General features: G+C 42.5%; 44 protein-coding genes and 3 pseudogenes (1 of these 47 running past the window's edge). 20 read left to right on the top strand and 27 right to left on the bottom strand.

What is annotated here, in order from left to right; genetic code table 11:
• From ppsA to ACVBIO_RS11855, 5 genes are all read left to right on the top strand, one after another.
• Positions 1–2051, top strand: partial view of a phosphoenolpyruvate synthase gene (gene ppsA, locus ACVBIO_RS11875; RefSeq protein WP_447164213.1) — the 3' portion only. 319 nt of this gene lie to the left of the window's left edge; the window shows 2051 of its 2370 coding nt (coding positions 320–2370); its start codon lies beyond the left edge, outside the window; it ends in the stop codon at positions 2049–2051.
• Between the two features lie 151 nt (positions 2052–2202).
• Positions 2203–5253 carry a D-2-hydroxyglutarate dehydrogenase YdiJ gene (ydiJ, locus tag ACVBIO_RS11870; protein ID WP_447172698.1) on the top strand — a complete coding sequence of 1017 codons (3051 nt, stop codon included), beginning with the start codon at positions 2203–2205 and terminating at the stop codon, positions 5251–5253.
• Between the two features lie 130 nt (positions 5254–5383).
• On the top strand, positions 5384–5824 hold the full coding sequence (locus tag ACVBIO_RS11865) for a DUF1285 domain-containing protein (RefSeq protein WP_447160000.1): 441 nt from the start codon (positions 5384–5386) through the stop codon (positions 5822–5824).
• Positions 5825–5979: 155 nt separating this feature from the next.
• Positions 5980–6393: a MarR family winged helix-turn-helix transcriptional regulator gene (locus ACVBIO_RS11860; RefSeq protein WP_447159999.1), complete on the top strand. Its 414-nt coding sequence runs from the start codon at positions 5980–5982 to the stop codon at positions 6391–6393.
• 240 nt (positions 6394–6633) lie between these two features.
• A complete protein-coding gene (locus ACVBIO_RS11855) occupies positions 6634–7050 on the top strand; it encodes a PliI family lysozyme inhibitor of I-type lysozyme (RefSeq protein WP_447159998.1) in 417 nt (138 codons plus the stop codon).
• A 174-nt stretch (positions 7051–7224) separates the two neighbouring features.
• Here ACVBIO_RS11855 and ACVBIO_RS11850 read toward each other — a convergent pair whose 3' ends face one another.
• The gene (locus ACVBIO_RS11850; protein WP_447159997.1) at positions 7225–7569 is read right to left on the bottom strand and encodes a hypothetical protein; all 345 of its coding nucleotides are present in this window, start codon (positions 7567–7569) and stop codon (positions 7225–7227) included.
• A gap of 227 nt (positions 7570–7796) precedes the next feature.
• Positions 7797–8828, bottom strand: coding sequence for a Glu/Leu/Phe/Val dehydrogenase dimerization domain-containing protein (locus ACVBIO_RS11845; protein ID WP_447159996.1), 1032 nt, complete (start codon positions 8826–8828; stop codon positions 7797–7799).
• A 265-nt stretch (positions 8829–9093) separates the two neighbouring features.
• Here ACVBIO_RS11845 and ACVBIO_RS11840 point away from each other — a divergent pair, with 265 nt between their 5' ends.
• Complete coding sequence (locus ACVBIO_RS11840; protein WP_447172691.1) at positions 9094–9519, top strand: DUF4826 family protein; 426 nt, start codon at positions 9094–9096, stop codon at positions 9517–9519.
• An 86-nt stretch (positions 9520–9605) separates the two neighbouring features.
• Here ACVBIO_RS11840 and ACVBIO_RS11835 read toward each other — a convergent pair whose 3' ends face one another.
• From ACVBIO_RS11835 to ACVBIO_RS11810, 6 genes are all read right to left on the bottom strand, one after another.
• Positions 9606–10736, bottom strand: a complete 1131-nt coding sequence (locus ACVBIO_RS11835) for a ribosomal protein uL16 3-hydroxylase (RefSeq protein ID WP_447172690.1) — start codon at positions 10734–10736, stop codon at positions 9606–9608.
• Between the two features lie 118 nt (positions 10737–10854).
• Entirely contained in the window at positions 10855–12225 is a 1371-nt protein-coding gene (purB, locus tag ACVBIO_RS11830; RefSeq protein WP_447159993.1) for an adenylosuccinate lyase, read from the bottom strand.
• Between the two features lie 31 nt (positions 12226–12256).
• The gene (hflD, locus tag ACVBIO_RS11825) at positions 12257–12874 is read right to left on the bottom strand and encodes a high frequency lysogenization protein HflD (protein ID WP_447159992.1); all 618 of its coding nucleotides are present in this window, start codon (positions 12872–12874) and stop codon (positions 12257–12259) included.
• A gap of 3 nt (positions 12875–12877) precedes the next feature.
• Positions 12878–13993, bottom strand: coding sequence for a tRNA 2-thiouridine(34) synthase MnmA (gene mnmA / locus ACVBIO_RS11820; RefSeq protein ID WP_447172689.1), 1116 nt, complete (start codon positions 13991–13993; stop codon positions 12878–12880).
• A gap of 278 nt (positions 13994–14271) precedes the next feature.
• Positions 14272–14724 carry an NUDIX hydrolase gene (locus ACVBIO_RS11815; protein WP_447159990.1) on the bottom strand — a complete coding sequence of 151 codons (453 nt, stop codon included), beginning with the start codon at positions 14722–14724 and terminating at the stop codon, positions 14272–14274.
• 38 nt (positions 14725–14762) lie between these two features.
• Entirely contained in the window at positions 14763–15530 is a 768-nt protein-coding gene (locus ACVBIO_RS11810; RefSeq protein WP_447164219.1) for an rRNA large subunit pseudouridine synthase E, read from the bottom strand.
• 288 nt (positions 15531–15818) lie between these two features.
• Here ACVBIO_RS11810 and ACVBIO_RS11805 point away from each other — a divergent pair, with 288 nt between their 5' ends.
• Entirely contained in the window at positions 15819–18041 is a 2223-nt protein-coding gene (locus ACVBIO_RS11805) for an NADP-dependent isocitrate dehydrogenase (RefSeq protein WP_447172688.1), read from the top strand.
• Between the two features lie 224 nt (positions 18042–18265).
• Here the strand turns inward: ACVBIO_RS11805 and cspD are convergent, their stop codons facing one another.
• On the bottom strand, positions 18266–18472 hold the full coding sequence (gene cspD / locus ACVBIO_RS11800; protein WP_012155761.1) for a cold shock domain-containing protein CspD: 207 nt from the start codon (positions 18470–18472) through the stop codon (positions 18266–18268).
• 239 nt (positions 18473–18711) lie between these two features.
• On the opposite strand from cspD, the gene clpS reads away from it, so the two are divergent.
• On the top strand, positions 18712–19020 hold the full coding sequence (gene clpS, locus ACVBIO_RS11795) for an ATP-dependent Clp protease adapter ClpS (RefSeq protein WP_447159987.1): 309 nt from the start codon (positions 18712–18714) through the stop codon (positions 19018–19020).
• A 39-nt stretch (positions 19021–19059) separates the two neighbouring features.
• A complete protein-coding gene (clpA, locus tag ACVBIO_RS11790; RefSeq protein WP_447164221.1) occupies positions 19060–21318 on the top strand; it encodes an ATP-dependent Clp protease ATP-binding subunit ClpA in 2259 nt (752 codons plus the stop codon).
• A 285-nt stretch (positions 21319–21603) separates the two neighbouring features.
• On the opposite strand, the gene infA is transcribed toward clpA, so the two are convergent.
• The 3 genes from infA to aat all read right to left on the bottom strand — a co-directional run bounded on the left by infA (position 21604) and on the right by aat (position 23360).
• Positions 21604–21822 carry a translation initiation factor IF-1 gene (gene infA / locus ACVBIO_RS11785; protein WP_026959988.1) on the bottom strand — a complete coding sequence of 73 codons (219 nt, stop codon included), beginning with the start codon at positions 21820–21822 and terminating at the stop codon, positions 21604–21606.
• Between the two features lie 118 nt (positions 21823–21940).
• Positions 21941–22660: an arginyltransferase gene (locus tag ACVBIO_RS11780; protein WP_447159985.1), complete on the bottom strand. Its 720-nt coding sequence runs from the start codon at positions 22658–22660 to the stop codon at positions 21941–21943.
• Complete coding sequence (aat, locus tag ACVBIO_RS11775; protein WP_447172687.1) at positions 22650–23360, bottom strand: leucyl/phenylalanyl-tRNA--protein transferase; 711 nt, start codon at positions 23358–23360, stop codon at positions 22650–22652. The genes ACVBIO_RS11780 and aat overlap by 11 nt, the downstream gene beginning before the upstream one ends.
• Positions 23361–23414: 54 nt before the next feature.
• On the opposite strand from aat, the gene ACVBIO_RS11770 reads away from it, so the two are divergent.
• On the top strand, positions 23415–23891 hold the full coding sequence (locus ACVBIO_RS11770) for a glycine zipper 2TM domain-containing protein (RefSeq protein WP_447159983.1): 477 nt from the start codon (positions 23415–23417) through the stop codon (positions 23889–23891).
• 576 nt (positions 23892–24467) lie between these two features.
• Here ACVBIO_RS11770 and ACVBIO_RS11765 read toward each other — a convergent pair.
• Entirely contained in the window at positions 24468–25295 is an 828-nt protein-coding gene (locus ACVBIO_RS11765; protein ID WP_447159982.1) for a LysR family transcriptional regulator, read from the bottom strand.
• Between the two features lie 285 nt (positions 25296–25580).
• On the opposite strand from ACVBIO_RS11765, the pseudogene ACVBIO_RS11760 reads away from it, so the two are divergent.
• Positions 25581–27702: pseudogene (locus ACVBIO_RS11760) on the top strand (alkyl/aryl-sulfatase).
• Positions 27703–28077: 375 nt separating this feature from the next.
• Here the strand turns inward: ACVBIO_RS11760 and ACVBIO_RS11755 are convergent.
• Complete coding sequence (locus ACVBIO_RS11755) at positions 28078–28725, bottom strand: glutathione S-transferase (protein ID WP_447172686.1); 648 nt, start codon at positions 28723–28725, stop codon at positions 28078–28080.
• A 313-nt stretch (positions 28726–29038) separates the two neighbouring features.
• Between ACVBIO_RS11755 and trhO the strand changes: the two genes are divergently transcribed.
• The 3 genes from trhO to ACVBIO_RS11740 all read left to right on the top strand — a co-directional run bounded on the left by trhO (position 29039) and on the right by ACVBIO_RS11740 (position 32176).
• Complete coding sequence (gene trhO / locus ACVBIO_RS11750) at positions 29039–30022, top strand: oxygen-dependent tRNA uridine(34) hydroxylase TrhO (RefSeq protein WP_447172685.1); 984 nt, start codon at positions 29039–29041, stop codon at positions 30020–30022.
• Positions 30023–30179: 157 nt separating this feature from the next.
• Entirely contained in the window at positions 30180–31544 is a 1365-nt protein-coding gene (gene yegD, locus ACVBIO_RS11745) for a molecular chaperone (protein ID WP_447159978.1), read from the top strand.
• Positions 31545–31681: 137 nt separating this feature from the next.
• Positions 31682–32176: a CreA family protein gene (locus ACVBIO_RS11740; protein WP_447172684.1), complete on the top strand. Its 495-nt coding sequence runs from the start codon at positions 31682–31684 to the stop codon at positions 32174–32176.
• Positions 32177–32442: 266 nt separating this feature from the next.
• On the opposite strand, the gene ACVBIO_RS11735 is transcribed toward ACVBIO_RS11740, so the two are convergent.
• From ACVBIO_RS11735 to pdsR, 4 genes are all read right to left on the bottom strand, one after another.
• On the bottom strand, positions 32443–33015 hold the full coding sequence (locus tag ACVBIO_RS11735; RefSeq protein ID WP_447159976.1) for a type IV pilin protein: 573 nt from the start codon (positions 33013–33015) through the stop codon (positions 32443–32445).
• A gap of 148 nt (positions 33016–33163) precedes the next feature.
• Positions 33164–34342 carry a cystathionine beta-lyase gene (locus tag ACVBIO_RS11730; RefSeq protein WP_447172683.1) on the bottom strand — a complete coding sequence of 393 codons (1179 nt, stop codon included), beginning with the start codon at positions 34340–34342 and terminating at the stop codon, positions 33164–33166.
• Positions 34343–34485: 143 nt separating this feature from the next.
• Entirely contained in the window at positions 34486–36669 is a 2184-nt protein-coding gene (gene pdsS / locus ACVBIO_RS11725; RefSeq protein WP_447172697.1) for a proteobacterial dedicated sortase system histidine kinase, read from the bottom strand.
• 206 nt (positions 36670–36875) lie between these two features.
• The gene (gene pdsR / locus ACVBIO_RS11720) at positions 36876–37568 is read right to left on the bottom strand and encodes a proteobacterial dedicated sortase system response regulator (RefSeq protein ID WP_447159974.1); all 693 of its coding nucleotides are present in this window, start codon (positions 37566–37568) and stop codon (positions 36876–36878) included.
• A 256-nt stretch (positions 37569–37824) separates the two neighbouring features.
• Between pdsR and pdsO the strand changes: the two genes are divergently transcribed.
• The 3 genes from pdsO to ACVBIO_RS11705 all read left to right on the top strand — a co-directional run bounded on the left by pdsO (position 37825) and on the right by ACVBIO_RS11705 (position 41852).
• Positions 37825–38562: a sortase-associated OmpA-like protein PdsO gene (gene pdsO / locus ACVBIO_RS11715; RefSeq protein WP_447172682.1), complete on the top strand. Its 738-nt coding sequence runs from the start codon at positions 37825–37827 to the stop codon at positions 38560–38562.
• Between the two features lie 139 nt (positions 38563–38701).
• The gene (locus ACVBIO_RS11710; protein ID WP_447172681.1) at positions 38702–41170 is read left to right on the top strand and encodes a marine proteobacterial sortase target protein; all 2469 of its coding nucleotides are present in this window, start codon (positions 38702–38704) and stop codon (positions 41168–41170) included.
• Positions 41163–41852: a class GN sortase gene (locus ACVBIO_RS11705; RefSeq protein WP_447172680.1), complete on the top strand. Its 690-nt coding sequence runs from the start codon at positions 41163–41165 to the stop codon at positions 41850–41852. The genes ACVBIO_RS11710 and ACVBIO_RS11705 overlap by 8 nt, the downstream gene beginning before the upstream one ends.
• 196 nt (positions 41853–42048) lie before the next feature.
• Here ACVBIO_RS11705 and ACVBIO_RS11700 read toward each other — a convergent pair whose 3' ends face one another.
• The 3 genes from ACVBIO_RS11700 to ACVBIO_RS11690 form a co-directional block, all read right to left on the bottom strand.
• Positions 42049–43074: a GGDEF domain-containing protein gene (locus tag ACVBIO_RS11700; RefSeq protein ID WP_447159970.1), complete on the bottom strand. Its 1026-nt coding sequence runs from the start codon at positions 43072–43074 to the stop codon at positions 42049–42051.
• A gap of 335 nt (positions 43075–43409) precedes the next feature.
• Complete coding sequence (locus ACVBIO_RS11695) at positions 43410–44282, bottom strand: hypothetical protein (RefSeq protein WP_447172679.1); 873 nt, start codon at positions 44280–44282, stop codon at positions 43410–43412.
• Positions 44283–44735: 453 nt separating this feature from the next.
• Positions 44736–45107 carry a diacylglycerol kinase gene (locus tag ACVBIO_RS11690; protein WP_447159968.1) on the bottom strand — a complete coding sequence of 124 codons (372 nt, stop codon included), beginning with the start codon at positions 45105–45107 and terminating at the stop codon, positions 44736–44738.
• 332 nt (positions 45108–45439) lie between these two features.
• Between ACVBIO_RS11690 and ACVBIO_RS11685 the strand changes: the two genes are divergently transcribed.
• The gene (locus ACVBIO_RS11685; protein ID WP_447169532.1) at positions 45440–46321 is read left to right on the top strand and encodes a DNA ligase; all 882 of its coding nucleotides are present in this window, start codon (positions 45440–45442) and stop codon (positions 46319–46321) included.
• Between the two features lie 253 nt (positions 46322–46574).
• Here ACVBIO_RS11685 and ACVBIO_RS11680 read toward each other — a convergent pair whose 3' ends face one another.
• From ACVBIO_RS11680 to ACVBIO_RS11665, 4 genes are all read right to left on the bottom strand, one after another.
• Positions 46575–47231 carry a nitroreductase family protein gene (locus ACVBIO_RS11680; protein WP_447159966.1) on the bottom strand — a complete coding sequence of 219 codons (657 nt, stop codon included), beginning with the start codon at positions 47229–47231 and terminating at the stop codon, positions 46575–46577.
• Positions 47232–48030: 799 nt separating this feature from the next.
• Positions 48031–48258 (bottom strand): excisionase, encoded by a 228-nt coding sequence (locus tag ACVBIO_RS11675; protein WP_447172678.1) that lies wholly within the window; start codon positions 48256–48258, stop codon positions 48031–48033.
• A 233-nt stretch (positions 48259–48491) separates the two neighbouring features.
• Positions 48492–49751, bottom strand: coding sequence for a tyrosine-type recombinase/integrase (locus ACVBIO_RS11670; RefSeq protein WP_447172677.1), 1260 nt, complete (start codon positions 49749–49751; stop codon positions 48492–48494).
• A 148-nt stretch (positions 49752–49899) separates the two neighbouring features.
• Positions 49900–51321 (bottom strand): hypothetical protein, encoded by a 1422-nt coding sequence (locus tag ACVBIO_RS11665; RefSeq protein ID WP_447172676.1) that lies wholly within the window; start codon positions 51319–51321, stop codon positions 49900–49902.
• A 596-nt stretch (positions 51322–51917) separates the two neighbouring features.
• On the opposite strand from ACVBIO_RS11665, the gene tnpB reads away from it, so the two are divergent.
• The gene (gene tnpB, locus ACVBIO_RS11660) at positions 51918–52247 is read left to right on the top strand and encodes an IS66 family insertion sequence element accessory protein TnpB (protein ID WP_447172675.1); all 330 of its coding nucleotides are present in this window, start codon (positions 51918–51920) and stop codon (positions 52245–52247) included.
• An 86-nt stretch (positions 52248–52333) separates the two neighbouring features.
• A pseudogene (gene tnpC / locus ACVBIO_RS11655) lies at positions 52334–53833 on the top strand (IS66 family transposase).
• Positions 53834–53912: 79 nt separating this feature from the next.
• Here the strand turns inward: tnpC and ACVBIO_RS11650 are convergent.
• Both ACVBIO_RS11650 and ACVBIO_RS11645 read right to left on the bottom strand, forming a co-directional pair.
• Positions 53913–54269 (bottom strand): annotated as a pseudogene (locus ACVBIO_RS11650) (IS110 family transposase); the annotation flags it as partial.
• Between the two features lie 144 nt (positions 54270–54413).
• On the bottom strand, positions 54414–57671 hold a 3258-nt coding region (locus ACVBIO_RS11645; protein WP_447172674.1), incomplete at its 5' end, for a PKD domain-containing protein.

Genomic DNA, 57671 nt, shown 5'->3' with positions numbered 1-57671 from the left:
ACGACAAGCTTAGCTCTGAAACAACGGACGCATCATTTGCAGTTCGCTCTTCAGCAACCGCGGAAGATATGCCGGATGCATCATTTGCTGGCCAACAAGAAACTTTCCTTAACGTTAAGGGTTACGCAGCCGTTTTAGAAGCAACTAAGCATGTATTTGCTTCTTTGTTTAATGACCGCGCAATTTCATACCGTGTTCACCAAGGTTATGACCACAAAGGCGTCGCACTGTCAGCTGGTATTCAGCGTATGGTGCGTTCAGACAAAGCGGCTTCAGGTGTTATGTTCACCATGGACACTGAGTCTGGCAACAATGATGTAGTCTTTATTACTTCATCATTTGGTCTAGGTGAAATGGTTGTTCAAGGTGCGGTTAACCCTGACGAATTTTATGTTCATAAGCCAACATTAGTTGCAGGTCATAAAGCGGTAGTACGCCGTAACATCGGTAGTAAGCTAATCCAGATGGTGTATTCAGATGATGAATCCCATGGTAAGCAAGTTAAGATTGAAGATATCGCCGCTGACCAACGCCGTGAATTCTCAATCAACGATGCAGAAGTACAAGAGCTTGCTAAGCAGGCGATGACAATCGAGAAGCATTACGGTCGTCCAATGGACATCGAATGGGCTAAAGATGGTAACGACGGTAAGTTGTATATCGTACAGGCTCGTCCAGAAACTGTTCGTTCTCGTGAAGATGTACAGCTAATTGAACGTTACCACCTTAAGACTCAAGGTGACGTTGTTTGTGAAGGTCGTGCCATTGGCCACAAAATTGGTAAAGGTGTCGCTAAGGTACTTAAGTCAATCGACGACATGGATCAAATTCAGCCTGGTGACGTGCTTGTTACCGACATGACAGATCCTGACTGGGAACCTATCATGAAGCGCGCAAGCGCGATTGTTACTAACCGTGGTGGCCGTACTTGTCACGCTGCGATTATCGCACGTGAGCTTGGCGTTCCTGCTGTTGTTGGTTGTGGTGACGTGACTGAGCGTATCAAAAATGGTCAAGAAATTACCGTTTCGTGTGCTGAAGGTGACACTGGCTTTATCTACAATGGTTTACAAGACTTTGAAGTGATTTCATCACGCGTAGATTCAATGCCTGATCTACCAATGAAAATTATGATGAACGTGGGTAACCCAGACCGAGCATTTGACTTTGCTCGCTTGCCTAACGAAGGTGTTGGTCTTGCGCGTCTTGAGTTCATCATTAACCGCATGATTGGTATTCACCCTAAAGCATTGCTTGAGTTCAACGACCAAACTGCTGAGCTTCAACAAGAGATCCACGAGATGATCGCGGGTTATGAGTCTCCAGTTGAATACTACGTAGCACGATTAGTTGAAGGTATTGCTACGATTGCTTCAGCTTTCCATCCAAAGAAAGTGATTGTTCGTATGTCTGACTTTAAGTCAAACGAATACGCAAACTTGGTTGGTGGTGACCGATACGAGCCAGAAGAAGAGAACCCAATGTTGGGCTTCCGCGGCGCAAGCCGTTATATCTCTGAGTCGTTCCGCGATTGTTTTGCACTAGAGTGTGAAGCCATTAAGCGTGTTCGTAACGAGATGGGCCTTAAAAACGTTGAAATCATGATCCCATTCGTTCGCACAGTGAGCGAAGCTGCACAGGTGATTGAGCTTCTTAAAGAGCAAGGTCTAGAACGTGGTGTTGATGGTTTACGCGTTATCATGATGTGTGAGCTGCCTTCAAACGCACTGCTTGCTGAACAGTTCCTTGAGCACTTCGATGGTTTCTCTATCGGCTCAAACGATTTGACTCAGCTAACCCTTGGTCTTGACCGTGATTCAGGCATCATCAGCCATCTGTTCGATGAGCGTAATGATGCAGTTAAAGCCTTGCTTGCTTTGGCAATTAAAGCGGCTAAAGACAAAGGCGCTTATATTGGCATTTGTGGTCAAGGCCCATCAGATCATGCTGACTTCGCGGCTTGGTTGGTTGAGCAAGGCATCGATACTGTTTCGTTAAACCCTGATACGGTTATCGATACTTGGTTATATCTAGCTGAAGCCCACGGTTAAAATTATCCGTGTAAGTTTATTGCTAAAATGAAGTGTTAAATCTGCGTGATTTAATAATTTGTTAAAAAGATGAAAAAAGCCGCTATTTAGCGGCTTTTTTTTGTTTATAATGAGCCCATAATCTTAAGAATAATAATTGACAGAAGCCGCCATGTTACCCAAGTTATCGCATCAACAAACGCTTGAACCCATTTATCTTTCTTTTTTAACGGTATTAGAAGAGGGGGCTTTTTCAGGCGATATTGATACCCGTTATAGTGCGCGTCTAGCGCAAGCGACCGACAACTCGGTTTACCAATTTCTGCCTCAGGCAGTTATTTACCCTAAGACAGCCCAAGATGTTCAGATAGCACTAAAATTGGCGAACCAAGATGAGTTTGCCAAAGTGGTCTTTAGTGCAAGAGGCGGGGGAACGGGCACTAATGGCCAATCGCTGACTCACGGCATTATCATTGATATGTCGCGTTACATGAACCAAGTGCTCGAGGTTAATGCCGCTGAAGGTTGGGTCAAAGTGCAAGCGGGCGTGGTAAAAGATGCACTTAATGATGCGCTGCGCCCTCATGGGTTTTTCTTTAGCCCGGATTTATCAACATCAAACCGTGCCACTTTAGGTGGGATGATCAATACCGATGCATCGGGTGCTGGCTCGCTGGTTTACGGTAAAACCTCCGATCATGTCCTTGGATTGACCAGTATCTTGTTTGACGGTAGCGAGCTTAATACCCACCCGCTAAGTTCGGCACAATTGGCTGACGTTGGCTCCGTAACTGACAACGTTTTGGGGCAGCAGCTAATCACGACCATTGCCGATATGTGTAAAGGAGAACGTGAGCATATTGAGCAGCGCTTTCCTAAATTAAACCGTTTTTTGACCGGATATGATCTTAAAAATGTGTGGGATGACAAATTAGAGCATTTTGACCTATCCCGCATTTTAACTGGCTCAGAGGGCACCTTAGCGGTTATTACTGAAGCTAAGCTAAATATTACGCCTTTGCCAACATGCCGCATGATGGTCAATATCAAATATGACTCGTTTGAGTCAGCACTGCGTCATGCTCCAGATTTAGTTAAAGCGAATGCCACCGTCGTTGAAACCGTCGATTCAAAAGTGCTCAACCTTGCCAAAGAAGATATTATTTGGCATTCAGTATCGTCACTTATTGAAGATGTACCCGGTAAAGAGATTGATGGCCTGAATATGGTTGAGTTCGCAGGCGAACAAGACGATGTTGAAGCAAGACTGGCCAAGCTAGAAGCCATATTGAACTCACAAATAGAGAATGATGAAGCCGGGCTATTGGGCTATCAAGTCACAAATGATAAAGCCAGTATCAACACTATCTACGCGATGCGTAAAAAAGCAGTGGGACTATTAGGCGCGGCAAAAGGTACGCGTAAACCTATTGCTTTTGCTGAAGACACCGCAGTGCCGCCTGAAAAACTTGCTGATTTTATTCTTGAATTTAGAGCATTGCTCGATAGTCATCAGTTGCAATACGGAATGTTCGGTCATGTGGATGCCGGTGTGTTGCATGTGCGCCCAGCGCTTGATATGTGCGATGTGCAAGATGAGAGGTTGCTTAAAATCATTTCAGATCAAGTTGCAGAGTTAACGCTTAAGTATGGTGGCTTGATGTGGGGGGAGCACGGTAAAGGTGTGCGCGGTGAATATGGCCCCGCGGTATTTGGTGAACACCTCTACGGCTTGTTAGAAGAGGTCAAAGGCTTATTTGACCCTGAAAATAAACTTAATCCGGGTAAGCTGGTGGCGCCTAAAAATGGCGGCCCAATGTTGTATAACGTCGATAGCGTGAAGCGTGGTGCCTTTGATAGACAAATACCGATTAAAACCCGCGAAGCATTTCCGGATGTGATGAACTGTAATGGCAATGGCCTGTGTTTTAATTACAGTGTTTATTCACCTATGTGTCCATCATTTAAGGTCACAGGTGACAGAGTGCAATCGCCAAAAGGCCGCGCAGGTTTAATGCGCGAATGGTTACGCCTATTACAAGCGGAAGGCGTGGATGTTAATGAGCTGGCCCGCGCTAAGCCGTTAGGCTGGTTGCAACGTGCTCAAAATACCTTAAAAATTGATAAAGAATACGACTACTCTCATGAAGTGATGGAGTCACTTAAGGGCTGTCTGGCTTGTAAGGCGTGCTCCAGCCAGTGCCCTGTAAAAGTTGACGTGCCAAAATTTAGAGCACAGTTTTTTGAGATATATTACCAGCGTTATTTGCGACCAGTAAAAGACTACCTTGTGGCAGGGATAGAAGATTCACTGCCTATGATGGCGACAGCCCCCAGATTAGTTAATGCAGTTTCTCAAAATAGCCTAAGTAAATGGGTCATTAAGAAGTCACTTGGTTATGTCGATGCACCAGCATTGTCGGTACCAACGCTAAAGCAGCGCCTAGAAGGGCACGCCTGTCGGGGTTATGACTTAGCAGCGCTACAACAGATCCCTGACAGCGAGCGCAGCCAATATGTGCTGGTGGTACAAGACCCTTTCAATAGTTTTTATGAAGTTGCAACGGTTTACCACTTTATTCAGCTAATTGAAAAGTTAGGTAAGAAGCCCGTTTTATTGCCATTTAAACCTAATGGTAAGCCTATTCACATTAAAGGTTTCTTAGATAAATTTGCTCGTACAGCCAAATCAACAGCTGACTTTTTAAATGAAGTGGCAAAACTGGATATGCCGATGGTAGGCATCGATCCAGCTTTAGTGCTTTGTTATCGCGACGAGTATGCAGAGGTACTTGGTGGCGCTAGAGGTAAGTTCCACGTTAAATTGGCCAATGAATGGTTACTAGAAATACTTGAAGGTCAGCCCACTCGTGAGTGGAGCCAAGATGATATTAGCGAACGCGAGTTTACTTGGTTTAGTCATTGTACTGAATCAACGGCTAAACCGAATACAGCTAACGAATGGCAGGGGATTTTTGAGCACTTTGGCGCAACGCTGAATACGGTTAATCTTGGCTGCTGTGGCATGGCTGGCACCTATGGCCATGAAGCAGAAAACCTAGACCGTTCAAAAGCGCTTTACAGTATGTCGTGGGAACAGGCTTTATCACAGCTGCCACAATCTCAAGTGTTGATCTCTGGCTATTCCTGCCGCAGCCAAGTCAAACGTTTTAGCGGCTTTAGGCCAAAACACCCGCTTGAGGCTTTACTGCATTTGCTTTAATTAGCCCGCAGTAAAAAACTAGCCACTGGCTAGTTTTTTACTTTTAGGGCCTGTTACAGGAAAGTCAAATGTGAACCTGTTTTAGGTTTATAAAGGGTGATGGATACACAGTAAAAAAAAAGAGGTACAGATGACTGCAAAAGATATTCATTCAACAGACACTACAGATGCAATCTCGTCGTTAACGCAAGGGGTATTATGTGCAGAAGAAGCGATATTCGACATCATTGAAAATGGTGAATGGTTTTATCGAGGTGAAATACTACCTGTTAAGTTTTGTAAGCTGTTTGCCACTATTTTAAATCGCATCGATGGTGAGTACTTTCTTATTACGCCTGTTGAAACATTGCGAGTAACCGTTGCTGAACAAGCGTTAATCATTGTTGACTATCAGCCTAAAAGTGAAGCGGGATTCAGGCTTAAAACGAGTATTAATAGCGAACATAATATCGAAAGTTTTGAGCAGTTTGTTGTTGGTGAGGATAGCATTACCTTAACACTTGAACGAGGTATTGAAGCAAGGCTAAATCGAGCTTGTTATTATCGCTTTATCGATGCGTTTATTGCCTAATGACGGTGATATTGACCCCGCTGATTTATCTTCATTCAACATAATGATTTATAAGCTGTTTGAATGAATGTGAGCAATAAGTGCTCATGAAGGCTAGTTTCTTTTAGTGTAAGTGATAAGATTAAATGAAGCCTATAGAGTCGTGGAGGTACTGATTGAATCGATTTGAGAGTCTGGGATATTTGGTGTCTCATTTGAATGTTGAGCTACAAAATTTATTAGATCAACGCCTTAGACGATACCAGTTAGATATTAAACTATGGCCAGTGTTGTTTTCATTATGGCAGGAGGAGGGCGTGACTCAAACCACGCTCTCTAAGCGTTGTGATGTTGCCAATTACACTATGACTCGGCTACTCGATCAATTACAACAGCAAGGTTTAATCACTCGGCATCAAGATGCTGAAAATCGCCGCGCCTTTCAAATATACCTCACCGATAGCGGTAAAGCGCTAGAGCAAGATTTAATCAGAGAAGCTGAAAGAGTCAATGAGGCGTTCTTAGATAACTTAGCGCAAGAAGAGCGACAAACTTTCTTAAAGCTGTTGAATAAAATCAATCGCTACTAGGTTGGTATCGCTGTAGGCTTTAGACAGTAACTCAATTTGGTTAACTTTTATTCTATCTCTGTTTGTTTAGTTGTTGCCTGTTTAGCGGTTGCTTGTTTGGTTCTTGCTGGTTTAGTTCGGTTTATTGAATTTTACCCTCCCGCCTTAAATCATCTTTTTTCATTTAGCTCCTATTGGCTTAAATCGTGTTACTCGCTAATCGCTATGACTATAATGAAGTCAATCGTCTAAGGAGTTTATATGAAATCGCTAATTATCACGCTATGCGCTGCATCATTATTCAGTGGCTGCTCAGCAAACGTCAATAAGCCAACACCTCAATCAAGTACACAGCCTCAAGCATCAACAACCGAATGTGCGGGCACTTTTATTAAAGCAATTAATTTGGCTAGTGGCTCAACGCTTGTTGTAACAGAGGGGCGCTTAGAGCCTCGCTCAATAGGTAGTGCGAGCGTTAAACTCTATCGAGATCTTTACGTGGGTGATTTTGTAGGTGCTGTAAGCTTTGTGCGTGATGGCACCATATTAAAAGCTGTTTTGATTGAAAATGGCACAGATAAACAAAAATTGTCGATAACAACAGTGACAGCAGGAAGTGGTAACTATCAAAACACTCAGTTGGTTTGTATTACAGGTGACAGCATTTCGTTATGCTAAATGTGGTGACATTATAGTTTTTAAGGGGTTAGCTATGTCGCGAGTACTGTTGCGTTAGTACTATTGCATTAGTACTGTAGCGTCAGTATTGCAGAGCTCGTGAGGCAGGATTCGGATGATTAGACTGAGACATTTTAATGAAAGGTTTAGCTAAGAGCCTTTAATTAAGAACGCTTAACTTAAAGTGAGAAGAAATACGATGACCATACCGATAGCTAATATTCCCTGCTGAGTGAGTTGGCGGCTTCGATAGAGCTCTGTTTTCCCTTGTCTTAGGATGGTGACTAAGTGGTTTTGCTTATAAATCTGGCAGACCAGTTGCTCTGTCTTTGGATCAAGAAACAAGTGCAGTTTAGCCGGTTTTCCGTCATTCAGTACTAGGCTATGTTCACTCTGTTGGCCGAAATTGAGTTTACTTGAGACGCGCTTACCATTGATGTACATCTGCTCTAAACCAGACCAGTTACTGGCTTGTAACTCGATATTATCTTGGTTAAGTGCATATTTAAATGTCACCATCGCCTCGAACCTTTGTTATTGCAGGGGTCTTAATTCAAGCAGAGGTTCGCTATCTTTGCCAGTTCGAAATAGGCGTTATCAGTTTACAGTGCGCTATGTATTTGTTGCGACGAGTAATATCAATCACAAAAATATATATGAACGATAGACGAGTAAACGGGAGGCATAAAAATACCCAGCCAATTTGACTGGGTATTATTTTGCTAAGTATGAAACTATTAACAGGCTTACTTGGCAGCGTTAATTATGGCTCTTGCCATTTCGTCTGCTACATCCCCAGTGGTGCGGTTTTGCTCATCAGACTGCGCGAAAATGGTCAGTAAAGTGTTGTAGATCTCTTCTACCTTTGCAGTAGCTGCAGCTGCGTCGTAATCCTTTTCGAAAGAGACATTGATAATGCCACCAGCATTAATTACATAATCTGGTGCGTATAAAATGCCTAAATCTTTCAACATTTCACCGTGGCGAACTTCTGCTAGCTGGTTGTTAGCACAACCAGCAACAATGGTGGCTTTTAGCATAGGGATAGTGATGTCGTTAATCGTGGCACCTAACGCGCAAGGGGCGTAAATATCCACATCTTGATGATAGATATCTTGTGGCGCCACAACCGTTGCACCAAATTCAGTGGCGACTTTGTCTAACGATTCTTTATGAATATCGGTAACAATCAGCTCAGCGCCTTCAGCGTGCAGGTGACGACAAAGGTAATAGCCAACATGTCCAACGCCTTGTACTGAGATCTTTAAGCCTTTTAGGCTGTCTAAGCCACGCTGGTGCTTAACTGCAGCTTTAATACCTAAAAAGGTTCCTAAAGCCGTAAATGGAGATGGATCGCCACTTTTGCCTTCTAGGCCAGCCATATATGGCGTTTCTTGGTGCGCGATCATAATGTCGGCAGTTGATACACCAACATCCTCAGCTGAAAAGTATTTACCACCTAGAGTATGTATACAGCGGCCGAAAGCTCTGAATAGGGCTTCTCTATCCTGTACTTTTGGGTCAGCGATAATGACAGATTTACCTCCACCCATCGCTAAACCTGCCATCGCATTCTTATAGGTCATGCCGCGCGATAAGCGCAGTACGTCAGTGATGGCTTCGTCATCAGACTCATAGTTCCACATTCTGCAGCCACCAACGGCAGGTCCAAGATTCGTATTGTGGATGGCGATAATGGCTTTTAAGCCGCTTTCTTTATCATGACAAAAAACGACCTGTTCATGGTCGTCGAAAGAGATGTGATTAAAAACTGCCACTTGTTGATCTCCGCTGTGAGCATCGAATGACCGCCGCTGTGTGATTACAGGGTAGCCTACTTGTTATATTTATTGCAGAACGATAGCATTTAGGGATACTCTCAACAAAGTAAAGATTAGGATTATTTGTGATCTATCTGGCAATTTTGCTTTCCACCTTACGTTAACGTAAAGTATTAGCTTGATTAAAGCCTAACAGCTGTGCATGTTTTACTGTTCAGAGAAAGGGTAGAGATAAAAAATAACAATAAGAAAGGAAGTGTAAATGGCTGAACAAGCAGTAGACCAAGAACAACTAAGACAAGAATGGATTAGAACTCAGTTTCAAAAGGCGAATAAGTTTTTGGCTGAAAAGGGCATCATGCCTAATAAAGTTCACCCTGAAGAAAGCCGCTACTTAGCGCCTTATGTTGCTATTTGGAAAATCGATTCTAAAAAGCCGAATAAGAAAACATTTTGGGTGATGTCTGGTGATTTACCGTCTGATTATGTCGATATTAGTGTTGCCGCTACAGCACGTGATGCAGTTCGTCATTTTTCAATGATGTGGCAGATGCAGGCTGAAAATATTCAACGCTCGGGACTCACCAAAGATCCTGCTCAGGCAAAATTTGCCCAGCTGTTAATTTCTCGCGCAGAAAGCTTATATAAGATGCAAGCGGATGACAGCATCTGGGGCCCGAGCACTTAATTAGTTCGTCGCTCTTAAATAAAAAAGGCATCATTTTGATGCCTTTTTTATGCTTGTATTTTATCACGCCATTTAGTGAATCAAGTTTACTCACCGAAATACAAATAGCCTCGGTTCAGTAGCTCTAATAACAATATCTGCGTTGCAGGAGTCTGTATTAGCGCTGTGGCTTGTTCATTACTAAAGTAAAAAGATTCAGATAATAGTGTTACGTCAGCTTCAATCTCTTGCGGGTATTCAAATATTTCACCGTTAGCAAAAAATCGAGAGACAGTATCATTCTCTAACCTAAGCAGTTTCAATCCGCCTATGCGATAGAGAAGGGCACCTTGTTCGATATAATCATGAATATCTTCCGCGCTGTAGGCCTCTTCTGGTTCACAAATATCCAGTTCGAAACGATTTTGGCTAAGCATTTTACCTAATATAACCTGGTAACAAGTTGGGTCAGATGCGAGCTCGGTTACCAATGCCATCATACCTTGCTGGTGGGCTGTGCTAATTTCACTGGCGGTTTGTGGTTCATTACTCGATGTGAATCTTTTAAGCCCAAGGTTATTATCGATGAGAGCATCGGCGACTTCACTCAATAACTCTTGTTGGCTCGGGGCTCTAAAGCCGATTGAATAGCTCATTGCTAACGTCAATGTTTGACCTTGATGAGGGTAGCCAGGCGGGATATAGAGTAGATCGCCTTTTTCCAATACCACATCGATAATGGGCTCGAAGCCTTCGATTAATGGGGTGGTTGGATCATTATTTTTAGCCGCGTATTGGCCTTTATCACCTACAGTCCAGTGACGCTGGCCTTCGCCTTGAATAATAAATACATCATAGTTATCGATATGAGCGCCAACACCGCCACCAGGAGTGGCAAAAGACACCATTAAGTCATCAAAGCGCCAGTCAGGAATAAAACGAAATGCATTGATGAACTCGCTTGAATCTGGATGCCAATGGTTTAATGCCTGTACGAGTAGTTGCCAATTTTTTTCGCCAAATTGGTCGTAGTCTTCAAAGGGGCCATCAAGGATCTGCCAATCATTCTCTTTGGTAACAACGACTCGTGAAGCGACGGCTTCATCACAAGCAAGACCAGCAAGTTCATCTGGGCTAATGATATCTTCAAAGTTTGGAAAAGCATTTTTGATCAGAAGTGGTTTTTTTTGCCAATATTGGCTTAAAAATTTGCTGGTATCAAAGTTAAGACTAAACATAATCTGGGCGCTGCTCGCAATAGATGAAAAGTGGATAAAATAAAGGCGTTAAGCCTAAGCTTAACGCCTTATTAAAACCTTTAATAGTCAGTGGCTATCTAAAGGATTAAGTGAGCTATTAGTTTAACTCGTCAACAAAAGTTTCAGCACGGCCAATATAGTTAGCAGGTGTCATCTTCTTCAGTTCAACTTTCACTGTATCTGGAAGCTCAAGGCCATCGATAAATACGGCAAGCTGCTCACCGTCGATGCGCTTACCGCGAGTCAACTCTTTGAGCTTTTCGTATGGCTTTTCGATACCGTAACGACGCATAACCGTTTGCACAGGCTCAGCTAGCACTTCCCAGTTACCATCAAGCTCTTTGCGAAGCTGCTCTTCGTTAACTTGTAGCTTGCTAATCCCTTTCAATGTCGCTTGATAAGCGATTAGAGAGTGAGCTATACCAACACCTAAGTTACGTAGCACTGTTGAGTCAGTAAGGTCACGCTGCCAGCGAGATACGGGTAGCTTTGCCGCAAGGTGTTGCATCAAGGCGTTAGCAATACCTAAGTTACCTTCAGAGTTTTCAAAGTCGATTGGGTTAACTTTATGTGGCATGGTTGAAGAACCAATCTCACCGGCAATGGTCTTTTGCTTAAAGTGACCGAGTGCGATGTAACCCCAAATATCACGATCGAAATCGATCAAAATTGTGTTGAAACGTGCTAACGCATCAAACAGTTCTGCGATGTAATCGTGGGGCTCGATTTGAGTCGTGTATGGGTTCCAGTTAATGCCAAGGCTTGTCACGAAACGCTGTGACAGTGCATGCCAATCAACTTCTGGATAAGCAGAGATGTGAGCGTTGTAGTTACCTACCGCGCCGTTTAGCTTACCCATGATCTCAACGTTTGACACTTGAGTTAGCTGACGCTCTAGACGTACAGCAACGTTAGCCATCTCTTTACCAAGCGTTGAAGGAGACGCTGGTTGACCATGTGTACGAGACATCAATGGAACCGTTTTGTGCTCTTTTGCTAATGCTTTAATTGCATCAATAATTTTCTGGCAATATGGCACAACCACTTGCTCACGTGCTTCAGTCAACATTAAAGCGTGTGATAGGTTGTTAATGTCTTCAGAAGTACAAGCAAAGTGTACAAATTCGTCGATAGCAACAAGCTCTGCGTTATCAGCAATACGTTCTTTAATGAAGTACTCTACCGCTTTTACGTCATGGTTTGTTGTTGCTTCAATATCTTTTACGCGCTGAGCATCTGCTTCGCTAAAGTTATCTTTAATTTGATCAAGTAAAGCCAATGCTGCTTCACTAAAAGGTGGAACTTCTTCAATTTCTGGACAGCTAGAAAGCAGCTTTAGCCAGTTAATTTCGACTTGAACACGGTATTTGGTCAGGCCGTACTCGCTGAAAATCCCTCTTAATGAGGCGGTTTTACTACCATAACGACCGTCTACCGGAGAGATAGCAGTTAGTGCGGAAAGTTCCATTAGAAGCTCCTTGATGAACTTGACTTAAATATTATAGGGTGAGGCTTTTCATAGCTGTGTCTACTATTGTTTTTCTTGCAAAGACAAGGTGCCTACGCTTGCCTCCTAATTGACGCCATAACACTGCGCTACGCATGGCAGACAGTAATAGGGCGCGAATTTTTTGTTGTGTTTGGGTACGTTTTAGGAACTCTGGATTACCAGAGATCTGGAGTTTGGGACCAAGCTCGCTAATGATGTCGCTATAAATGCCGGCAAAATTAGCAATTACTTGCTCGTCAGTGATCTCAAAGTGGCTAAGCTGACGATGAATTTGATTGATGCGCTCAGACAACATGCCCATGGTATTAGAAGAGCGAGTGAGTTTTCGCTCCAAAGCAAGAATACCGACTAAATAGCGAGTCACCTCGACATCTTTTTGCTTGGCGTCACCAAGTTGGCTAACGATAAGCTCGTAGCCTTTTCTCAGTGCAACTTTGTCGGCATAAACATCGCTAGTGGTTTCTGGGTTCGTCACCAAAACCGATTGCAGGCTAGCTGCTAGCGCGTCTTTATCTGAGTCACCGTGCCTTGCAATATACTGAACTTGTGCCACCGCCTGTAATATCCCAGCAAAGGCCATAGTGCGTTCAAACAGCTGATCACTCATTGATTAATCTCTTATTAGTGCGTCAATAATCCCGCCACCTAGGCAGATCTCGCCGTCATAGAAAACGGCAGATTGTCCTGGTGTCACAGCAGCAACTGGCTCATCGAAAATGACACGTAACACATCGTCACTATCATAGGTTACGCTGCAAGGCACATCTTGTTGGCGATAACGGGTCTTAACCGTGATTTTTGAGCCGTCAGCAGGGCCTTTTCTATCTACCCAGTGTAATTGATTAGCAATTAAGCCATTTGACATTAGGCGAGGGTGATGACCACCTTGACCAACAATTAGCACGTTACGCACAAGATCTTTTTCAACCACGTACCATGGGTCTTCGTTACTGTTTTTAAGACCGCCAATGCCTAAGCCTTTGCGCTGACCTAGCGTGTGATACATCAAACCTTGGTGGGTTCCGATGACTTCGCCTTCACTGGTTTCGATATTACCGGGTTGGGCTGGCAAGAAAGTTTGTAGGAAATCGGTAAATTTACGTTCACCGATAAAGCAGATCCCGGTACTGTCTTTCTTATCGTGAGTAATTAGCCCCATTTCTTTGGCTATTTCACGCACTTCGCTTTTCTCTAATTCGCCTACAGGGAATAGTGAGCGAGCAACCTGCTCATGGCCAAGTGTATATAGGAAGTAGCTTTGGTCTTTATTACCGTCAATACCACGTAACATCTGGCTGGTGCCATCAATATCACAGCGGCGCACATAGTGGCCCATTGCAATGTAATCGGCATCTAAAATTTCATCTGCAAATTCGAGGAAAGCTTTAAACTTAATCTCTTTATTACACATGATATCCGGATTCGGCGTACGGCCAGCTTTGTACTCGGCAAGGAAATACTCGAATACATTGTCCCAGTATTCAGACGCAAAGTTAACGGTGTGCAGTTTAATGCCTAGTTTGTCACAAACAGCTTGTGCATCTTTAAGATCGTCAGCTGCTGCGCAATATTCATCCGTGTCATCTTCTTCCCAGTTCTTCATGAACAGGCCTTCAACCTGATAGCCCTGTTTCATTAACAGGTAGGCTGAAACTGATGAGTCTACACCACCGGACATGCCGACGATGACTTTTTTACCAAGATGAGAGGGTTCGATTGACGTCATAAATCTTAAAAAAACCTTTGTGATTACTGAATATTGCTGCGAATCGGTGGCTCGATGAATGGGTTTTACAATCGAGTGACCGTGTTCAAACCGCGGCTTTCTGCGGGTGCATATTCTATCACGCATTATGAAGCTGGGCTATCTAGCAAGTATTTATCTTTGAAGCTTTATTGTCATCAGTGTCGAATATTCACCCATGATGATTAAAAAGAAGAATAACTTAACAGAATAAATGAGTATGAATGCTATTTTAGTTTGGCTTTAAAGTGTATTAGCCTTTAGAAATAGTCATCATTAATAATGCTGAGGTCGTAATTTTTACCTGCCAAGTAATCGCTAATCGATTTGATCACCAAAGGGCTTCTCAGCTGGTTTGATAAGGCTTTTATCTCAGCAAACGAATACCACTTAAGCCCTATAATGGCGGGATCTTCGGGTGTAGATAGCTTTACTTGGTCAAGTTTCAGGTGAAAGGTATAGCGAACAAATGCCAGCGAGTCACTGGCACTAAACTGATAGATCCCAACTAAACCTTGTGGTTGTATTCGTAAGCCGGTTTCCTCTTTAACTTCGCGGATACAGGCTGCAAGGATTGACTCATGGGGCTCTAAGTGACCGGCTGGTTGATTGTATTTGAGTTCACCCTCTATCAACTCTTCGACTAGCAGAAATTGCCCCTGAGCTTCGATAACACAAGCCACTGTGGTGTTAGGTTTATAGCGCTCTGTCATTGCCTGTTACTCACATTGCTGGTCACTCACATTGATAGTTATTTCATATCAAGTTGACGATATTCACCGTTTTGTAGGCCATCTAGACTCCATTGACCTATTTTATAGCGGATTAATCTTAACGTTGGAAAACCAATATGAGCAGTCATGCGTCTCACTTGACGATTACGGCCTTCGCATATCTGTATCTCTAACCAAGTCGTCGGAATATTCGCTCTTTCACGAATTGGCGGTGTACGCGGCCATATAGCAGGGTTATCCATGATGCAAATTTTAGCGGGTAATGTCATACCGTCTTTCAATTCAACACCTTGACGAAGCTTTTCAAGATCGCTCTCACCGGGGGCTCCTTCAACCTGAGCCCAATAGGTCTTATAGGTTTTCTTTTTAGGCTCGGTGATTTGCGATTGCAGCTTACCGTCATTGGTCAATAATAGTAGCCCTTCACTGTCTCTATCGAGTCTGCCAGCGGCATAAACGTCAGGCACTGGAATATAGTCTTTTAACGTTTTACGCCCTTGCTCATCGGTAAATTGGCAAAGAACATCAAATGGTTTGTTAAATAGTACGATCACTGGGTTGGCAACGGTTTTTGCTACTTGGGTGTTTGCATGTGGCTTCGCACGTGGCTTGGCATTAGATCTGCTATTGGGATTGCTGCCAACTTTACCATCGAGTTGAGAACGGTAAGTCGATTTATTCGCCGTTTTAGCGCTAAAGCCCGAAATGTGATTGTTATTTCGGCTATTGGTGGTCTTGGCTGACTTTTTTGAAAATGCTTGTGTCACGGCGGCGATACTTTTCATCTATGAAGGACTATTTAATCTATTGTACTGTTCATTCGCCAATAGTGGAATTTGAATATTGCGTGGAATGTTTTATGATGTCGACAATTAAAAAGTGTGATCCGCAACCAGTTAATCTTATTTGTGAGAGGTGTCGCGAATAAAGGTTCTGGCTTATCACACACAAGATCGCATAAATTATCGCTAACAATACAAAGTGATAGGGTAGGACTGCCACAGCTTTTCAATAGTAGAAATAGACAATAATTATTATAAAAATCTTAAAATTAAATCAATGTAGGACACAAAATGAACGATAAAACATCAACGATCATCTATACCGAAACGGACGAAGCCCCAGCTCTAGCGACATTATCTTTGTTACCACTTATCCAAAAGTTTACCCAAACTGCCGGCGTTGACGTAGAAACCCGTGATATTTCTCTTTCTGGTCGTGTGATTGCAAATTTCCCTGAAAACCTAACTGCAGAGCAGCGTATTAGTGACGCACTTGCTGAATTAGGCGAATTAGCAAAAAAACCAGAAGCTAACATTATCAAACTGCCTAACATTAGCGCATCGATTCCACAGCTTAAGGCTTGTATCCTTGAATTACAGAATAAAGGATATGACATCCCCAACTATCCTGATGAACCTACTAATGACGTAGAAAAAGAGATCCAATCTCGCTACGACAAAATAAAGGGCAGCGCAGTAAACCCAGTGTTGCGTGAAGGTAACTCAGATCGCCGTGCGCCAGGGTCTGTGAAGAAGTTTGCTCAGAAAAACCCGCATTCAATGGGCAAGTGGTTAGCGGACTCTAAGTCACACGTTGCACATATGAGCGAAGGTGATTTTTACGGCAGTGAAAAATCAGTAACCGTTGCCGATGCGGGGAGTGTATCCATTGTCTTGAATAAGGCTGATGGGTCTGAGCAAGTATTGCGCACTGCAATTGCTTTGCAAGCGGGTGAGGTGATTGACTCGGCTGTGATGAGCAAAAAAGCACTGGTTGATTTTTATGAACGCGAAACCAATCTCGCTAAAGAGCAGGATGTTTTATTGTCCTTGCACTTAAAAGCGACGATGATGAAAGTGTCTGATCCCATTCTATTTGGCCACGCGGTTAAAGTTTATTACAAAGACGTTTTCGCCAAACACGGTGAGTTATTTGAAGAGTTGGGTGTCGATGTTAATAATGGTTTGGGCGATGTCTACGCCAAAATAGCCACATTACCAAGCGATCAAAAAGCGGCAATCGAAGCTGATCTTGCAGAAGTTTATAGCCATCGTGCTGAGCTCGCCATGGTCGATTCAGATAGAGGGATCACCAACCTACATGTACCAAGTGATGTGATTATTGATGCGTCAATGCCTGCGGCTATTCGTACGTCTGGTCAAATGTGGGGGCCAGATGGCCAACTAAAAGACATGAAAGCAATGATCCCAGATCGTTGTTATGCCGGTGTTTATCAAGAAACTATCGATTTTTGTATTAATAATGGTGCGTTCAATCCAAGCACTATGGGTAGCGTGCCAAACGTTGGCCTTATGGCACAAAAAGCGGAAGAGTACGGTAGCCACGATAAGACATTTGAAATTGCAGCTGCAGGCACGATTAACATCGTTGACCAAAACGGCAAGGTGTTAATGTCACACGATGTTGAAGCGGGCGATATTTTCAGAATGTGTCAGGTGAAAGACGCACCCATCCGTGATTGGGTAAAACTTGCCGTTAATCGTTCACGTTTATCTGCAACGCCAGCGGTATTTTGGTTGGATGCTGCCCGCGCTCATGATGCTGAAATCATCAAGAAAGTGGAGCTTTACCTACAAGATCACGATACAAATGGCCTTGAGCTTCACATTATGTCACCGGTTGAAGCGACTCGTTTCACACTGGACCGCGTGAAAGCGGGTAAAGATACGATCTCGGTAACGGGTAACGTATTACGTGATTATCTGACTGACCTTTTCCCTATTCTTGAGCTAGGTACAAGCGCGAAAATGCTTTCAATCGTGCCACTCATGAATGGTGGTGGATTATTTGAGACTGGCGCGGGCGGTAGTGCACCTAAGCACGTCCAGCAGGTTGAGAAAGAAGGTCACCTGCGCTGGGACTCATTAGGCGAGTTCCTTGCACTAGCCGCGTCGCTAGAGCACCTAAGCCAAACTACGGATAATAGCAAAGCACAAGTGCTGGCAGATACGCTAGATATTGCAATCGGTCAATTCTTAGATTGCAATAAGTCGCCATCTCGCCGTGTGGGTGAGCTTGATAACCGAGGTAGCCATTTCTACTTAGCAATGTACTGGGCGCAGGCTCTTGCTGCACAAACTGCAGATCCTCAGTTACAAGCTGAATTTAGTGCTTTGGCAGAGTCGTTAACTAACAATGAAGCAAAGATTGTTAGCGAACTCAACAGTGTTCAAGGTCCGGCAGTTGATTTAGGCGGTTACTACCGTTTAGACGCGGCTAAAGCTGAAACAGCAATGCGACCTAGCGCAACGCTCAATAGCATTGTAGGCTAAAGCGCTTGATCAATGCTTAAACACAAAGGCCTGCATTCATGCAGGCCTTTTTATTTGAGAACTGTTTATTGAGAGACGGTTATTGACTAACGGCTATTGAGAAAGTTTAGGCAATAAAAAAGCAGAGTAGCTAACTACTCTGCTTTTTTGTTTCTCTCCAACTTAATACCAAGCTAAATAAGTATCTGAATACTTGCTTATCTAGATGCTTACCTAGATAGGTATTAGTTCGTTGGCGATATTGCTGACGCGTGCATACCTTTTGGACCTGCTTCTACTTCAAAACTGACTGGTTGGCCTGCTTTTAGAGTTCGATAGCCTTCCATTTCAATGGTAGAATAGTGTGCAAAAACATCTTCACCGCCAGCATCAGGGCATATAAACCCGAATCCTTTGGCGTTGTTGAACCATTTAACAGTTCCGCTTGCCATACTTCCACTTCCTTCTGTTGTTCACTTCCCAGTAAGATAGTAAAACTTATCAGCGGGGAAACTCCTCGCTTAATGAACAGAATGAAAGCTGGATAAGTGGTTGTCAAGATAAAGTTAACAAAAAAATAACATTTTTTAACAAGTCGTACCTGAGTATAATTTGATAGAATTTGTTCAACAAACAGACTGAGTTACATAATCGATTGGTACAAGCCAAGACTAGAGGCTAATATTGGGATATGAGTAGAACAGAAAACATTGAACATGTAGAAGAGAGTGTTGAAGCCGAATTTAAACAGCCTTCTATGTATAAAGTTGTTTTAAACAATGATGATTACACACCGATGGACTTTGTCATTGAGATTTTACAACTGTTTTTTAAGAAAGATGAGCAGCAAGCAACGGAAATCATGCTGGCAATTCATCATAAAGGCAAAGGGATCTGTGGAATTTACCCCTTTGGAATTGCAGAAACTAAGGTTGCGCAAGTAAATCAATTTGCAAGACAAAACCAACATCCGTTACTGTGTTCATTAGAGGAAGCCTAATTGGGTTCGCTCTGTTGTTAATTTTTTTAGGGGGTGCTTATGTTAAATAAAGATCTTGAAGTCACCTTAAACCTGGCTTTTCAACAAGCCAGAGATGCACGTCATGAATACATGACGGTAGAGCATCTATTGTTGGCGTTAATCGATAATCCTGCCGCACAAGAGGCGTTAGTTGCTTGCGGAGCAAATTTAGAAAAACTCAGGGATGAAGTGGCTAGCTTCATTCAACAAACGACTCCGATTATTTCCGATCCAGAAGACGAAAAAGAAACTCAACCAACGCTTGGTTTTCAACGTGTTTTACAAAGAGCGGTGTTTCATGTGCAGTCTTCAGGGCGCAATGAAGTCAATGGTGCCAACGTCTTAGTTGCCATTTTTAGTGAGCAAGAATCTCAAGCTGTTTACCTGCTGCGCACAGGCGATGTGACACGTTTAGATGTTGTTAATTTTATTTCTCATGGTTTTTCAAAAAACGATATCGATACCGACTCTGAACCTAATAGGAGCGAGGAGCAAACTGAGGCAGAAGAAGAGCGCAGTATCTTGTCACAGTTTACCGCTAACCTAAATGAATTAGCCAAGAGCGGCAGTATAGACCCACTTATTGGCCGCACAGAAGAGATTGAGCGTTCGATTCAAATTCTTTGCCGTCGCCGTAAGAATAACCCATTGCTTGTCGGTGAAGCGGGGGTGGGTAAAACGGCAATAGCCGAAGGCTTAGCTTATCGTATCGTCAAGCAAGAAGTACCTGAAGTGATGAGTCAGGCCACTGTCTATTCGCTCGACTTAGGTGCGCTGCTCGCGGGCACAAAATACCGCGGCGACTTTGAAAAACGCTTTAAAGGTTTGCTAAAAGAGCTGGCAAATGACGAACATGCGATATTGTTTATCGATGAGATCCACACCATTATTGGTGCAGGCTCCGCGTCAGGCGGCGTCATGGATGCCTCTAATTTGCTAAAGCCGTTGTTATCTGGCGGCAAGTTACGTTGCATGGGCTCAACAACGTTCCAAGAGTATCAAAGTATTTTTGAAAAAGATCGTGCCTTAGCCCGTCGATTCCAAAAAGTGGATATTAACGAGCCCTCGGTTGCTGAGACCACCAAGATTTTACAAGGTCTTAAGTCAAAGTACGAAGAGCACCATAATGTGCGTTACACCATGGCTGCGCTGAGTGTGGCGGCGAAATTGTCCGACAAGCACATCAATGATAGACATCTACCTGATAAGGCCATTGACGTGATTGATGAAGCGGGGGCGCGTATGGCGATGCAGCCAGCGAGCAAACGTAAAAAGACCATTGGTCAGTCAGAAATTGAATCGATTATCGCGAAGATGGCGCGGATCCCTGAGAAGTCCGTATCGAGCTCTGACAAGGATATGCTTAAAAACCTTGAGCGTAACCTTAAGATGGTCGTGTTTGGTCAAGATATGGCGATTGAAGGGCTTAGCTCTGCGATTCGCTTGTCTCGAAGTGGACTCAGTGGCGAAAACAAACCAGTGGGTAGCTTTTTGTTTGCAGGCCCTACTGGTGTGGGTAAGACCGAGGTGACCAGCCAGTTAGCCAAGTGCTTAAGCCTTAATCTCGTTCGTTTCGATATGTCTGAATACATGGAAAGTCATACGGTATCGCGTCTAATTGGTGCGCCGCCAGGTTATGTTGGTTATGACCAAGGTGGATTACTCACTGATGCTGTGATTAAAAACCCGCACTGCGTAGTGCTTCTCGATGAGATTGAAAAAGCTCACCCAGATGTTTACAACTTACTATTGCAGGTAATGGATCACGGTACCTTGACTGACAATAATGGTCGCAAGGCTGATTTTAGACACGTCACCCTAGTGATGACCACCAATGCGGGTGTACAAGAAACCATCCGTAAGTCTATAGGCTTTAAGCAGCAGGATCATACTCAGGATGCGTTATCGGAAATCAATAAGGTGTTTTCACCTGAATTCCGTAACCGTTTAGATTCAATTATCTGGTTTAACCACTTAGATATGACGGTGATTGCGAAAGTGGTTGATAAGTTCTTAGTTGAATTGCAAGCGCAGCTCGATGATAAGTCAGTGACACTCGAAGTGAGTGATGAAGCTCGAACATTACTGGCTGAGAAAGGCTATGACAAGTCCATGGGCGCGCGTCCAATGGCCAGAGTCGTGACTGAACTGATTAAGCGACCATTAGCCGATGAAATCTTATTTGGTGAACTTGAGAAGGGCGGTATTGCTCGGGTTGACACTAAGGGAGATGAGATAGTTATCACCACTGAATCGTTAGAGAAAGTGACGCATTAACCTTGGTTTATACCAATCAGTATAAGCTAGGGTATTGAATGTACCTTGTATGAGTCAGTAACCCGTTTACTGGCTCCATGCACGAGCATAATGAACAGGTTCATTGCACCATCAATCAATGCAGTGTATCGAGTCATTATGATGATAGGGGGGGGATTATAGCTGTAGTTCAGATCCAACTATTGATACTAAAAACGACACAAAAAATCGAACACAGAAATAGAAGACAACAAAAAGCCGGCGCGAGCCGGCTTTTTTATAATTTACGTTACATAGGCTAATAACTTAGCGTGCACGGAAGACGATGCGTCCTTTGCTCAAATCGTAAGGTGTTAACTGAACCGTTACCTTGTCACCCGTAAGAATACGGATGTAGTTTTTACGCATTTTTCCTGAAATGTGTGCCGTTACGACATGACCATTTTCAAGTTCTACACGAAACATTGTATTTGGCAAGGTTTCAAGGATTGTGCCTTGCATTTCAATGTTGTCTTCTTTCGCCATTAATCAGTTATCCTGTTAGCCTTCAAATAATAAAACGGGCATATCATGCCGCAAATTAACCCAACTGTAAAGCAATGGTTGAGTATATACGCTATCTGTAGCTTCGTTATGGTTTAATTCACTGGTTTTTGATTGTTATCTCGGTAACCCATCCAGAATGAGTTAAGATCTGGTGTGGTCTGTAATCGCGTTTGTAGTTCATTTTTCTCGATTCATCAATTTGATAGCCTAGATATAGAAACTGCTTTTTCATCATTTTTGCAATTTCAGTTTGCAGCAAAATAAGTAGACTTCCTAATGAACGTTTATGGTGCTCGGGAGCAAAGTAGCTATATATGGCAGATAAACTGTGTGGCAGCACGTCGGTCACGGCTACGCCGATTAATTCATCGCCTTGCCTTAGCTCGATAAATAACGGTTGCATCCAAGTCGCGGTGGCAAAACTATCGTATTGCTCTGGGGTCGCTGGAAACATTGGGCCGTCGTGATGGCGAGTATTAACGTAGCGTTCGTACAATTGATATTGCTGCTTAGTTTTATGGTTAACAATCTTCCAGCTTAAATCTTGGTTATTTTTTAATGTTCTCTTTTGTCTTTTAGAAATTGTAAACTCATTAATGGGCAATCTAATGGGTAAACAGGCACTACATTGAGGGCATTGGGGTTTATAGATCATGCTGCCGCTACGACGAAAACCAAGCGCCAACAGTTGCTCGAATAAGTTAGCGTCAATAACATCTTCTTGCAATACCATTAATTGCTCTTGCTGATTGTCTAAGTAGCTACAAGCAAAGGGCTTTGTTCTGCCCACCGTGACGGGTCTAGATTTAGAGTTCAATAGATACCTCGGCCTTACTCCAGCTATCAATGCTCACTTCGCCATCTCTTAAGTGGGTTAATAGCCTAAGAAAATCATCGCGCCTAATCGACTTCGCACCAAGGCTATCTAGATGAGGGTTTACCACCTGTGCATCGATTAGTTTAAAACCGCAGCGCTGTAAATGCTGCTGTAATACGATCATAGCAGCTTTAGAGGCATTCGTTACACGATGAAACATCGACTCGCCGCAAAATACTTGCCCAATAGCCAAGCCATAAAGCCCACCAATAAGCTGTTTATCTTGCCAAACTTCCAGAGAATGGGCATGACCTTGTTGATGTAAAGACAGATAGGCTTGTTGGATTTCAGTTGAGATCCAGGTGCCATCTTGTCCTGCTCTGGGCTCAGCACAACCAGCGGTAACCGCCTCAAAGTGATGGTTTATGGTATAGGTCCACTGTTGTTTTTTAAGGTACTTGACTAGGCTACGGCTAATTTTCATATTGCCAGGTACAAATACCGCACGGGGATCTGGCGACCACCATAGAATAGGATCATCTAGATTAAACCAAGGAAAAATCCCGTTATAATAAGCGGTTAGTAAACGTTCTGGGTGTAAGTCACCACCAACCGCTAATAAGCCATTAGGATCGCTTAATGCTTGCTCGGGCGGCGGAAAACCTTGTTGATCATGATTTAAATAGGACAGTGAGTTCACAATTGAGTAAGATTAATAAATATACTTACCCTTAAAGTTAGCGGAAAAAGTCCTATGTTGAAACCTCATCTTATTGTTTTCACGGTTATCTGTTTAATTTTTGGTATGCAGACCGCAATTGCCGCACCATATGATCGCAATCAAGCGGTTCCAGTTGAAAAGGTGGAGTTTGGACAAGTGGTTTCTGTGCGTAATATTACGCAAAAGCAGCTGGTTGAAGATAGAAACACCGGTTGGAAGACATTTGGCGGCGCGTTGATAGGTGGGGTGATAGGTCATCAGTTTGGTGGCGGCTCTGGTCAAGATGTTGCCACGGTTCTGGGCGCATTACTGGGTGCTGGAGTTGGTAATCGCTACGGAGATAGCTCTTACTATGAAGAATTACGCTTAGTAGAGATGATGATTACTTTAGAGTCTGGCGAGCAGGTCATGGTGATCCAAGACTTAGATCCAGGAATGATATTCAGTGTGAACGATGATGTGAGAGTCGTTTACTTGCAAGGCTATGTTCGGGTCGATCAGCAGATGTAGTGCTGGAATCACTTTTTTCGAAAGTACTTTCCTCAAAGTATTTTTCCGAAAGTATGATGTCCCAAGGCACTCGCCTCACCAACAATCAACTATCGATTTTTTCTGTGCACAGGGGCAAGTTAAGCTTCTATCTATCCATTAGGCTCGAAGTGTGGCTAAAGCGAATGCCGACCACATGGGTATAGAGTTTTGTATCGTTGGTATATAGCACCTATGTCGCTCTTAATGTAGCCCTGTAGTTTTTAAATCAGTATGCGCAAGAACAATAGCACTTTTAAACTAACTTCGATTTACATGATTACTCGATTCTATTTTCGTTTATCTAAGTTCTCGATTTAGCGAGAGCGAATGCTCAAATTGAAGATTATTTTCGCCGCCTGAACCTGGAAAAACGACTCTAACTTGTCACTTAAATTGCAGCTCAATGGCATTCATTTCTTCTTTCAACAGGTGCAGCAACGTCAGCAGTCAGAATCAATATCTCCTCCGAAAAAGCCTGATGAGCAGCCACTCTGAACATCGATTTCGTCGATAAAGCTCGCTATGTTATTGCTCCATTATGACTGGCTATAGTGTTTAATTCTTATCCATGATGACTTTTTTTACTTGTCGGCGTAACTCTTGGTGAGCTTTGTTATTGATGTTTACTCGGTGGTAAAGCAATTCAAATTTTGCTTTGGATAACTTTACTGGGCAAGGAAAAAAGTCTAACCCTAAAGGCGCAGCGTATTTGGCGATTCTTGTGGTAGTCAGGCCTAGCGCTTGGCTATTTGCAACATAAGTGAGTTGGGTCATCATTGTACTGGCTGTAAATACGATATTTCTAGGTTTAGGGTTATCGGCAAGCAAGGTAAAGGTATCAATATCTTGGCGGCGAGCTTTAATTGCGACATGTTGCTCAGCATAGTATTCATCCACTGTCATGTCAGCTTTGATTCGCGGGTGGCCCTTGGCTACGGCAATTAACATGGGTTCTTCATACAAAAACTCGCTGATAATACTAGCATCATTGGTTGTCACCAGATCCACCACTAAATCGACTTTACGCCTTCGTAAATCATCAAGCAGTTGTGATTGGCTATCTGGGGAGGCAAGAATATTAATATTCGAACCAACTAAATCAAAAGCAAACTGCTCTTGTACATAGATTTTATGGCCTATTTCATATAGGGCTTCACGAACTAAGTGTTCCGCTGGTTCTAGCTTTGTCATCATGTAGTTAGCGTGTGCAGTGGCTTCAATTGAGCGTCCTTTGCGAATAAACAAAACTGTATTTAAGTTTTGTTCTAAATGCTTTATGCGCTGAGATACCGCTGCTTGGCTTATATTTAACTCGTTAGCTGCTTTGGTGTAAGAAAGGTGTTTGTAAACCTTAGTAAAGGTGCCTAGTAAGTTTAAATCCATGAATTACTGTCCACTTAGTATTTATTTAATATTTAGTTAACCTGCTATTAACACTTATTGTGTATTGTGGCATGCTGGTGAGTCATTTTTTAGATATAAGTATGGCTTATGAGTAATACAATTGTGAACTCATGTTTTTAACTATTCTTCCTGATTATCATGGATCCATTAATTGGGTAATGAAGTTCGCCTTTATGACGCAATTAGTCCCGTTAATTGTGTTGCTTCATTGAACTACTTCTTAAGCACCCTAGCGTTTATTATTAACTAATAAAAAGGTCATTTATGAACAAATCAATCATCGCAGTAGCAGTCATTGCTAGTTTGTCTAATGTATTAACTGCGAATGCAACGAGTCATTCTCACCAACATGAAGATGGACACCAATGTGAATTAGAGCATTTTACCCCAGCACAGTTAAGAGACATGGATGGTAAGCCTGCCACACTTGCTACCATAGAAGCTAATAAGCAGGTGGCAAAAACATTAAATTATGCAGATACCAAGGTATTTGAAGATAATAATCGTGGCTTGATTGCGGTACTTGATACTGCGACTGGTGAAGTGATACGCAACAAGTTCAGCACTTTTATTGATGTTACCCCTAAAGCGGCCAAAGCATATCCTGACAGTGTTAACCCATCACTTTGGCGTCAAGCTGTTGCTAATCAGGCTGCAAATGGTTTGTACGAAGTGGTTCCGGGGCAAGTTTATCAGGTGCGAGGTGTTGATTTAGCATCTGCTACATTTATTCGCGGTAAAACGGGCTGGATTGTTTATGACGTCTTAACGACTAAAGAGTCAATGGCTGCGGCACTTAACTTTTTCTTATCCGAAGTCCCTGAGGGGGGAGATTTAAAGGTCGTTGCCATGCTTTACTCACATTCTCACGGTGATCACTTTGGTGGTTCACGCGCAGTATTGGAGCACAACCCTGATGTTAAAGTTTATGGTTCTCGAAATATTACTAAAGAAATCGTTGATGAGAACGTATTAGCAGGCAACGCCATGTCAAGACGAGTCACCTATCAATACGGTAACTCACTAGGACGCAATGCTCATGGTATTGTCGATGCTGCACTTGCAAAAGGGGTCGCTAACGGTGAGTTGTCTTATGTACTTCCCGATAAAGAAATGAACTGGGACAGTGAGTATGAGGTGCATTCAATTGATGGTGTTGAAATGCACTTTTTAGATGCTTCTGGTACTGAGGCCGCATCTGAAATGGTGACATTTATCCCTTCTTTGAAGTCTATTTGGACAGGCGAATTAACTTATCAAGGTATGCATAATATTTATACATTACGTGGTGCCAAGGTTCGTGATTCACTTAAATGGTCTAAGAAAATCAATGAGATGATACAATTGTGGGGCCATGAGGCAGAGCATTTGTTTGGCTCTCACTCTGCACCGATTTGGGACAAAGATAATATAAATGAATATTTAAAAATGCAACGTGATGCTTATGGTTTCACACATAACCAAACATTACGTTTAGCTAATAATGGTATGGTTATGCAAGATCTTGGTGATGCTATTTACCAAGTTATGCCTGAATCTATTCAGCAGTCTTGGCATACCAACGGTTACCATGGTAGTTACAGTCACAATGCCCGTGCAGTATATAATATGTACCTTGGCTATTTTGATATGAATCCATCCAATTTAAACCCTTTACCCGTAGATGCTGAGGCACTTAAATTTGTTGAATATATGGGTGGGTGTGATGTCGTAACAGAAAAAGCAAAAGCGGACTTTGTTAAAGGAGAATATCGTTTTGTTGCGACTGCCATGGACAAAGTTGTGAATGTCTGTCCTGACAATCGTTCTGCACGTAGTTTACTCGCCGACACATATGAGCAGTTAGGCTATCAAGCTGAAAGTGCTGGCTGGCGAAATGTTTACCTAACGGGTGCACAAGAAACCAGAGTTGGCATTCAGCCAGGTTCAATAAAAGCGGCCAGTAATGATGTGTTGTCCAATATGGGGATTGATAACCTACTCGATTTTATTGCTGTAAAAGTAGATTCCACAGTGGCGCAACATACGCCGTTTACGTTTAATATTGATGTGACAGATACAAAAGAGTTCTACGTTACTGAAATGGCAAATGGCAAATGGTAATTTTAATAATTTTGAATGGTCAAAATATGCCAGTGAATTATCAAATGTGGAGAAGCCAAAGGCGGATGCAACATTACGTATTACTCGCCAAGATGTGGCAAAAATACTGATGGGCGCAGTAAGCATTAATGATTTACTAAAATCAGGTAAAGCTGAATTTATTGGTGACCAATCAGTACTCACCAAGCTAAAATCCGCTCAAGTTGATTTTGATGAGAAGTTCGAAATCGTCCCACAGCCAACTGCAGAGCAGGCTGTAGACAGTGAACTTTATATTAAGTAACTGCTAACTAATTAGTTGCTTAATTGAATAAAGCAGCTCTTCGTTAGTCATACCGATCATTTAGTCTATAAATGATCGGTTGACGAAGAGTTAAACTTGGAGCCATCCTTAACGTTTTAGCCACCTCTGTTCAAAATCAAATTGCCCCTTGCTTTGTATCAAAAATGCTAATCACACCACGAAACGCGCCGCTTTGAAGAAGATCACCTAGGTAAAGATCAAGATTACCAATGGTAAGGCTATTGCCTTTCTTTGTGGGTTAGGTGTTTCTTGCGACGAGCCGCTTGTGTTCTAAAACGAGCTGTATTTACTTAAACTTATATTTGTTACTTATATTTGTTAGTTAGCTACATATCTACTTACTAGCAATATGTTCTAGCCGAACGCAAAGCTCTCACCACTGTCAAGCCAAGTTGGGTATTTACCCATAACCGCACTAAATTCATCACTTTCTATATGGGCCTTTAGCCAGCGCTGCACATTCAGGTAATCGCTATTACCAAACCAGCTTTTATCTACGCTAGCGAATTGGCGAATAAACGGGAAAATAGCGTAATCGGCAATTGACACTTGATTACCCATAAGCTGCGGATGCTTTGACAAGATACTTTCAAGCTGCGCGATATACTGCTCGCCTTGCTGTCGATAATATTGCTTGCTGTGCTCTGGGTGCCTATCGGCATACTTGTATTTATCTAGCCAAGGTTTAAAACTGTGGTCATTACTATGGATCAGCGCTTTAGCGATTTCTTGTTTTTGCGGATCATTGCACTGCAATAAATTGTGCGGATCATTCTTCATCAGTGCCCAGCACATGATCTCTAGGCTCTCATCAATCACAGCACCGTCTTGTAGGATCAGCACTGGCACAGTGCCTTTGGGGGAGGCTGCTAACATAGGCTCTGGTTTATGTTTTAGCACTATTTCTCTGAGACTAACATGTTGGCCTGATAAGAAAATGCCGAGTCTGGCGCGCATGGCGTAAGGGCAGCGTCTGAAGGAGTAGAGTGTGGGCAGAGGCATATTTTGGTCTTAAATAATTGTGCTATGCCGCTATTTTCAACGCTTATTTGTTAAATAACAATCATTAATATTAATTATAATGCTAATGAATAGGGCTTTATTTGTTTGTTTTCCGGTAAGTTAAGCATGACTTACCTTCATTCAACCCTTCATTCCATTTTTCACTCAAGCTAAGTAACCCTACTTTTTATCCCTGTTTGTGCTGGTGTGATCCGTGTAGAATTCGCGGATAATTTTGCGTGGTAGCTCATGTTTTGCTGCCGATAATAGATGCACTGAAGGTTAAGCTTCAGCTAGCAGTAAAAGGATGAATATGTCAAAAGTAGTTGTTTGTGCCCTGTATAAGTTTGTGACCTTGGCTGAGTTTGAGAAGTTACAAAGCCCGTTATTGAAGGTGATGGAAGAGTCGGAAATTAAAGGCACATTACTGTTAGCACAAGAAGGGATTAATGGCACGGTTGCGGGATCACAAACCGCTATCGATAATTTATTGGCTTGGTTAGCGAGCCAGCCAGGTTTAGACAATATTGTTTATAAACTCTCTTTTGACCCAGTGATGCCATTTTACCGCACTAAAGTAAAACTTAAGAAAGAGATCGTTACCATGGGCGTAGAAGGCGTTGATCCTAATAAAGTAGTCGGCACCTATGTTAAACCAAAAGACTGGAACCAGTTGATTTCAGATCCTGACGTCTTGCTTGTCGATACCCGCAATGATTACGAAGTTCAGATTGGCACCTTTAAAAATGCCGTCGATCCCAAAACAGAAACTTTTCGTGAATTCCCTGAGTACGTGAAGCAAAACCTCGATCCAGTAAAGCACAAGAAGGTGGCTATGTTTTGTACAGGAGGCATTCGCTGCGAAAAATCGACCGCGTACTTAAAAGAGCAGGGCTTTGATGAGGTCTATCATCTTGAAGGCGGGATCTTAAAATACCTTGAAGAGGTCAAGCAAGAAGAAAGCTTATGGCAAGGTGAGTGTTTTGTATTTGATAACCGCGTAGCGGTAAACCATAGCCTTGAAAAAGGACAATACGATCAATGTAATGCTTGTCGTATGCCTATCACTTCTGAAGAGATGGCTTTGGATAGTTTTGTTCAAGGAGTAAGCTGCTTGCATTGTATCGATAAGGTCAGTGATAAGCAGCGTCAGCGATTTATGGAGCGAGAGCGCCAAGTGCAGCTATCTAAGCTGCGCGGTGAAGCACATATTGGTAGTGATGTCAGTCAGGTGATTGAACGTCGTCGAACTCACAAAGAGCGGCTTAAAAAAGCACAAAATGAAAAGAGCGCATAGGGTTTAAAATCAAGCCTGCTAGCTTAAAGATGAGCTAAATTTACAGACATATTAACAGGCAGCCTTTGGCTGCTTTTTTTATTTATCAAAGACACTTTTTCCCTGAGCCTGACTGTGCTATTTTGCACGGCTTTTTTACGCTTTAAAGGATAAGGGAATGTTTGTAGGTTTTGACTACGGTAGTGCTAACTGTGCGATTGGTGTTATTGAAGACGGTGATGTGCGTTTGGTACCCTTATCTGGTGACTCTAAGTATTTGAGCTCAACGCTTTACGCGATGGATAGGGAACTCATTGCTGAGGCAGTGTTAAAGCAATTACCTCAAGCAGAACAGGCTGAGTATACTCGTTTACGTTCGGCGCAATTAAGCCGCGCCGCAGCTGCCCGTCGAGAGTTGGATCTGTTGCCTAACGAACAAGCGGTGTTTGTCGGTGAGCAAGCGATCGACGCTTATTTAGATATGCCTGATGAAGGCTTTTATGTGCGTTCGCCTAAATCATTTCTTGGCGCAACAGGACTAAGAGAGAGCCAAATTGCGCTGTTTGAAGATATCGTCACCTTGATGATGATGCATATTAAAACTCAAGCGGAAAAGAATTTAGGTACGAAAGTCATTACTCATGCTGTGATTGGTCGTCCTGTTAACTTTCAGGGGATAGGTGGCGAGCAGAGTAATCAACAGGCTGAAGCGATATTATCGTTAGCGGCAAAACGCGCAGGATTTATCGACGTTGATTTTCTGTTTGAGCCACTAGCGGCAGGGATGGATTATGAAGCGTCACTTGATGAAAACTTAACCGTGCTGGTGGTTGACGTTGGTGGCGGTACGACTGATTGCTCTATGGTGAAAATGGGACCTAATCATATTGATAACCGTGACCGTAGCGCAGATTTTTTAGGTCATAGTGGCCAGCGTATTGGTGGTAATGATTTAGATATTGCGCTTTCTATGGCGTCATTTATGCCGCATTTAGGGCTTGGAAGCTTAATGGTAAATAAGCTACCAGTGCCAAGTAAACCTTTTTGGAATGCAGTGGCAGTAAATGATATCAGTGCGCAGCGAGACTTTAGTGCTTTGGCCTCTAAAAAGCTAATCGAAGACTTGATTAAAGAGGCCCAAAACCCACAGCTTATTCAGCGTCTGCTAAAAGTTCAAAAAGACCAATTAGGTTATAAATTAGTACGCAGCGCCGAACAAAGTAAGATAGCGTTATCAAGCAGCGATAGCGTCGATACGCCACTTGAATATATTGCTAACGGATTACATGCTAGGGTGAGTGAAGCTGATTTTGAAACTGCGATAACGATACCGTTATCAAAGGTCGAAGCCTTGATGCGGGAAGCACTTGAGCAATCAGGGGTGATGCCAGACCGTATTTATGTGACTGGCGGCACCGCGAGAAGCCCGGCTATTTACCAACGCATTTCGGGCTTATTCCCTGAGATCCCAATTGTGGTAGGGGATCACTTTGGTAGTGTGACTGCAGGACTGACTCGCTGGGCACAAAGGGTATTTGCTTAACGGGCAATGAAAAATAGCGCGACTCAGCGCTATTTCGTTTACTGTTAGCGCTGACTATTGGCGTTTAGATTGACACAAATAGTATTACATCAGTCACAATGACTCATTGATTGACTCAATCGCTAAAGGAAATGGATATGAAGGGCTTAACTAAAGGGCTGTTAATTAGCTTGGGACTGTCACTGAGCGTAACACTTGGTCTAAGTGGTTGTGGCGATGATGTGGGTAAGGTGAGTTTAGGTTTATTTACCACCAAAGATGTGATTATTGATGCTAGGCACGACCCTAAAATCCCTGGTGTGACGTGTCATGTTAGCCGTATTGAGGCCGATTTAAGCCTGGCGGACCCATCGGATATGAGTATTTCTTGTCGTCAAACAGGGCCGATCACCGCTGCTGAAATTGCCAGTATCGATAAGAGTAAAAACGGTGAAGTGGTGTTTAAAGAATCATTAAGCATCTTATTTAAATCGCTAAAAGTACGCCGTATTTATGATGCAAAGAACCAAACATTACTGTATTTGTCTTACTCAACCAAAGAGACCAATGGTAGCCACAAGCATGCGCTCTCAACCGTGCCACTTTATGGCACACAAGCGTGGGTCCCTGGTGGAGCAGTGATTAACAACTGATCTGCTTGCGGCTCAGTTTTACTCTTCACTACTCACTATTAAACAATGAGGCGAAATGGGCAAAATATATGGGTTGGATAAATGGGCTAGATAAGAGTGCTTGATAAGTGAGTTAAGTCAATCAGCCTTAGCACACGAAAACAGTACAAGCACACAATCCATCTACACAATCTAAGTGCATCATATAAGCACTATAAAGGCGGATCATATCCGCCTTTATGCTTTGAGCGAAGCAATAAATTGGCTGCTAGCTTGTAAAGCTGGGCTTAATCGTTAATAAGCGCAATAACACTACCAGCGACTGAGTCATAGAGGATTTTTATATCGGCTTGTTGGCGGCTCTTAGTATCGCCAAGGGTGCGCAGTACATAAGTGCACTGTGTTTGACCATCGGGATTGCTAGCTGCTTGATGACGATAGGCCTGAAAGTCACTGCTATTGTCTATGCTAGATAACGAAACACTGGCTGGATCTTGTTGTAGGATATTCCATAAATCAACACAGCCTTGCTCACCTTGGCCGATATTTTTTGGTTGTCCCATCGGGTTACCTTTACCAATACCAAGGGGATAACCAAAGCTGTTCATATCAAGCTCCCCTCCGGCAAAGTCAGGTAGATCGTTCAACGCACCAACTCCTGCGATAAGCTGCCATTTAGTGTGGGAGAAGGTAACTGATTGCTGCAATGCAGCGGCAACGGCCTTGACCCGAGCTATTTCAGCATCACGCTTAAAGTCTACATATTTAGCCGCAGCGATAACTGCTAATATGCCAAGCACAATAATCACGATAACAAGTTCGATGAGGGTAAAGCCTTTTGAGGCGGTGGCGCGCTGCATTAAAAAGATTCTCTAGGTTTGGTCATTTACGCTGTTAATAATAAAGCATTTAACCTAATAGCTAAAACAAAGAATCTTTTTCTGTGACAAATGCAAACAAGCCGACAACATGGCCGGCTTGTTTTGCTAAAAGCTAAATAGAGTTCGCTTAGGTGTTTAATACTCGATTATAGCGTTCAAACGCGGCCTCAAGATCGGCAATGAGATCATCGACGTTCTCTAAGCCGATATGCAATCTAATGAGTGGCTTACTGCTATCCCACTTTGTTGCAGTGCGCAGTTTATCGATGCCAAATACGCCTAAAATTAAGCTTTCAAAACCGCCCCAAGAAAAGCCCATTTTAAAGTGCTGCATATTTTCAACAAATGCGGTAACAGACCTAACATCACCTTGTTTTAATACAAACGAAAACAGTCCGTTTGAGGCGCTAAAGTCGCGTTTAAAAAACTCATGGCCCGGACATGACTCAAAAGCGGGGTGACGCAGGTGATCCACTTCAGGGCGGGTTGCAAGCCAGTTAGCCACTTTTAATGCATTTTGTTCATGCTGGGCTAAGCGAATACCTAAGGTTCTTAGGCCTCGGCTAGCAAGATATACATCATCTGGTGAGGTACATTGGCCTAGAAGGTAACTATTTTCTCGTAGCTGTTCCCAGTGTTTGTCGTTCGCGGTAGCAGTGCCCATCATCACATCTGAGTGGCCAACAATATACTTTGTCGCCGCTTGAATCGAAATATCGACCCCCATCTCAAATGGTCGCGAGTTTATTGGTGATGCCCAGGTATTATCGAGCATCACCACGATATCGTGCTGGTGGGCGATACGGCTCAGAGTGGGGACATCTTGTATTTCCATGGTGATTGAACCGGGAGATTCTAAGAACAGCACCTTAGTATTAGTCTGTATTAAGGCTTCTATGCCATCACCAATCATAGGGTCGTAATAAGTGGTTTCGATGCCGTAACCGGCAAGCAGCTTATTACATAGATCACGAGTGGGCTCATAGGCGCTATCGACCATAAGCAGGTGATCGCCCGCTTTTAAAAATGACAGCAGGCTATTGCTAATGGCGGCGCTTCCTGATGGATATAGTGCTGTGCCTACTCCGCCTTCAAGTTCTGCAATCGCCGCTTGAAACGCAAAATGAGTAGGGCCACCACGACGGCCATAGAACATTGCGCCATTAGCCTTATTTTTTGCAGCAAAACGCATATCTTCCATAGTATCGAACACCATAGTCGATGCGCGGTAAACAGGCGGGTTTATCACCCCTTGGGTCCATTTTTTATCTCGGCCTAGACTGATTATCTGCGTTTCTTTTTTCATCGGGCGAATTCCATCAGTTTAAATATCGATATCATTTTAGCCATCTTAACATCTAAACGGCTAAAATAAAGTGTCATTATTTTCAGTATAAACTTTCAGTCACTATTTTCTCTGTCGTCATAATTGGGATAGTTACAACTGCTTTAAAGACTTTCTTTGCTTATTGGTAGCTTAATCGTGATCTTAACGCCGCTGATATTCCCGGCCTTATCTTGGGTATTACTGGCGTTAATTTTACCGTCATGGAATTGGCAAATAAGTCTCGCAATATATAGGCCTAAACCTAGATGCGGTTTATCTTGCGCTTTTTGTGCTCTCACAGACACCATAGACTCAAAAATCTGCTCGGCCATATTATCCGGTAGTGCGGGGCCTTGGTTACTGACGCTCAGCTCGGCATATTTATGCTTGAGTGTCAGCGCAACATTAATTGGGCTATCAGGATGACTAAACTCTAAGGCGTTAGCGATAAGTTTATCCATCAGCTGAGCGATATACTCCGGCACTCCTAACATCGCAATACTGTCCTGGGTAATATCGAGCTCAAATGCTTGTTGGGGATAGGTCATTTGATAGCCTTGCATACAGCCATTGATGACTTTTTCGAGCGGAAAAATAGTCGTTTCGGCATGAGATAAGCTCTCTTCTAAACGAGTGGCTTCGCTCATGTTGTTTAAGATCATATTGAGACGGTTAACGCCTTCTTGTGCCCGGTCAACATATTTGCGGCTATCAGGGCTAAGCTGTTGTAAACCAAGATGCTCAAGCGACGAGCGCACCACGGCGACAGGGGTGCGCAGTTCGTGAGATAAACGCGAAGACATATTCTCTAAATAATGAGTGTATTGGCTCAATCGGCTAACGATACTGGCAAAACTTCGTGATAGATCGCCGATCTCATCGCGAACTTTAGAACCCTGAATCTCATTTTTTATTCGCCCTTGGCTGTCGATCGCTTGCTCAGCTTCATCGCGTAGTTTTCGAATACGGCTTGAGATGTTTGAAGCAAAGAAAAATAGCGCTAAGGTGCCCATACTCATGATGGTTAAAATCACATTAAACAGCTTCTCTAAGGCTTTGTTGCGCAGGGTTCGAATACCATGAGTGGTTTCTTCGGCAATCACTACCCCCATGACTTTATCATCAATCCAAATAGGACTAGCAGCAGCGAGCACAACCGCTTTGCTGTCGGGAGTTAAGCGCCAGGTGGAACCTTGCTCGCCGCTTAAGGCTTTAGAGATATGACTGCCTTGCAACACTGTTGAGTCTTGCAGTGAATCAATAAAGTCTTTGGCTGGCGTGGTTAAGATTTTGTAGTAAAGCGGGTGCAAGTATTTATGTTTAAACTGCGTCCAGCCGGAGTTGTCATCGTTATCGATATTAGTCCGTGACCAGACGCTGTTATCTGAACGAATATCGCCCGATTTTGCTAAAACGCGACCATGTTTATCGACCACCCAGATCCGCGAACTATTATGGCTCATGCCTTTAATAATACTTTCGATTTCAGGTGAGGGGACAAGTACGGTCCCCAACTTGCTTACATCATCAATTGCAGAGGTGCCAACGATGGCATCTAATACGCGGCTTTTTTTATCGTTTAAGTCATAAACGGCAAAGCCCAGTTTACTGCCAACCATATTAAGCGGGATCCTAAGCTCGACATTGTAACCTTGCTTACTCTTGGTCCACTTTCCTTGAATTTTAACTTCAGGCGTTACAGGGGTAGACAGGTTGGGATCTTCTGGCAGTTCGAAGGCACTTATCCAACCATCTTGTGTGGTGGCGACAATATAGCGTCGAAATTTGCCATCCGGTGCGAGTGTCGCGATGGCGATATGATCGTTATTGTCTATGCTAAGGCTATTTTTTCCACGGTAGATCACGTGTGGATCGCGAACTTCGAAAAAGGCGTACAGGTAGCCGGCATATTTACCCACCATATGGGTAAAGCTGAGGTTTAACGGCTGGCCTTCGTCACGTTTATAAACCTGATAATCAGCCGCGTAATTAAGTGCACGATGGCGGTAGCTACTCCAATCTGACAATTTACCGTCTAGTTGAATAGGCCCTGAAAGTGGATAAGCGTATAGATCGCGCCCTTTTTCAACCTGTGTTAAAAAGCTCGCTTGGCTATCAAATAGCTTAGGTCTTTCGTGCAGAGCGGTTGCCAGTGCTTGAGTGGTGCCTTCTAAGGTTTTTTCTTGGCCGTGACGCAGATATTTCTCCATCTCCCACACGTACTGATAACCTAGCCACGGCAGGCAGAGTAAGAATAAAGACAATACTGCGACTTTACTTCGCAGCCCTATTGGCAAATTAAACATGGCGTAACAACTACCTAAATGATGGCCATCAACAATGGCCTGACTATGACCTAAATGATCAGGCAATGACCTAAAACTACTTGACCATGACCAAAAATGACTCGATTGATGAACTAATTTACCAGCGGACGACATTCCACAAGCGAGGGTTCGCTTAGCATCAAGTTTCGATGCTCAATGCTAATGCTCAATGCTAATGCTCAAGGTTAATTGTGGGAATCCCAGCGATAACCCATGCCATACACGGTATCGATACAATCAAAGTTAGGGTCCTGGGCAATAAACTTCTTTCTAATCCGTTTTACATGGGAAGTAATCGTCGAATCATCGACGAATATTTTGGCCTCTTGCATCAACTCTTGGCGCTGGCGTACATGTCCTGGGCGCTTTGCGAGCGCATGCACCATCCAAAATTCGGTTACGGTAAGCTCAATCTGTATTGAGTTCCAAAATACCTGCATGCGATTCACATCGATTGTCAGCAAACCATGTTCAACGATATGACTTTCATCGTTACTCGCATTTTTTAGATCTGAGCGTCTAAACAGCGCAGCTAATCTGGCTATTAGATGTGGGAAACTGACATCTTTACTTAAATAATCGTCGGCCCCCAGTCGCAGACCGCATACGGTATCGAAATCACTGTCACGTGCGGTCAAGAAAATAATCGGCAAGGTACTCGACATGGCTCTTAATGATTGGCATAGAGTAAAACCGCCATCGATTTCATTTTCAAGGCCAATATCGATAATGGCAAGATCGGGTAGGCGCGTGTTAAATGCCAACATAGCTTGTGGGCGGTTGGCATAAGCTTGTACACAATAACCTTGTTGCTGCAAAACCTCTTTGTAGTTTTCTCTAATTGCAGCTTCATCTTCTACTATGGCAATTCGTTTCATAACGTCTTAATGAGGGCCTTAACTGTCTAATTGATTGTGACTATACAGGAAAATATCTTGGTTTGAAGACGTGAACCGTGATTGCCATTTTGTTGCCACAATTGAACCTCAAAACGCCACTTTTACTCCCCTTAAAAGCCATTTAGGTAAGGTTTAATAGCGCTATCGAATAAAGCGCAGTTAACAACTTTAAAACGGCAAGCTTTATTAGCCAATTTGAATTTAGTTTAAAAATTACTATCCCAAGGGGAATAACATGAAAAAACAACTTATCTCAACACTCGTCATTAGCGCGTTAGTATTTTCAACTCAAGCATCAGCACAGCAGGGTGTAGACACCGAGCGTAACAATAACGAAGAACTCATCGGGTTAACTTCAGGCATTGTGCTTGGGGCTGTGGTGGGTGGGCCCGTCGGAGCCATTATCGGCGCCTTTACTGGCACCTTGGTGGGTAAATCAGTGGGCGATGATGATGCGTTGCAAACACAGCAAGCCATGCTTGATGAAAAAGAGCTGGAGCTTATTGTACTAAACCAGCAAAACCAATCATTGGTTGAACTTTCAGATCAGTATGAGCAAGCGCAGCAACAGCTTACCAGTTTAAAAATGGCGCAAGAGCAGAAGTTAACTGAATTGGCACTGGGACTGAATGTACAGTTTAAAACGGGTTCATCAACGATTGAGCCTCACTTTCAAAATCAGCTAAATGATATTGCTTTTGCGATGTCACTCTCACCTGAATTGACATTGGACTTGACGGGGTACGCTGACCGCCGTGGTGATGGTGATTATAACCAAGCCTTGTCAGAACAGCGTGTAGCAGAAGTCAAAAGCTATCTTATAGAGCAAGGCGTTACCGAGGCGCGTTTGCATAACCAAGCCTATGGTGACTCTTCTCCTTTGATGGCAGAGCAAAGCTTTGAGAATGACTTTTTTGACCGTCGCGTGACATTGAAGTTGCAAAATCAAGACAGCGCTTTAGCGGCTAATTAACCCCCAGTCATGTAACCGTAAATTTAATTGCTAATTTAACCGAAAGTGACCTGTTTAGTTGAATGTTTTAGACAGGTTTTCGGTGCCACAGAGTCTGCCTCATCGCATCTTTGGGGTAAACAGTCAAAAGGAGTAACAGATGACTGCGTATATATTAAAGCGTGGATTAGCGAATGTTTTAGAGCCTATCGCTAAGCAGAGTCATCGCCAAGGAGGCTCTATTTTTGAGGCGCTTATGGCAAAGAGAGTCGCAATTGGGGCATCGATAGGATCGCTGCAAGCTCGATTACTGCAAGGGGTATTATTGCAGGGGTTATTATTACTTAGTGTATTCGTGCCGCAAAGTGCGATGGCATTAGCGTCAACGGAACCAGTTTCTTTAGATAGCATTACGCAAGGTAGTTTGATATTTGAAAGCGCACAAGGGCAGGTCGCGATTGCGCTACCAATGAAAACCGACATCAGTATGCATATATCAGGCTGGGTGAACCGAGTTTCTGTACGCCATGAATTTAAAAACACGTCGACAGAGTGGGTTAATGGTCAGTATCTATTTCCTTTACCTAATGAAGCGGCGGTTGACCAGCTTAAGCTACATATTGGCGATAGGGAGATAGAAGGACAGATCCAGCCTAAAGCTAAGGCTAAAGCCATTTATGAACAAGCAAAGGCTGAAGGTAAAAAAACCAGTTTACTTGAGCAAAAACGTGCCAATATCTTTAGTGCTCAGGTGGCAAATTTAGCGCCAAATGAAGTGTTGATTGTGGAGCTCACTTATCAAGAAACCTTAGACTATAAAGATGGTTTGTTTAGTCTACGTTTTCCGATGGCGATAGCGCCAAGATATACGCCGAAACAAAGTGGGCATAGCGACAAGCAACGTGATGAGTTGCATCAACAAGTCGCTGCATTCAAGTGGACTAATGCTAAAGAACAAGCGGGCCGAGAGCAAACAAACACGGAACAAACCATCACTCAAAACTTAGTTTCGATAACCGTAAAGTTTGACGCCGCAATGGCAATAGAAAACATCGACAGCCCCTACCATTCTATTAATGTCGATATGGTCGAAGATGCTGCAGCGCAAGTGAGCTTAGATAACAATGCAGTTGCTAATCGTGATTTTGTGCTGACATGGCAGCCCGTACAAGGCCGTGAGCCTACCGCGGTAGTTTTTTCTCAACAAGGTAAAACCCACGCTGCGTTAGCCTCACAAGTTGTGCAAGGCGATAGTCAGTTTAATCAGGGAGTCTCTAAAAGTAAGCCAAAGTATCAACCTCAGTCACAGTCACAGTCACAGTCACAGTCACAGTCACAACTACAGCCTCAGCCACTGCCACAGTTAGAGCTAGATCAGCATAGTCACAACCAACGAACTGACTCAAAAAAGGCGTTAGAAAAATATGCTTTGGTGATGTTAATGCCACCTCAAGGTAGCGTAACTGAGTCATCGTCGATTTCACGTGAACTGATCTTGGTTATCGATACATCAGGTTCGATGTCAGGAGATGCCATCATTCAGGCTAAATCGGCGCTTAAGCATGCGTTAGCGGGATTAAAGCCCCAAGATAGCTTCAATATTTTGCAGTTCAACTCAACTGTTGAGCACTGGTCTAAGTATGCAATGCCAGCAACGGCTATCAATCTTGCTCGAGCACAAGGTTATATCAATGCACTACACGCCGATGGCGGCACTGAAATGTCATTAGCGCTCGATGCTGCATTAACTCGCCTTGGTAATAATAGTGACCATGAAAGAGATGAGCAAAACGCCGCGGCGTCATTACGTCAGGTGTTATTTATTACCGACGGCGCAGTTGCTAATGAGTCTGTGCTATTTGAGCAGATAAAAGATCAATTAGCTGAAAGTCGTTTATTTACTATCGGAATTGGCTCAGCGCCTAATGCCCATTTTATGCAAAGAGCTGCTGAAGTCGGTAGGGGGACTTATACCTACATTGGCAAACTTGATGAGGTTAACCAAAAAGTGGTGTCGCTATTGGAGAAAATAGCGCAGCCTCAAGTCACCGATGTTGATCTTCGTTTTAGCGATGGCAGTGTCCCTGACTATTGGCCTGTACGTATTCCTGATCTTTATGCTCACGAGCCTATCTTGGTCGCTGTAAGAATTCCAAGCTTTGTCAGTAATGACTTACTGATCCAAGGGCAATTAGCGGGGCAATTTTGGCAGCGACGCTTAGAGTTTAATACTGGCAGTCAAGTTAATAACTTGGAGCAAGCCAAAGGTTTAGATTTAATATGGGCAAGAAAACAGATCGCTGCACTAGAGCTGACTAAGCAAGCTGCGAATAAAGAGAGGATTGAAAAGCAGATCGAGGCCATAGCGATGAATTTTCATATTATGAGCGCTTACACTAGCTTAGTCGCAGTGGATGTCTCGCCAATAAAACCTGCCAGTATTGAAACAAAGGAGGCGAGGGTGATGCAGCATCTGCCAAGCGGATGGCAAAAGCTATCACATACGCTTCCGCAAACCGGAACAAATAGTGTTGTGTTGATGATTTTTGGCTCGACTCTGTTGCTGCTAGCGGCTCTATATCGTTTATCGTTTAGGCGTACGGACACCAGTGGATCTGACTATGAGTAGTATTACTGAGCAAGGCAATAATTTTAATGCAGATGCAAGGTGTGATAAACGCCTTATTAGACGATTTCATCGGTATGCGCCGTGGTTGTTATTGGTCGCGGGAGCCGTTTTAGTAATACAAGGTGGATATATGCAAGCTAAAGCACATTTTGCCCAATTTCTTATTCAGCAGGCTTGGCAGAAAACACTTGCAGACCAAAAGCCGCATAAACCTTGGTCATGGGCCGATACGCATCCAGTTGCCAAACTCGACTTTTTTCCGGTTACGACTCACTTAAGCAAGGATTTTGTTGAGTCGGGCAAAAACAACAATCTTAATAACCATGACAGTCTATACGTACTAGCGGGGGCATCGGGCCGAAACTTGGCTTTTGGTCCTGCACAAATGTTATCGTCGGCGAGCGTTAATAGTCAGGGTAACACCGTTATTGCTGGTCATAGAGATACGCACTTTGCAAGACTTAATGGTATTCAAGTCGGCCAGTTGATCCAGTTACAAAACGCATCAGGTAAGAGCCGTATCTATCGTGTGGCTACAGCGCAAGTGACTCACGAATCTGATCTAAGTGTGATTGAAGATAATGGTCAGAGCATATTAACCTTGGTGACCTGTTATCCATTTGGCGTTGAGTTTGCTGGTGGGCCACTGCGGTTTGTTGTTAAGGCGGAGCCTGTTAATTAGAGTGAGCCTTGTTAACGATAAAAAGTACGTGAGTAAGGCTGGCGCTAGGAGTTGTTGTAACCTTAGCGCCACTTCACTTAGTCCATTTTATTTAGTCCACTTAACCTATCACCACAAAAGCTTGCGCTACTTTTCTTCGTGGCACTTATTCCTGTGTGAGTTAATCGAACCTAATGTTATTGCATCTAAGGTCAGCTTAGGCTGAGATTGGCATGACACGGTTTCGGCCTAAGCGCTTAGCTTCATAAAGCTGTTTGTCTGCGCGCTCTATTAGCAGGCTATCAGTATCGTTTAACTGACATTGAGCGACACCAAAAGAGGCGGTGATGTTATTGATAGTGTCGCCTTTTCGTTTGTCTTTCAAAATCAACTTTTCTAGGCTTCGACGCATAGATTCGGCCAGTTGTCGTGTTCGGCCTAATTGGCTCTTTGGCACGATTAAAGCAAACTCTTCACCGCCAAATCGATACAGTTTAGTACCATCTTGGCAAGCTTCACTTAGGCGTTTTGTCACGGCTTTTAACACTTGGTCGCCAAGCTGGTGGCCATAGGTGTCGTTAAACACTTTAAAATGGTCAATATCGGCAATGATTAAGCATAATCCTTGGGGGTGTTGTTCGATAATCCCTTTGAGGTCTTGATTAAATGCGCGTCGGTTTAATACATTGGTTAAGGCGTCAAAATGCATCTCATGTTCAGATTGCTTTAATTTTAGTTTCAAGGCATCTATTTCAGATTGTGCTTTGGCTAGTTGGGCTGTGAAATGCTGGGCACTTTCGCGGATCTCGTTTGAATCTTTAACAAGATGTTTAACGACCGATAGTACTTCTTCAATGGTAAAGCCATCATTTTCGATCTTATTAAGCTTGTTGTAATTATTATCAATTTTGCTATTGAAATGGTTTGCATCAATGTTGGTGTCTTTAAGCGATTGGGAGAGCTCAGTGACCATAGCATCGAGATTAAGGCGCATATCGACGACATCAAGTTCGACGGCATCCGAGAGAAACTCTTGGTAAAGGCGTTCACTTTGACTTGGCGGACAGGTGTTGTAGTGGCTGACGACTTGATCTAAATGCTTATTTAGTTTGACATTTTTTTCACCAACATAAGCATACCATAGCGCATAGTTTATCGGTGTCGTTGGAATTTGATATTTAAGCATTAAAGGAATGGCTTTTTTTAGCTTAGATGCCGATTCCTTTAGCAGTGGACTAGCCATTATGGTCCCTTATTAACAATAGATTATTGGCGCGGTTAATTATATGCCAATGTAAAGTAACGCTATTGTGCATTTTATTTGGCCATTCTATTACGTTTTGATCTGATACAAAACTTGAAAAACGTTTAACTCGTACATAAAAACAGCGAACAAAAATCAGCAGTCAACTTATCCCCATTAGTGACTAAGCATTAAAGGGGTGAATACAGGTCATTAATGGCAGTCTGCTATCAGTGCCGATTGTATGTTTAATGCCAAGTGATAAGCAAAAAGGGCCCGATGAGGTGCCTTTTTTGTAGTAATAAGGTGCTTTTTGTAGTGAAAAATGACCTGGCTTAAAACTGGTAACTTACCGAAAGCATAGGGCCAATAAAGCTATACTCGATGTTGTAATCGGCAATCTTAATACCCGCATCAGTAAAGGTTGAGGTGTATTCAACGTTGACTTCGTAGTAGTTAAAGGCTGCTGTCATATGCCAATTTTCACTGATTGCGGCTTCAACCCCCATTCTTACATCAACTAAACCGCCCTTAAGATCATCTAGCTTGATATAAAAGTATTGCGCATGACCACTGAATTTAAAGCCAGGATAGAACTCGTAAGAGCCGAAAACACCAATATCAGGCAGTGGAGCTGTCAGTTTTTCGTCAACCACTTTGGGAATATCGATAGTGTCTGGGCAGCGTGTTTCTGTGGCAACATCGCAGATCCCTATGTTGCCTTTAAATGCTGTTTTGATAAACATGGCATGTAGACCTACAGATACACCAACATCATAGTTATGACCTTGCCAGATATCATAACCATAACCAATACGCATGATATCGATATTAAGGGTGCTATCTAGCGAAATGCCAGACTTGATATCGTAAGTGGTGTCATCCCACGTAAACTGAAATGGTTTTTCGACTGACTGCACTAATGCATTACGATGAAGCTGTTTCCAATCTGCATAAAGCGTATGACGGTTGTTAAAGTGGTGAGAGAACTCGAAGAAGGGAAGAAATTGAGATTCTTCTAATTTTAAATCAGATTCAAAATCGAGCTTAAAAGCATTACCAAGGAGAGGATCGTTCACATCTATGGTTGAGTCCGTATTGGCATAAAAGCCACCGATACGGATAACAGTATTGTTATCTGCATAGGTCATTGGGCTCGCGACCAAGGCCAATGTTGTAGCACTGCGAATGATGAAACTTTTAAGCATTAAAAGTGACTCCGTCGTTCTTATTCTTATTAGTTTTATATTAGTTTTAATTTTCGAATGTTTAATTATTCGGCTACTAGCATAGCAGGATCTATAGTGATGTGAATAAATTGTTTCGGAAAATGTATGGTTTGTTTGATCTAATGCAAGTTAACCGTCATTACTTACATGCATGACAGGCTAGACATTGCGTACTACAGCGATTTTAGATGAGGGAAAGGCAATACTCTTAATGACTCATTTATGATTAATATTGATAACATTTAAGACTTGCAGATTTTAGTAAACAGTCTAGCTTTGCCCAGTTATACGCTTATTTTGACAGCTAAAATATGTCATTTAAGGGGGCGCGGGGAGTGATGCTAAAAATAACAGGATTAGCTTTAACTAACGCCTTCAATTAAAACGGCACAATGAGAAGGCGTTAGTTAAAGCGGTCATGACATGAGTTGTTTAAAAGAGTTTAGGCAGCAAGATTAACGCCCAAGTTAGGCCGCAGAAAGCTAAGCTCATAAACACGGCTGCAGAGGCGATATCTTTTGCTCGACCGCTTAATGGATGGAGTTCATCGCTAATTCTGTCTACTACGGCTTCGATTGCTGAATTCAGAAGTTCAACGATTAACACCAAAAATAAACCTAGGATGAGTAAAACGCGCTCTACCGTTGTCACGTCTACTAATAATGCTATGGGTAGCATTATCGCAGCTAAGAGCAACTCTTGTCTAAATGCCGCCTCGTGTTTCCAAGCAAGCTGTAGGCCTTGTATTGAAAATCCAGTCGCTCTGATAACGCGTTTTATTCCGTGATTATTAGCAGGTTTCATAGCATTCCAAAATAGTATCCATAACAGTATTCATTATCGCGTTCATACATTATCGTGATAAAAATAGTGCTTTATCATGCGCGATAGTTGCTTGATAGCAATATATTAAGGCTGATAGTTCAAATTTTGAAGGATTATAACATGTTCCATTTTTAATTGAGTTAAAAAGCTAATTTAGCTGTGATCTTAGAGGTAGGGCAAGCATTGATAAGATAGAAATAACTGTTCCAGCAGGTGCCAATGGCATAGAGCCAAAAAGAGAGCTAGGCTTAACTCATGGTGCACAGGATGTGCAATCGAATGTTGAAAAATAGCAGCAAGGAGCAGTGACCATGTTCGTAATACGACTTTTCTTTTTTATCGCTAGTCTAATAACGGCGTTCCTATTTATAGTAACCCATCCTGTTGCAGCTTCGGCCGAAGTTGCACTAAATATGACAGATAAACCGTCAATCCAATTAGCTTCTAAAAGCACCCAACAAATAGCCAATATTTCCGATTACCTGGTCAGTGAGAAACTGGACGGTGTAAGGGGGTATTGGGATGGAAAAGCAATGTACAGTCGTTCAGGAAGATTGATTAATCTGCCGACTTGGTTTGTTGAGGGCTTTCCAGATTTTCCCTTAGACGGAGAGTTATGGATTGAAAGGGGCGCGTTCGAGCAGGTATCTGCAACCGTTAGAAAAATCAAGGCCGCAGACGCCGAATGGGCAAAGGTACGTTTTTGGGTCTTTGATCTACCGGATGATCCCAATGTATTTGAATTACGATATGACAGGGCTAGCAAAGTACTACAAGGTATCAGTCCATTTTTAGGGGTCATAAGGCAATATACATTAAGCACTCATCAAACATTAGACAGTGAGTTACAAAGCATTATTGATGGTAACGGTGAAGGTTTGATGTTACATAAGAAAACAGCCTTGTATAAAGTCGGTCGCAGTAAAGACATTGTTAAGCTGAAACCATTTTATGATGCCGAAGCACTCGTCGTTGCGCATACTCCAGGTAAAGGGAAATTTAGCGGTATGCTTGGGGCTTTAGTGGTTAAAAACGTTCAGGGAAAAGTGTTTAACTTAGGTTCTGGTTTTACGTTGGAGCAAAGGAGAAATCCACCTCAGATTGGTAGCCAAGTGACTTATAAATATTTTGGGCTAACCCAAAAAGGCACGCCAAGATTTGCCAGTTTCTTGCGGGAAAGGCAATCTCAATAATAGCGAATGAGACTCCTGTGAGTCAGGATGAACACCTCTTTTACGTTAATGTTTTCACGTTAATTTTTACGGCTAAAGCCTTTAATGTTTGCGTCTTTATTTTTAAACATGCATCTATGAGGGCAAATAGCTTTTACTAATATTTAGAAAGGTTCGGGCAGATGCTCCGAACCTCCAAAGATTGGTTTCACAGTACAGATAGACAAACAAGTGCATAAGCTCACTTGCCTAAATGACTCAAAATCGATTGGTATTATAAAACTTGCAGAACATCTTTCATTGCCAAACGAGATTTTGGCAGCGCTGCATTATAGTCTTCTTCTGAATGATGGTAGCCCATAGCTAGTGCGACATCACACTGAAAGCCGCCAAGCTCCTCTTTAAAGATCTCACCAATCAATTCACTATCAACACCTTCCATAGTGGTTGAGTCGATTCTTAAGCGAGCAAGGGTGTGCAATGTATTTCCTAGGGCTAAGTAAGTTTGAGATTTTGTCCAAGCAGCATTGTTACCCGCTTCATCCGTATTGAGTTCTACGAAAGCATAAGCGCCAAACGCCTGCTCTCTATCCTCAGCTCCCATACGGCCATCGGCAATACCCTTGTCGACAACCTTTGCATAATCTTCGCGAGTATAGTGAGGGTTGTAAGCAAACAGAACGATATGTGAAGCCGACTTGATATGTGGCTGATTAAATTGAAACTTGTTGGCAAATGAATCATGCATGCGTTGCTTGGCTTCATCACTTTCAATCACAATAAATTTCCAAGGCTGTGAATTGATAGAAGAGGCCGAAAGATTCATTGCTTTATAGATCACATCAAGATCTACTTGGGGAATACGCTTAGATGCATCATAACGTTTTGTGGTGTAACGACTTTCAAGATCGGTAATAATGGGATGAGTCATATTCATATCCTAATGTGGCAAGGTCAATCAATAATTTACGTTAGCGCTATCCTACCGCCATCTTAACCAATGAAGTAGTGCTGATTCGTTGAATTATTATCAATATTTTATTGGTAATAATTGTTTGTTGGTAAGGATTATTTGTTGCAATGAAAGTTTGTTGGCAGTGAAAGTTTGGTGATTGCGAGAGTTTATTGGCAATATGCAGCCATATTGCTTATGGGATCTTAGTGCTAAGCCATTAGATGCTCGTCGCGGTTAACTATGGCTGGCTATGATGACTCTATAGCGCGTAGACTGCTAACGACTGACTATTTTGGGTACTGATATGAAACTAATTTCCTCTGTTCTATTTGTATGTATGGGTAACATATAGGGGCGATTTTTTATTCTTTAAAATCAGCAGGTTAAAATTGTCGTCCAAAATTCCCCAAAAAACACCCTAAATTCTGCCAGTATTTTCGTCCCTTTGAATGAGCTTTGAACTCAAAAAAATAGGCATAGTTCCGGGCTGAAATATCGGCTTACTATGTGGACTTAAATTTAGGCGGTGAAAGTAATCCTCGTAAGTTTTTAGTATTGTAGAGTGCTTAGTTAGATAGCACTTGTTGATACGAAAGCTCGACTATCAGTAATGTTAAATCAAAGCTAAATCTGTGACTCTAATCGAGATAGCCATATAAGACAATAAATAGCTGTTTGAGTCGGTTAACTCCATTGATGTGTTTGGCTTTAATAAAAGAGAGGGCTATGCAGCAAGGCTGATAGCTCTTTAGATAAGTGAAGAGGGGGAACTCTTTTAGTTGTTGAATAGTGCTTCTAGTTCACGAGAGATGTTAGCTTGAATATTATTAAGCTTTTTAGGCGTTACCCGCGTTGTGGCAGGCTGTACATAGTAGGTTTTACCACTCTTTATTGCCGCAGGGTGAAGTTGTCCCTGACTGGCCCAACGTGCAACCTTTCTAGGGCAGTAAAGACCGTCAAAGTTACTTTTGAAACACTCTTTTAACGTCAGTAAATCTTTCATCTGAACAACCCTATTTCTGTGAATAGAGTTATTGAAACAAATAACCAAAAATCGACCAAAACAGTGGTTAAGCTCTAACCTTAAGGTGTTTTTTTTATTTAATAAATATAGTTGAAATGGTGCTTTTTTATTGAACAAATACAGTTGGTTGTAAGAGGGGGACTTTCTATAGATTGATGCAACAAATTTTTAGAAAGATTTTTTGTAAATAAATTTTTGTGGAAACCAATGGTTCAGACTAGCTTAACTTCCTCCCATCCAAAGCCTCGTTGATCATTATAGCGGTCAGTCATTCTTTGATCGGAGTGGCCACATAAAACCTTAGTATCTATACCTTGATCGCGGTATATGCGCTCCGAAAGCGACCTAATTTCGTGAAATGTTGCAGGTGTTCCTGGCCAGTTTATTTCAGCTTTTATTCGAGCGCTTTTAAAAGAACGAGACAGAGTATCGGGATGAATAGGATCGCCAACCTTGTTTGCCGTTCTTGCTATGGTGTGGTGTAGCACAAACTTTGAGTCTTTACATGTTGCTGCTTTTTCGATGATTTCTCCTAGCGAAAGACCTAGCTCAGGAATTGACAGCATTAAGGGGATTTTTAATAGCTTGCCAGTTTTTTGCTGAAATATATGCAGGAAATTATCTTCGATAAAAGAGTAGGGGGCGTGCTCCACTAAATCTGCAAATGAAGCGTAACCATTCGAATTTGTAATGAAGTGATTTGGGTTCTTTTTGTATTGCTCAAAACGGTGTAGCCAATCATCACCTTTGTTTTTTCTTAGTAAACAGAGATCGCTTCTACGCTGGGCAGTCAATAAAGCCAGTTGGTAGCTGAATAAATATGGCGCGTATGTTTGCTGGTGACATATTGCATCAAACTGATTGATAGAGAGCCGAGATTTCTCTACTTTAGATGTAGGGTTCTTAGTGACTTTTGCAGGATTAAAGTCAGATGCAATTTCTCCAGCTTGTGCCGCCTCAGTAAACAGGTCTATATAGACGGAGCGTATGGATTGCGCTGTTCGATTCTTTCCTTGTTTAGTGTAAACATCCAGTAATTGCTTAATGTGTTTTGTTGTGATGCTACTTATGAGCTGTTTCCCATGGTATTTTTCAATCGTTCCTAATACGTGCTTCTTTGCCCGCCAAGTATTTGGCTTTATCTGGCCTTGGTTTAACTTTTCTTCATGCAGCTTGATATAGGTTTTTATCCATTTAGAGAGCTTTAAATGCTGTACAGACAACGTTGGCGCATTAATAATTGCTGAGACTCTTTTGTTAACTATTTGTGGGAGAATTATGGCGTTTAGGGCCATAGCCTGCTGCATAGCAGAGGTAATATTGCTACCAAGTGAACGATATTGTTTAATTTCTCCAAAGGCTGCTTTCCCATATCTTGGATCTCGATATTGGCAAGCTATTCCGTTCTTAGCCCGACAGTCTCTTTTTATATAAAGATTGAGCACACCGTGCTGATTTAAATCGTTTCTCATTAGTCAAATTCATTCTAAGAGCCTTGTTGTAAGTGTATGAAAAAAATGGTATTAGTAAAGAAACATGTTTAACGAAGTTAAAGATTTTCTTCCATTTCAACCTAGCTTAAACCGCTGACTTCTAAGCCGGTTAAAAAATTTTTACTAGTTAACGGCCTTGAGATTGCTGAAACGTCAAATCTCTTTTCTGCAAGTAAGCATACATCGGTTTCATGTTCTTATGACCCAACATATCCGATGAAGTGCTTACCAATGGGGCATTAGTGGCTATTTCTTGTATCGATGAACTTATCGTTATTCTGTTGTTTGAATTGCACTTTGTTGGGCTTGATTCCAATTCAGTTTCGAACTCTTGAAGCAGGTTTCGTCCAAGTGGTCTAAGTTCGGCAAACGTTGGTGCCTTATCGTTTAACCAGTCTAACTTGAGCTCTTGATGGATTAGAACTGTAAATGATTTGGATAGCTTTACTGGGTTAATCGGCTTGTTCTCTTTACTTGCAGGATCCTTAAGTAAGAACGTTGAATCGATAGTTACCTGCTTTAATAAATCCGTTATAACCTCGCCTAAGCTCGGTAGATCTTTGTTGACACGGTGGCTGAGTTTTAACTTAACAACGTGTCTCGTTTTCTGCTGGTAAACAACCAGTAGCCCTCTATCTTTATCGATATAGCTATAAGGGGCTAAATCAACTCGAGATTGAAAGCTTTGGCTGGCTTGTGCTCTATAGCTAGCATTTTGCTCAAAACGCTTTACTCGCTCATCCCAATCTTCACCTTTTGCTATGCGTATTAAGCACAAATCTGTAATACGTAATGCAGTTGTTGTGGCAAGTTCGATTACAGACTTTAAGAAGGGCTTCTTTTCTAAAGTGCTGAGTATGAGTTTTAATACTGGTTCTGAGATACGGCTACGTTTTACTGGAACTTTTACCGGGTTTGTATGCTCGACAGGGTTAAAAGGAAAGCTCACTAGGCCTTCTGTGTAGCAAGCTTTTAACATTTTTGAATACATGCTTCTAAGCTCCTTTGCAGTGCGATACGATTCTTTCTCTAAAAGCTGGTTGATATGGGCCTGTATATTTGCGCTACTAATCAGATTCACAGGGCTTTCGCCCCACCAGGCTTCAATTTTGTTTAGCTGTACTAGGTAGTTTTTTTCGGTCGTCGGGCTAATTCCGTCGTAGCTTTTACCAACTCTTTGTTTATTTTTATTTCTAGTAAAGGCAACAAGGTCTCGTACTTTTAGACTAGATTTACATGTCACAACTGTTGAAACAGGCACTTTAATATACGCAGGAGGTGGAATAACAAGGCCACTAGACGTGATCACTGAGCCTGGATTTGCTTTGTTCCAAGCGTGAACCCCTTCTTGAACTTTATTGTATTTTTGAAGTGCTCTATCGAAGTTAGAACCAAGACTGATGACCTTCTTATCGCTTTTTAGGCCGCCGACAATGCAATAAAATGGGTTAATCATCTGAAAGGCAAAGCCTGAAGCTGATTTTTTACAAGATTTTCGATAGAAACCTTGCGGTAAATCCGCATTTTCTTGTGATCTCTTTCTACCCATTACACTTCCTCCTGTGCCGAAACATTATGTTGAACCGACAAAAGACTTGTTGTTTTGCTGTGCATTAAAGCTAAAAAATGAACCATTAATTTGTTCCCAATTCGTTGAACACGGGCGAATTGAAACAGCAATTTTAAAATCTTCAAAAAACCGAATAAGCTCTAATTATTTATTTCATGTGTAAGCCTATGATTTTAAATGGGGAATAAAAATAAGAAATTTTTTAATAAAAAAGTTTTGTTTTTATGAAAGTTGATGTTGGGGTTTGTGCATTGATTTGGTGGAGGGTTAACTTGGGTTAGGTGATCGCAGGATAGGGCATTTACGTGGTGTGTTGGAAGCCCAATTTTGCTGCATGCGGCAATTGAAGCTCCACTAAAAATGCTAACACCTTCCATTGAATCGCCATTGCATAGGCCCACGAAAGTTGAACTTGGTTGCTCAATTAACAACTCATCAAGGCTCAGTAGAAACTGGTTGTAATGTAAGCGTCTGGCGAAGCACACCTTCATAACTTAGCAGTCCGTCGCCATCATTGTTCTTTTGCTCCACGGGAGAATGATATTTTCGGCAACAGCACTCGGCTCGATGTCACTTTGATCTGTGGCATCACTGATATGCGCAAATCTATTGATGGTTTGAGTAATATCGTCGCCTATGAGTTACAACAAGAGCCCTGTAATGAACACTTGTTTGTCTTCTGCAACCGCCAGCGCAATAAGTTGAAGATTTTGCAGTGGACCAGCAACGGATTCAGGCTACATTACAAACGACCTGAGCAGAACACCTTTAAATGGCCAGGCATCGAAGACGAGCAATTGAGTTTGCGTATTACACCTCAGCAACTCGATTGGTTAATCGCCGGCCAGCCACTGATACAACCCCATGCTCATCCAGCACTCTGCTATCACTATCATGACTTATAACCAGTGATCATAAGCAGGATTTATTGATCACCAATTAATCTAAATAAACACAAGCGGTTAGTAGTGAGTTCGTCGATAACAGTCGCATGAAATTCGACCATAAAAATCTCCCGGATGATCCGGAGTTACTAAAGAAAATTACCCTGAAACAGCAGATCAAGCTGCTGCACTTGGAAGAATAATTTCGCTTGGCTCAACAAAAGCAGTTCGGCAAGAGTGCCGAGGGGCATCCCGGCCAAGGCGAGTTGTTTAACGAGGTTTAAGTCGAAGCAGAAACTCTTGAGCCTGAAGAGTTGGTAGAAGTAAGCAAATCACCTCGTAAAAAGCCAGTGCGCAAACCTCAGCCAGCCGATTTACCCCGTGAAGTAGTAACCCATGACATTAGCGCCGCAGACAAAATCTGCGACTGCTGTGGCGGTTTCTTGCATCAGCTGGGTGAAGAAAAAAGCGAGAAACTCGAGTTTATTCCTACCCGGATCAAAGTCATCGAACACGTTCGGCTAAAGTACAACTGTCGTCACTGTGACAAGCAAGCTACAGAGGTCAAAATCAAAATAGCCCCGGTGCCGGCCAGCCCCATCCCCAAGGGCATTGCCACCGCGTCACTGCTCAGCCAAATCATCACCAGTAAGTACCAATATGGCTTGCCCCTGTATCGTCAGGAGAGCTTGTTCCAGCAATATGGTATCGAGTTGAGCCGCAAAACCATGGCCGACTGGATGATGAAATGCAATGAGCTGTTGCAACCGCTTTACGATAAATTGCGTGAAGTTTTACTGCAACAGGCAGTCATCCAGGCAGACGAAACCACACTCAACGTGCTCAAAGAAGACAAGACGACCTGCTATATGTGGCTGTATGCCACCGGCACTGACGCGCCAAATAATCAGGGCATACCTAATATCGTGCTGTACGACTATCAGGCCAGTCGCGCCGGACAGTGTGCGGTAGATTTTCTTGACGGATTTAGTGGTTACCTTCAAGTCGATGGTTACGCCGGTTATGGTAAAACCGATGCAGAACTAGTGGGTTGCTGGGCGCATGCTCGTCGTAAGTTCAAAGAGGCTGAAATCGCTCAGCCTAAAGGTAAAACCGGCAAGGCTAACTGGGCACTGAATCACATCCAAAAGCTCTACCGAATCGAAACTCTGAATAAAGATAGCAGCCATAAAGTCCGGCGACAACAAAGGCAACTGCACAGCCAACCTTTACTGGATGAGTTGCATCGTTGCTTGGAGAAATCTCAACTACATGTTCCACCCAAGAGCAGCTTGGGGAAGGCTATAACCTATAACCTATAACCTATAACCTATAACCTGAATCAATGGTCGAATCTAAACCGTTATCTTGAAGATGGGCGACTTAACATTGACAATAATCGCGCCGAGCGAGCCATAAAGCCGTTCGTGATTGGGCGCAAGAACTGGCTATTTACTAATACAGCCAATGGTGCGCACGCCAGCGCCATGCTTTACAGCATGATAGAAACAGCCAAGGCTAATGGACTCACGCCCTTCGACTATCTCGTGCACTGCCTCGAGCACTTGTCACTCAAGCCCGAGAGCCTAGAGCACTTGTTACCCTAGAATGCAAAACTAGGCTAGGTGTAGATCACCGGACGGATACCGTTGATCTAAGCAAGGCGTAGTTCACCGGACGCTCACAGATAACCTGAGAGGCTTCAGTTTTAACCCCCACAAAGCGCATTGAGGGACGTGTCGATGCTTCAGCTATCGCATCGGCATCGATGTAATCATTTTTATTGGTTTTGACGTAAGGCTTAACGTACTGCGGGGGAATGAGTTTAACTTCATGCCCAAGAGATTGGCATTTTCTAGCTAGCCAATGTAAGCCACCACATGACTCCATCGCAATGATGGTTGCAGGTGTTTGAGATAAAAACTCAATAAGCTTTGTACGAGATAAGTGCTTTCGAAATTGCTCTCGACCGCAGTAGTCATGAGCAACAAGATGAAAAGAAGGTTTGCCTAAATCGATTCCAATTACTTTAATAGTAGACATGATGGTTCGCCTCTTTGATAGCCTAACCCTAAGGTTAGCTTAGGGGTGAGGCGGACCATCTAATTAAACCTAGACAATATCTCATCTAGGTTTTTATAAAATATAGAGGAGAAGAACAAACTATTCCCCCACTATTTTACATCTTTATTTGTTAATTCTTCTTGACGCAATAAGGCCTAGTAATATTAAAGTCCAGCCCATACTACCTCCGCTGTCAGAGCTTTCGTTTTTCTCTTCATGAGTAGGTTCGACATTCTTTATGGTAATTTTTGTCACTGTGCTCACAGAGACAACATCATCACTAGACGTTAATCGTACTTCAATCACAGAGTCACTTGTAATTTCAGGTGCTGTAAACTTAACTGATGCAGATGAATTATCAGACATCATTACTGTAGGCCCAGATATTTGCTCCCAATAATAAGATAGGCTGTCACCATCAGGATCTGAATTATCCGAAACGAGAGTAATTGAGCTCCCTTCATTAACAGTAGCTGGGTGGTCAGTAATTATTACAACAGGAGGCTTATTTACATGTTGCACATTTACAGATATCAAGCTTATTGCTGAATCCCTGCCGTCAAACACACTGAGTTCTAAAGTAAAAGCCATATCACTAGATACTGATGGTGTTGTAAATGAGACTTCTGGCGAAGATGCATTAACAATTTCAACGTTGCTACCAGATATTTGTCTCCAGTTGAAAGTTAACTCATCATTTTCAGCATCAGAAGTTGATGATGCATCAATACTAACATAATATTCTTCATCAAAAGTATATTCAGAAGGTATAGTAATCTGTGGTAATTGGTTTGTAAGCTCGCCTGCAAGAGCGCCAATAACAGCCACTTTACCACTAACAGCACCATCTGAATCATTCAAACCACCATCTGAAATAACTAATTTAATACAGTTATCGCCAGACGCTAAACCTAAACTATATTTTGAACTTTTCAGTGGTGGACAGTTTCCAATAGGATCTCTTTTAGCTGAAGCAATACTATTATGACTATCTAGCATAAAATCTTGCCAGCCATTATTTTCATTATAAATTCGATAAATCGCGTCTTCTGCAATCATCTTTCCATAAGATAACGGCACTATCACAGGTATTGAATCACCAGCTAATGATAAACCAGAGACATTGAAGTTCATGATTTTATCTTGAGGCTCAAAGTGGTAGTCAAAAGCATTATCTACCTCGCTAAAATTAATACTGCCAAATAGAGCTAATTCAGCAAAGTCGATAGTAGCATATTGAGCATGAACACTACGTGATGGCAATATAATATTGCCTAATGATAATCTTAACCCGCTAACGGTTTCTATTGGTAATTGACCAAGAGACCAAGGTAAACGATATGGAATAATATCGATATCTAAGTAATCAGAGATTCCATCCTTATCACTATCTTGATAGCCTTCTTCGCTATCGCTAATACCATCTTTATCAGCGTCGCTTTCTAAACTTAACTCGTCAAGATTATCATCTACAACTAGCGCTATAGTTTGCTTAATAGAAAGAAGTTCCTCCGTATCTTTTTCTTTTACTGTGACAGTCAAAGCATAAACACCGTTTGATATATATTGTGGGCTTAACTCAAACGTTGACATTAAATCGTCATTACTTAAATCAACTATGTCGCTGAACTCTGAATTCCACTGAATATCATGGGTATCTGAATTATTTATATCGGAGATTATAGCTTTAACCGTGACTACACCATCATGAGGATTGATAACCTGTACTGATAAATTATTTTGATAAGTTAATACTGAAACGTCAGGCGCATAATTATCATTAATAACACTTAAAGTAACTTTTACATCATCGGTAAGTTTTGCATTTTCAGCACTTAACAAAGTAAGAATTGCTTGTTCACCAGTTACTGCATCAACAGGGATGTCGATTAATAACGCACTTGAAATGCCTTCGTTAATAATCAGTTGGCCCGTTACATTATCAATTGCGGAACCAGATAATTCATAATTAATAGTTACAGGATATTTAGCTGCTTCCCCTGATAAATAAACGTCTAATGTAGAAACTGAGTTTGAAGTGGCAACCTTGTTTAGACCTACATTTATTAACGGGTTTATATGAACCTCTTGTTCAAGTTCAACCTCATTCCCTGAGTTATCAATAGCTTTGAATTCTATATAATGTATTCCTGAGTAGTAAAAATCCGAAAATACTGCACTTGCAATAACTTCTCCATCCACTAAGTCAATAGCATTGATAGAAACTAAGTCTGAGATATCAGTTAAAACTCCTTGTGCTGTAATTGAAATAATTTCCATTTTTGAAAATACAGGTGACGTTGTATCTACTATGGAGATAACTTGTTCAGCTTTAGTGGTATTGCCAGCGTAGTCGATAGCTGTCCAAGTTATTGTATGCTCACCTATTGATAATGGCCCGCTATAATCAGAGCTAATGGTTGGGATATTTAAGTTATCATCACTGACTTGTGGGATATTTAACTCAATAGCTGTTGTAAGGCCTGTCGCTTCAAATTCTAGATTAGTAATCACATCAAAAATTGGAGCTTGAACATCACCTATAGCATCATTTAAAGGTTCTATATCGTCTACGTCTACTATACCATCACCGTCATCGTCAAGGTCTGCATTATTACCAATACCATCACCATCAGTATCTAATGACTCTGTTTGATCTAATGGAAATGCATCTACAGTATCCTCAACTCCATCATTATCTCCATCTAAATCAGCATTATTACCAATACCGTCATTATCCGTATCTAGCCATTCAGCAGGGTTAAGTGGGAACACATCTATGGCATCTACTGCGCCGTCACCGTCAGTATCAGCTACTTCAGGGTTAGTCCCGGATAAAAATTCTGTGCTATTACCTAAGCCATCTCCGTCAGAGTCTCTCAGATCATGAATGTATAAGAAGACATCATCTAAACGAGAAGATTGAGAATCAGAGGCCTCCAAGTCAACTCGATAACTTATGCTACGCGTACCTTCAGGAATAAGAGCCGTTAACTCTCGTTCCATCCAAATATACCGTTCAGTGCTGGCTTTAGAAATGATGACAGGTAAACCTATCATCACACCATCAGCGTCTTTAAAGGTTACTTGAATAGCAGCACCATCGCCTGCGCTCCAACCACCAAACTTCACTTGCATTGCATTATCGGCAAGTGCACGATCAAGCGTTGTACTATCAGAAAAACCTAACTCTGCGAAGGATAGTTCTTGTTCAATATAACCTAAGCCTCCTCTAGAATCACTCTTGGTGGTGACTAATAAATCATCAATCCCAAGGCGGTTTTCAAGAGTTACAGAGTAGAGATAACTAAACGTCCAATCAGTTTGGCGTTTAAGGAAAGAATTATTTGCAAGTAAGTTACGGTCAGTAAACTCAACATC

This window comes from Shewanella sp. 0m-8 (assembly GCF_052977265.1).
The sequence above is the reverse complement of the archived record's forward strand: the minus strand, read 5'-3'. Positions and strand labels throughout refer to the sequence as shown.

What these genes read in the sequence shown, in the direction of transcription:
- ydiJ (WP_447172698.1), top strand. Translation starts at nt 2,203, where the DNA reads ATGTTACCCAAGTTATCGCATCAACAAACGCTTGAACCCATTTATCTT.
- ACVBIO_RS11865 (WP_447160000.1), top strand. Translation starts at nt 5,384, where the DNA reads ATGACTGCAAAAGATATTCATTCAACAGACACTACAGATGCAATCTCG.
- ACVBIO_RS11855 (WP_447159998.1), top strand. Translation starts at nt 6,634, where the DNA reads ATGAAATCGCTAATTATCACGCTATGCGCTGCATCATTATTCAGTGGC.
- ACVBIO_RS11850 (WP_447159997.1), bottom strand. Translation starts at nt 7,569, where the DNA reads ATGGTGACATTTAAATATGCACTTAACCAAGATAATATCGAGTTACAA.
- ACVBIO_RS11840 (WP_447172691.1), top strand. Translation starts at nt 9,094, where the DNA reads ATGGCTGAACAAGCAGTAGACCAAGAACAACTAAGACAAGAATGGATT.
- ACVBIO_RS11835 (WP_447172690.1), bottom strand. Translation starts at nt 10,736, where the DNA reads ATGTTTAGTCTTAACTTTGATACCAGCAAATTTTTAAGCCAATATTGG.
- purB (WP_447159993.1), bottom strand. Translation starts at nt 12,225, where the DNA reads ATGGAACTTTCCGCACTAACTGCTATCTCTCCGGTAGACGGTCGTTAT.
- hflD (WP_447159992.1), bottom strand. Translation starts at nt 12,874, where the DNA reads ATGAGTGATCAGCTGTTTGAACGCACTATGGCCTTTGCTGGGATATTA.
- mnmA (WP_447172689.1), bottom strand. Translation starts at nt 13,993, where the DNA reads ATGACGTCAATCGAACCCTCTCATCTTGGTAAAAAAGTCATCGTCGGC.
- ACVBIO_RS11815 (WP_447159990.1), bottom strand. Translation starts at nt 14,724, where the DNA reads ATGACAGAGCGCTATAAACCTAACACCACAGTGGCTTGTGTTATCGAA.
- ACVBIO_RS11810 (WP_447164219.1), bottom strand. Translation starts at nt 15,530, where the DNA reads ATGAAAAGTATCGCCGCCGTGACACAAGCATTTTCAAAAAAGTCAGCC.
- ACVBIO_RS11805 (WP_447172688.1), top strand. Translation starts at nt 15,819, where the DNA reads ATGAACGATAAAACATCAACGATCATCTATACCGAAACGGACGAAGCC.
- cspD (WP_012155761.1), bottom strand. Translation starts at nt 18,472, where the DNA reads ATGGCAAGCGGAACTGTTAAATGGTTCAACAACGCCAAAGGATTCGGG.
- clpS (WP_447159987.1), top strand. Translation starts at nt 18,712, where the DNA reads ATGAGTAGAACAGAAAACATTGAACATGTAGAAGAGAGTGTTGAAGCC.
- clpA (WP_447164221.1), top strand. Translation starts at nt 19,060, where the DNA reads ATGTTAAATAAAGATCTTGAAGTCACCTTAAACCTGGCTTTTCAACAA.
- infA (WP_026959988.1), bottom strand. Translation starts at nt 21,822, where the DNA reads ATGGCGAAAGAAGACAACATTGAAATGCAAGGCACAATCCTTGAAACC.
- ACVBIO_RS11770 (WP_447159983.1), top strand. Translation starts at nt 23,415, where the DNA reads ATGTTGAAACCTCATCTTATTGTTTTCACGGTTATCTGTTTAATTTTT.
- ACVBIO_RS11765 (WP_447159982.1), bottom strand. Translation starts at nt 25,295, where the DNA reads ATGGATTTAAACTTACTAGGCACCTTTACTAAGGTTTACAAACACCTT.
- ACVBIO_RS11755 (WP_447172686.1), bottom strand. Translation starts at nt 28,725, where the DNA reads ATGCCTCTGCCCACACTCTACTCCTTCAGACGCTGCCCTTACGCCATG.
- trhO (WP_447172685.1), top strand. Translation starts at nt 29,039, where the DNA reads ATGTCAAAAGTAGTTGTTTGTGCCCTGTATAAGTTTGTGACCTTGGCT.
- yegD (WP_447159978.1), top strand. Translation starts at nt 30,180, where the DNA reads ATGTTTGTAGGTTTTGACTACGGTAGTGCTAACTGTGCGATTGGTGTT.
- ACVBIO_RS11740 (WP_447172684.1), top strand. Translation starts at nt 31,682, where the DNA reads ATGAAGGGCTTAACTAAAGGGCTGTTAATTAGCTTGGGACTGTCACTG.
- ACVBIO_RS11735 (WP_447159976.1), bottom strand. Translation starts at nt 33,015, where the DNA reads ATGCAGCGCGCCACCGCCTCAAAAGGCTTTACCCTCATCGAACTTGTT.
- ACVBIO_RS11730 (WP_447172683.1), bottom strand. Translation starts at nt 34,342, where the DNA reads ATGAAAAAAGAAACGCAGATAATCAGTCTAGGCCGAGATAAAAAATGG.
- pdsS (WP_447172697.1), bottom strand. Translation starts at nt 36,669, where the DNA reads ATGTTTAATTTGCCAATAGGGCTGCGAAGTAAAGTCGCAGTATTGTCT.
- pdsR (WP_447159974.1), bottom strand. Translation starts at nt 37,568, where the DNA reads ATGAAACGAATTGCCATAGTAGAAGATGAAGCTGCAATTAGAGAAAAC.
- pdsO (WP_447172682.1), top strand. Translation starts at nt 37,825, where the DNA reads ATGAAAAAACAACTTATCTCAACACTCGTCATTAGCGCGTTAGTATTT.
- ACVBIO_RS11710 (WP_447172681.1), top strand. Translation starts at nt 38,702, where the DNA reads ATGACTGCGTATATATTAAAGCGTGGATTAGCGAATGTTTTAGAGCCT.
- ACVBIO_RS11705 (WP_447172680.1), top strand. Translation starts at nt 41,163, where the DNA reads ATGAGTAGTATTACTGAGCAAGGCAATAATTTTAATGCAGATGCAAGG.
- ACVBIO_RS11700 (WP_447159970.1), bottom strand. Translation starts at nt 43,074, where the DNA reads ATGGCTAGTCCACTGCTAAAGGAATCGGCATCTAAGCTAAAAAAAGCC.
- ACVBIO_RS11695 (WP_447172679.1), bottom strand. Translation starts at nt 44,282, where the DNA reads ATGCTTAAAAGTTTCATCATTCGCAGTGCTACAACATTGGCCTTGGTC.
- ACVBIO_RS11690 (WP_447159968.1), bottom strand. Translation starts at nt 45,107, where the DNA reads ATGAAACCTGCTAATAATCACGGAATAAAACGCGTTATCAGAGCGACT.
- ACVBIO_RS11685 (WP_447169532.1), top strand. Translation starts at nt 45,440, where the DNA reads ATGTTCGTAATACGACTTTTCTTTTTTATCGCTAGTCTAATAACGGCG.
- ACVBIO_RS11680 (WP_447159966.1), bottom strand. Translation starts at nt 47,231, where the DNA reads ATGACTCATCCCATTATTACCGATCTTGAAAGTCGTTACACCACAAAA.
- ACVBIO_RS11675 (WP_447172678.1), bottom strand. Translation starts at nt 48,258, where the DNA reads ATGAAAGATTTACTGACGTTAAAAGAGTGTTTCAAAAGTAACTTTGAC.
- ACVBIO_RS11670 (WP_447172677.1), bottom strand. Translation starts at nt 49,751, where the DNA reads ATGAGAAACGATTTAAATCAGCACGGTGTGCTCAATCTTTATATAAAA.
- ACVBIO_RS11665 (WP_447172676.1), bottom strand. Translation starts at nt 51,321, where the DNA reads ATGGGTAGAAAGAGATCACAAGAAAATGCGGATTTACCGCAAGGTTTC.